This is a genomic window from Acinetobacter sp. YH12211, assembly GCF_013418015.1.
In the GTDB taxonomy this organism is placed as follows: domain Bacteria; phylum Pseudomonadota; class Gammaproteobacteria; order Pseudomonadales; family Moraxellaceae; genus Acinetobacter; species Acinetobacter towneri.
Genome location: NZ_VPCW01000009.1, coordinates 1 through 57,671, shown reverse-complemented (window position 1 = coordinate 57,671; position 57,671 = coordinate 1). Strand labels below are relative to the sequence as shown.

Annotated in this window: 47 protein-coding genes and 1 pseudogene (1 of these 48 running past the window's edge); 30 read left to right on the top strand and 18 right to left on the bottom strand. The window is 40.6% G+C overall.

Features of this window, described 5'->3' with window-relative positions; all coding sequences use genetic code 11:
• Positions 1 to 295: the beginning of an AraC family transcriptional regulator gene (locus FTU98_RS06785; RefSeq protein WP_178865887.1), read on the bottom strand. It extends 731 nt beyond the left edge of the window; the window shows 295 of its 1,026 coding nt (coding positions 1–295); its start codon is at positions 293 to 295; its stop codon lies beyond the left edge, outside the window.
• Between the two features lie 142 nt (positions 296 to 437).
• Between FTU98_RS06785 and FTU98_RS06780 the strand changes: the two genes are divergently transcribed.
• The 8 genes from FTU98_RS06780 to FTU98_RS06745 all read left to right on the top strand — a co-directional run bounded on the left by FTU98_RS06780 (position 438) and on the right by FTU98_RS06745 (position 8,558).
• Complete coding sequence (locus tag FTU98_RS06780; protein WP_180050778.1) at positions 438 to 1,208, top strand: 3-hydroxyacyl-CoA dehydrogenase; 771 nt, start codon at positions 438 to 440, stop codon at positions 1,206 to 1,208.
• A 148-nt stretch (positions 1,209 to 1,356) separates the two neighbouring features.
• Positions 1,357 to 2,493: an acyl-CoA dehydrogenase family protein gene (locus FTU98_RS06775; protein ID WP_004973203.1), complete on the top strand. Its 1,137-nt coding sequence runs from the start codon at positions 1,357 to 1,359 to the stop codon at positions 2,491 to 2,493.
• Between the two features lie 276 nt (positions 2,494 to 2,769).
• On the top strand, positions 2,770 to 4,416 hold the full coding sequence (locus tag FTU98_RS06770) for an AMP-binding protein (RefSeq protein ID WP_131260808.1): 1,647 nt from the start codon (positions 2,770 to 2,772) through the stop codon (positions 4,414 to 4,416).
• A 255-nt stretch (positions 4,417 to 4,671) separates the two neighbouring features.
• On the top strand, positions 4,672 to 5,382 hold the full coding sequence (locus FTU98_RS06765; RefSeq protein ID WP_004973205.1) for a hypothetical protein: 711 nt from the start codon (positions 4,672 to 4,674) through the stop codon (positions 5,380 to 5,382).
• Between the two features lie 163 nt (positions 5,383 to 5,545).
• Positions 5,546 to 6,274, top strand: coding sequence for a HesA/MoeB/ThiF family protein (locus FTU98_RS06760; RefSeq protein WP_167846466.1), 729 nt, complete (start codon positions 5,546 to 5,548; stop codon positions 6,272 to 6,274).
• 58 nt (positions 6,275 to 6,332) lie between these two features.
• A complete protein-coding gene (locus FTU98_RS06755; protein WP_167846465.1) occupies positions 6,333 to 7,631 on the top strand; it encodes an AarF/ABC1/UbiB kinase family protein in 1,299 nt (432 codons plus the stop codon).
• Between the two features lie 152 nt (positions 7,632 to 7,783).
• Complete coding sequence (gene folB, locus FTU98_RS06750; RefSeq protein ID WP_019838257.1) at positions 7,784 to 8,164, top strand: dihydroneopterin aldolase; 381 nt, start codon at positions 7,784 to 7,786, stop codon at positions 8,162 to 8,164.
• Positions 8,121 to 8,558 (top strand): 2-amino-4-hydroxy-6-hydroxymethyldihydropteridine diphosphokinase, encoded by a 438-nt coding sequence (locus FTU98_RS06745; protein ID WP_167846061.1) that lies wholly within the window; start codon positions 8,121 to 8,123, stop codon positions 8,556 to 8,558. The genes folB and FTU98_RS06745 overlap by 44 nt, the downstream gene beginning before the upstream one ends.
• 313 nt (positions 8,559 to 8,871) lie before the next feature.
• On the opposite strand, the gene coq7 is transcribed toward FTU98_RS06745, so the two are convergent.
• Together coq7 and FTU98_RS06735 are read right to left on the bottom strand one after the other, a co-directional pair.
• Positions 8,872 to 9,507, bottom strand: a complete 636-nt coding sequence (gene coq7, locus FTU98_RS06740) for a 2-polyprenyl-3-methyl-6-methoxy-1,4-benzoquinone monooxygenase (protein ID WP_004973212.1) — start codon at positions 9,505 to 9,507, stop codon at positions 8,872 to 8,874.
• 4 nt (positions 9,508 to 9,511) lie between these two features.
• Entirely contained in the window at positions 9,512 to 10,831 is a 1,320-nt protein-coding gene (locus FTU98_RS06735) for an MFS transporter (protein ID WP_180050775.1), read from the bottom strand.
• Between the two features lie 172 nt (positions 10,832 to 11,003).
• Here FTU98_RS06735 and FTU98_RS06730 point away from each other — a divergent pair, with 172 nt between their 5' ends.
• From FTU98_RS06730 to FTU98_RS06705, 6 genes are all read left to right on the top strand, one after another.
• Positions 11,004 to 13,808 (top strand): autotransporter assembly complex family protein, encoded by a 2,805-nt coding sequence (locus FTU98_RS06730; RefSeq protein ID WP_180043861.1) that lies wholly within the window; start codon positions 11,004 to 11,006, stop codon positions 13,806 to 13,808.
• 21 nt (positions 13,809 to 13,829) lie between these two features.
• Positions 13,830 to 18,341, top strand: a complete 4,512-nt coding sequence (locus FTU98_RS06725) for a translocation/assembly module TamB domain-containing protein (RefSeq protein WP_180008503.1) — start codon at positions 13,830 to 13,832, stop codon at positions 18,339 to 18,341.
• Between the two features lie 114 nt (positions 18,342 to 18,455).
• Positions 18,456 to 18,815 carry a hypothetical protein gene (locus FTU98_RS06720; protein WP_004973219.1) on the top strand — a complete coding sequence of 120 codons (360 nt, stop codon included), beginning with the start codon at positions 18,456 to 18,458 and terminating at the stop codon, positions 18,813 to 18,815.
• 202 nt (positions 18,816 to 19,017) lie between these two features.
• Positions 19,018 to 19,287: a hypothetical protein gene (locus FTU98_RS06715; protein ID WP_004973220.1), complete on the top strand. Its 270-nt coding sequence runs from the start codon at positions 19,018 to 19,020 to the stop codon at positions 19,285 to 19,287.
• A gap of 296 nt (positions 19,288 to 19,583) precedes the next feature.
• Positions 19,584 to 22,223 (top strand): bifunctional aconitate hydratase 2/2-methylisocitrate dehydratase, encoded by a 2,640-nt coding sequence (locus FTU98_RS06710; RefSeq protein ID WP_096900892.1) that lies wholly within the window; start codon positions 19,584 to 19,586, stop codon positions 22,221 to 22,223.
• Positions 22,224 to 22,730: 507 nt separating this feature from the next.
• Complete coding sequence (locus FTU98_RS06705; RefSeq protein WP_004973230.1) at positions 22,731 to 23,462, top strand: hypothetical protein; 732 nt, start codon at positions 22,731 to 22,733, stop codon at positions 23,460 to 23,462.
• 114 nt (positions 23,463 to 23,576) lie between these two features.
• On the opposite strand, the gene FTU98_RS06700 is transcribed toward FTU98_RS06705, so the two are convergent.
• Entirely contained in the window at positions 23,577 to 24,734 is a 1,158-nt protein-coding gene (locus FTU98_RS06700) for a hypothetical protein (RefSeq protein WP_180037893.1), read from the bottom strand.
• Positions 24,735 to 25,105: 371 nt separating this feature from the next.
• Between FTU98_RS06700 and pepN the strand changes: the two genes are divergently transcribed.
• Positions 25,106 to 27,715 (top strand): aminopeptidase N, encoded by a 2,610-nt coding sequence (gene pepN / locus FTU98_RS06695; RefSeq protein WP_180050772.1) that lies wholly within the window; start codon positions 25,106 to 25,108, stop codon positions 27,713 to 27,715.
• A 78-nt stretch (positions 27,716 to 27,793) separates the two neighbouring features.
• On the opposite strand, the gene FTU98_RS06690 is transcribed toward pepN, so the two are convergent.
• Positions 27,794 to 28,132, bottom strand: a complete 339-nt coding sequence (locus tag FTU98_RS06690; protein ID WP_143228668.1) for a hypothetical protein — start codon at positions 28,130 to 28,132, stop codon at positions 27,794 to 27,796.
• 245 nt (positions 28,133 to 28,377) lie between these two features.
• Here FTU98_RS06690 and gorA point away from each other — a divergent pair, with 245 nt between their 5' ends.
• Positions 28,378 to 29,730, top strand: coding sequence for a glutathione-disulfide reductase (gene gorA / locus FTU98_RS06685; protein WP_096900890.1), 1,353 nt, complete (start codon positions 28,378 to 28,380; stop codon positions 29,728 to 29,730).
• A 490-nt stretch (positions 29,731 to 30,220) separates the two neighbouring features.
• Entirely contained in the window at positions 30,221 to 30,439 is a 219-nt protein-coding gene (locus FTU98_RS06680; RefSeq protein WP_004973244.1) for a hypothetical protein, read from the top strand.
• Between the two features lie 159 nt (positions 30,440 to 30,598).
• On the opposite strand, the gene FTU98_RS06675 is transcribed toward FTU98_RS06680, so the two are convergent.
• Both FTU98_RS06675 and FTU98_RS06670 read right to left on the bottom strand, forming a co-directional pair.
• Complete coding sequence (locus tag FTU98_RS06675) at positions 30,599 to 31,045, bottom strand: universal stress protein (RefSeq protein WP_004973247.1); 447 nt, start codon at positions 31,043 to 31,045, stop codon at positions 30,599 to 30,601.
• A 50-nt stretch (positions 31,046 to 31,095) separates the two neighbouring features.
• Positions 31,096 to 31,545 (bottom strand): universal stress protein, encoded by a 450-nt coding sequence (locus FTU98_RS06670; protein WP_004973248.1) that lies wholly within the window; start codon positions 31,543 to 31,545, stop codon positions 31,096 to 31,098.
• Between the two features lie 294 nt (positions 31,546 to 31,839).
• Here FTU98_RS06670 and FTU98_RS06665 point away from each other — a divergent pair, with 294 nt between their 5' ends.
• Positions 31,840 to 32,826, top strand: coding sequence for an alpha/beta hydrolase (locus FTU98_RS06665; RefSeq protein WP_180050806.1), 987 nt, complete (start codon positions 31,840 to 31,842; stop codon positions 32,824 to 32,826).
• Between the two features lie 47 nt (positions 32,827 to 32,873).
• Here the strand turns inward: FTU98_RS06665 and FTU98_RS06660 are convergent, their stop codons facing one another.
• From FTU98_RS06660 to FTU98_RS06645, 4 genes are all read right to left on the bottom strand, one after another.
• Positions 32,874 to 34,049 carry a benzoate/H(+) symporter BenE family transporter gene (locus tag FTU98_RS06660; protein ID WP_096900889.1) on the bottom strand — a complete coding sequence of 392 codons (1,176 nt, stop codon included), beginning with the start codon at positions 34,047 to 34,049 and terminating at the stop codon, positions 32,874 to 32,876.
• Between the two features lie 83 nt (positions 34,050 to 34,132).
• Positions 34,133 to 34,795, bottom strand: a complete 663-nt coding sequence (leuE, locus tag FTU98_RS06655; protein ID WP_004973255.1) for a leucine efflux protein LeuE — start codon at positions 34,793 to 34,795, stop codon at positions 34,133 to 34,135.
• A 96-nt stretch (positions 34,796 to 34,891) separates the two neighbouring features.
• Positions 34,892 to 35,878 carry a transaldolase gene (gene tal / locus FTU98_RS06650; RefSeq protein ID WP_136144603.1) on the bottom strand — a complete coding sequence of 329 codons (987 nt, stop codon included), beginning with the start codon at positions 35,876 to 35,878 and terminating at the stop codon, positions 34,892 to 34,894.
• 89 nt (positions 35,879 to 35,967) lie between these two features.
• Positions 35,968 to 36,858, bottom strand: a complete 891-nt coding sequence (locus FTU98_RS06645) for a LysR family transcriptional regulator (RefSeq protein ID WP_004973259.1) — start codon at positions 36,856 to 36,858, stop codon at positions 35,968 to 35,970.
• A 107-nt stretch (positions 36,859 to 36,965) separates the two neighbouring features.
• Here FTU98_RS06645 and aceI point away from each other — a divergent pair, with 107 nt between their 5' ends.
• A complete protein-coding gene (gene aceI / locus FTU98_RS06640; RefSeq protein ID WP_179996420.1) occupies positions 36,966 to 37,397 on the top strand; it encodes a chlorhexidine efflux PACE transporter AceI in 432 nt (143 codons plus the stop codon).
• A gap of 109 nt (positions 37,398 to 37,506) precedes the next feature.
• Here the strand turns inward: aceI and FTU98_RS06635 are convergent, their stop codons facing one another.
• Positions 37,507 to 39,018, bottom strand: coding sequence for an acetyl-CoA C-acetyltransferase (locus FTU98_RS06635; RefSeq protein ID WP_104852102.1), 1,512 nt, complete (start codon positions 39,016 to 39,018; stop codon positions 37,507 to 37,509).
• 239 nt (positions 39,019 to 39,257) lie between these two features.
• Between FTU98_RS06635 and FTU98_RS06630 the strand changes: the two genes are divergently transcribed.
• The 4 genes from FTU98_RS06630 to dnaX all read left to right on the top strand — a co-directional run bounded on the left by FTU98_RS06630 (position 39,258) and on the right by dnaX (position 45,343).
• Positions 39,258 to 40,649 (top strand): 3-oxoacyl-ACP reductase, encoded by a 1,392-nt coding sequence (locus FTU98_RS06630; protein ID WP_154320698.1) that lies wholly within the window; start codon positions 39,258 to 39,260, stop codon positions 40,647 to 40,649.
• A gap of 142 nt (positions 40,650 to 40,791) precedes the next feature.
• Entirely contained in the window at positions 40,792 to 41,646 is an 855-nt protein-coding gene (locus tag FTU98_RS06625) for a MaoC/PaaZ C-terminal domain-containing protein (RefSeq protein ID WP_180050769.1), read from the top strand.
• Between the two features lie 89 nt (positions 41,647 to 41,735).
• Positions 41,736 to 43,022 (top strand): serine hydrolase, encoded by a 1,287-nt coding sequence (locus FTU98_RS06620; protein ID WP_179988633.1) that lies wholly within the window; start codon positions 41,736 to 41,738, stop codon positions 43,020 to 43,022.
• Positions 43,023 to 43,087: 65 nt separating this feature from the next.
• The gene (dnaX, locus tag FTU98_RS06615; protein ID WP_179988632.1) at positions 43,088 to 45,343 is read left to right on the top strand and encodes a DNA polymerase III subunit gamma/tau; all 2,256 of its coding nucleotides are present in this window, start codon (positions 43,088 to 43,090) and stop codon (positions 45,341 to 45,343) included.
• A 60-nt stretch (positions 45,344 to 45,403) separates the two neighbouring features.
• Here dnaX and FTU98_RS06610 read toward each other — a convergent pair whose 3' ends face one another.
• Both FTU98_RS06610 and FTU98_RS06605 read right to left on the bottom strand, forming a co-directional pair.
• On the bottom strand, positions 45,404 to 45,853 hold the full coding sequence (locus tag FTU98_RS06610; protein ID WP_004973275.1) for a thioesterase family protein: 450 nt from the start codon (positions 45,851 to 45,853) through the stop codon (positions 45,404 to 45,406).
• 101 nt (positions 45,854 to 45,954) lie between these two features.
• Entirely contained in the window at positions 45,955 to 47,115 is a 1,161-nt protein-coding gene (locus FTU98_RS06605; RefSeq protein ID WP_179988631.1) for an iron-containing alcohol dehydrogenase, read from the bottom strand.
• Between the two features lie 119 nt (positions 47,116 to 47,234).
• On the opposite strand from FTU98_RS06605, the gene FTU98_RS06600 reads away from it, so the two are divergent.
• The 6 genes from FTU98_RS06600 (at position 47,235) to FTU98_RS06575 (ending at position 53,853) form a co-directional block, all read left to right on the top strand.
• Complete coding sequence (locus FTU98_RS06600) at positions 47,235 to 47,744, top strand: low molecular weight protein-tyrosine-phosphatase (protein ID WP_004973278.1); 510 nt, start codon at positions 47,235 to 47,237, stop codon at positions 47,742 to 47,744.
• 3 nt (positions 47,745 to 47,747) lie between these two features.
• Complete coding sequence (gene murB / locus FTU98_RS06595) at positions 47,748 to 48,788, top strand: UDP-N-acetylmuramate dehydrogenase (RefSeq protein ID WP_004973280.1); 1,041 nt, start codon at positions 47,748 to 47,750, stop codon at positions 48,786 to 48,788.
• Positions 48,789 to 48,794: 6 nt separating this feature from the next.
• Positions 48,795 to 49,922, top strand: a complete 1,128-nt coding sequence (locus FTU98_RS06590) for a YdcF family protein (RefSeq protein ID WP_154320702.1) — start codon at positions 48,795 to 48,797, stop codon at positions 49,920 to 49,922.
• A complete protein-coding gene (locus tag FTU98_RS06585) occupies positions 49,922 to 50,965 on the top strand; it encodes an alpha/beta hydrolase (RefSeq protein ID WP_096900878.1) in 1,044 nt (347 codons plus the stop codon). Before FTU98_RS06590 ends, FTU98_RS06585 begins: the two co-directional genes overlap by 1 nt.
• Positions 50,966 to 51,241: 276 nt before the next feature.
• The gene (locus FTU98_RS06580) at positions 51,242 to 51,946 is read left to right on the top strand and encodes a response regulator transcription factor (RefSeq protein ID WP_004973283.1); all 705 of its coding nucleotides are present in this window, start codon (positions 51,242 to 51,244) and stop codon (positions 51,944 to 51,946) included.
• Positions 51,943 to 53,853 (top strand): ATP-binding protein, encoded by a 1,911-nt coding sequence (locus FTU98_RS06575; protein ID WP_154320703.1) that lies wholly within the window; start codon positions 51,943 to 51,945, stop codon positions 53,851 to 53,853. Before FTU98_RS06580 ends, FTU98_RS06575 begins: the two co-directional genes overlap by 4 nt.
• 33 nt (positions 53,854 to 53,886) lie before the next feature.
• Here the strand turns inward: FTU98_RS06575 and FTU98_RS06570 are convergent, their stop codons facing one another.
• From FTU98_RS06570 to FTU98_RS06560, 3 genes are all read right to left on the bottom strand, one after another.
• Positions 53,887 to 55,053 (bottom strand): cupin domain-containing protein, encoded by a 1,167-nt coding sequence (locus FTU98_RS06570; RefSeq protein WP_154320704.1) that lies wholly within the window; start codon positions 55,051 to 55,053, stop codon positions 53,887 to 53,889.
• Between the two features lie 120 nt (positions 55,054 to 55,173).
• Positions 55,174 to 55,767 (bottom strand): nucleoside triphosphate pyrophosphatase, encoded by a 594-nt coding sequence (locus tag FTU98_RS06565; protein ID WP_026438423.1) that lies wholly within the window; start codon positions 55,765 to 55,767, stop codon positions 55,174 to 55,176.
• 7 nt (positions 55,768 to 55,774) lie between these two features.
• Complete coding sequence (locus FTU98_RS06560; protein WP_004973294.1) at positions 55,775 to 56,158, bottom strand: DUF2237 family protein; 384 nt, start codon at positions 56,156 to 56,158, stop codon at positions 55,775 to 55,777.
• Positions 56,159 to 56,297: 139 nt separating this feature from the next.
• On the opposite strand from FTU98_RS06560, the gene FTU98_RS06555 reads away from it, so the two are divergent.
• On the top strand, positions 56,298 to 57,485 hold the full coding sequence (locus FTU98_RS06555; protein WP_004973295.1) for a phosphoglycerate kinase: 1,188 nt from the start codon (positions 56,298 to 56,300) through the stop codon (positions 57,483 to 57,485).
• 66 nt (positions 57,486 to 57,551) lie between these two features.
• Here the strand turns inward: FTU98_RS06555 and FTU98_RS06550 are convergent.
• Positions 57,552 to 57,671: pseudogene (locus FTU98_RS06550) on the bottom strand (IS30 family transposase); the annotation flags it as partial.

Here is a 57,671-nt window from a genome sequence, read left to right as displayed (position 1 = left end):
AATGCTCTGCTTGGTACACCCATTTAGACAAGAGTTGATAACTGCCACGACGCATAGCATGGCTGTCCATGCCAAAAAATTCATCGTTCATGGCATCTGCCAGTGCAATCCACAATTGACCATATTGCAGAATTGACACCCTCGCTTTGTTGGAATGTAACAGCTCTGCAGGAATACCCGCCGTCTGCAAAATCGCATGCGTATCCATACCGCGTTGCTGTGCAGTATGCAAAGCTTCATGGACTAAAGCAATTGAAATTGTACCTTTGCTGTAAGTGAGCTGAGTTGCATTCATGGGATGGCGTGGTATTCCATTTACAAGTTGAGTGTTCAAATACATCATAGTCGATGCAGGGTTTGGAAATTGTACTCTAGCTTGAGTGTGATTAATCTGTTTCTTAAGTTGTATCAACCTGAAAATTTATAAGGAAAATAAAATGAAAATTCAAGGAAAAGTCTGTGTGGTCACGGGTGGTGCATCGGGTTTAGGCGCTGCGACTGCACAACATTTAGTTGCGCAAGGTGCAAAAGTTATTTTGGTTGATATGAATCAAGAACTTGGGCAGCAGCTTCAACAGCGATTGGGCGAAAATGCAGACTTCGTAGCTGTAGACGTGACCGATGAAAACCAAGTACAGCAGCTTTTTAACTATATTGAGCAAAAATACGGACAGTTAAATGGCTTGGTGAATTGTGCAGGCATTGCACCGTCTGCCAAAGTCTTGGGACGTGATGGTTTGCATGATTTGGCAATGTTCCAAAAAGTGCTGAATATTAATGTCACGGGCAGTTTTAATATGATCCGTTTTGCGGCACAACTGATGGCGAAATATGACTTAGCCGCCGATGAAGAAGAGCGTGGTGTGATTGTGAATACTGCTTCGGTTGCAGCATTTGATGGGCAGATTGGACAAAGTGCGTATTCTGCATCGAAAGGTGCAATTGTGGGGATGACGCTGCCTTTGGCACGTGAATTGGCACGTGAAGCCATTCGGGTGATGACGATTGCCCCCGGTATTATGGAAACCCCGATGCTGAAAGCATTTCCACAGCATGTGCAAGATGCTTTAGGGCAAATGGTGCCATTTCCACCACGTTTGGCAAAGCCTGAAGAATTTGCGCAATTGGTGGGTCATATTTTTGAAAATGGTTATTTAAACGGTGAAGTGATTCGTTTGGATGGCGCAATTCGTATGCAACCGAAATAAGTTATGACGATGCTATATCCATAAAATAGCCTAAGCAAAAATTCAAGTATTGAAAAACTGGATACTAAAAAACCGTTGCAATACAGAACAAGGATGTTGCGCGCATTCCTGACAAAAACAACATCTACCATATACACAGAGGGTCACCATGATTTTAAGCCATGAACAAAAAATGATTCAGGATATGCTGCGCAGTTATGCACAGGAAAAGCTTAAACCAACTGCAGCAGCACGTGATAAAACTGCTGAATTCCCTGCAAAGGAGTTAAAGGAACTAGGTGAGCTAGGTGCTTTGGGCATGACCGTTGCAGAAGAATGGGGCGGTGCAGGTTTAGATTATGTATCTCTCGTTTTAGCCTTAGAAGAAATTGCTGCGGGTGATGGTGCAATTTCAACGATTGTGAGTGTGCAAAACTCATTGCCATGCGGAATTACACAACGCTACGGCACAGAGGCGCAAAAACAAAAATATTTAACTAAACTGGCAACAGGCGAATGGTTAGGCTGCTTTTGTTTAACTGAACCACAAGTCGGCTCTGATGCCAGCGCGATTGAATGTAAAGCTGAAAAAGATGGGGAGGATTGGGTTTTAAATGGCACCAAGCAGTTTATCACCACAGGCAAATATGCAGATGTTGCTTTAGTTTTTGCTGTAACGGACAAAACTGCGGGTAAAAAAGGCATTTCCTGCTTTTTAGTCCCGACGAACACACCAGGTTATATCGTGGCACGTTTAGAAGACAAAATGGGACAGCACTGTTCCGATACCGCCACCATCGTGTTGGAAAACTGCCGTATTCCTGCAGAAAACCTATTGGGGCAAGAAGGTGAAGGCTACAAAATTGCACTCTCTAATTTAGAGTCGGGGCGTATTGGTATTGCCGCGCAATCGGTGGGTATGGCGCGAGCAGCTTTAGATGCAGCCGTGGACTATGCCAATGAGCGTAAAGCTTTTGGAGTTGAAATTGTGCAACATCAGGCAGTCGCGTTTCGCTTGGCAGATATGGCAACACAGATTGAAGCTGCACGACAGCTTATTCTACATGCCGCAAGCCTCAAAGATGCAGGCTTACCGTGTTTAAAAGAAGCATCTATGGCCAAGCTTTTTGCTTCAACCATGGCAGAGCGTGTGTGTTCAGATGCGATTCAAATACATGGGGGCTATGGCTATGTATCTGATTTCCCCGTTGAACGTATTTACCGCGATGTGCGCGTTAGCCAAATTTATGAAGGTGCATCCGATATTCAGCGTTTGGTGATTGCACGTGAAGTGACTAAGCGTTAAAGCTGAGTATCTAAAACTTTAGTCGGTGTCCAAAGCTTGCAAGGTTATTGCAGGATGTGGAAATTGAGAAAATGTTCAAATCATGTTTAGCTAACTTGATTGAAAAATACGCGAAGATCATGTCGTGATTGCGTTGCATGATCGACTTCAACACAGCAAACCTAATTTAAATTTTAAAGAGCGATTCAATCCTAACTTGTAAAAACGGTTAAAACAATAACGCATATTGCTGCAAATGAATTGCAGTGTCATCAGTTTAAGACGGAGCTTAAAAGAATGAAAACTTTGCAAGAGGCATATCAACAGTTTGATATTGAGCAACTGATTCAAACCCAATTGGCAGGAACGCCAACGGCACTTAATGCCTATGAAGAATGTTGCGGACGCTATACGGGTACTCAACAAACTGCCTTAATTTGGGAAGGCAAACACGGTCAAACTGCATCGTGGACATTTGATCAACTGGCAGAAGCATCTGGAAAATTGGCAAATTATTTTACTCAACTGGGCTTAAAAGCAGGTGATTGTATTGCAGGATTATTGCCGCGTACGCCTGAATTGTTAATTACGGTTTTTGCCACATGGCGCATTGGGGCAGTGTATCAGCCTTTATTTACAGCCTTTGAATCTAAAGCGATTGAGCACCGTATTCAAACTGCAAAGACGCAGCTCATTGTGACCAATACTGAGCAGCGTCCAAAACTAAATGCCTTGTCTAATGTGAAAATTTTAACTGTGGACGCAGCAAATCAAGCTCAAAACCATGATACAGATTTTTGGCAAGTTCTAAGCACTCAAGACACTTACTTTGAAACCGTGTATCGCAGTTTTGAAGATGATTTTCTGATGATGTTTACATCAGGCACTACGGGTTTAGCTAAATCTGTACCTGTGCCTTTAAAAGCCATTGTGGCATTTAAAGGTTATATGCAGCATGCAGTCGATTTAAGAGCAGAAGATTCATTTTGGAATTTAGCCGACCCTGGTTGGGCTTATGGCTTGTATTACGGTATTACAGGGCCACTGAGTTTGGGGCATAGCATTATTATGGATGAACGTCCATTTAGTGTTGATCATGCACTGGAAATTATCCGTAAATATCAGGTGAGTAATTTAACAGGTTCACCAACCGCATTTAGAATGTTCTTTGGTTTTAAAGAAAAGTTTGATGGTGATATTCAACGACATCTGCGTGTGGTTAGCAGTGCAGGCGAGCCGCTCACACCAGAAGTGATTCATTGGTTTAAGCATGATTTACAAGTCAATATTTATGATCAATATGGACAAACCGAATTGGGGATGGTGATTGCCAATCATCATGCACTGGAACATCAGAAAAAAGTAGGTTCTGCGGGTTATGCTATTCCCGGACATCGTTTCGCGGTTTTAAATGCACAGCATCAGGAAGTCGCTCACGGCGAAATTGGCACACTTGCACTGGATGAATCACAATCGCCTTTAATGTGGTTCAAAGGTTACGATGGGGATGACCGTAAATCATTTGTGGGACAGTATTATTTAACGGGTGATACGGTACGTTTAAATGAATTTGGTGGGATTGATTTTATTGGTCGTGCAGACGATGTCATTACAACTTCGGGTTATCGTGTCGGGCCTTTTGATGTAGAAAGTACTTTGCTTGAATGTGAGGAAGTGCTTGAATCCGCAGTAATTGGTAAGCCAGACCCAGAGCGTACAGAAGTGGTAAAAGCCTTTGTGGTGTTAAAAAATCAATATCAACCAAGCACTGCATTGCAGGAAAAGCTGCAACAGTATGTGCGTTCACGCTTATCGAAACATGCCTATCCTAAAGAAATTGAATTTGTCAGCAGTTTGCCTAAAACATCCAGTGGAAAAATTCAGCGTAATTTATTGAAGCAACAAGAAATTGCAAAACAAAATGCTTTTAAAAAAGTGAGCTAAATTCAGCCAATAGGCCCTGTTAATTATTGCGCCATAAGAAAAACGCCATTCATACAGATTGGCGTTTTTTTAAATCTGTATTCTTTATTTAAACCACCCGATTATGCAAGCACGAACTCAATCGATAGAAAATGTGTGCATCATATTGGTGATGTGATATTTTCAACTTTATGCTGACACAATGAACAAGGCTGCATGTACTTCGATTACGATAAAAGCATGTAGGCAGCGCAATACATATTGGGGGAGAACATCATGGTAACAGCTCATTTAAATTTCACGCAGCCGTCAAAGCGGATATTTACGAAGTCGATATGGATGGGCGCAGCTTTACTGTTGTGTGCCTCTGGCAGTTATGCACAAAACTGGAACCCAGCGCCAACTGCTGAAAGTACAGCCTATTCCAGCTATCCAGCAGCAAAAACGCCACAAAAAAATTATGCAGTCTTTGCCGAATACGCCAATTTTGAAGCAGATTTTGACAGTGGCGATACAGTAGAACTAGATGGTTTTGCTTTGGGTGTTTCCACCACGCCACATCGCTCAGGTTTTTATGGCAGATTGGAATTCTTAAAAAACAATGAATACGATTTGGATTATTATGAATTCAATATGGGTGGGAATTTAAACCTGATCAGCTATCATGGTTTTTATTTCAATACATACGCAGGTCTAGGTTATAGCGGCGCAAGTTCAAAGCTGCTTGCCAATGATGTCAATTTTGTCACTTTACCTGTGGGCGTAGAAGTCGGTTTGAACTTTGTTCCTGATTTCTCGATTTACGCCACTGCCGGTTATAAATGGTTATATGACAGCACCTCGAATACCACCTGTAAAGATGGGACAACCTCAGACAAAGTCGGGAATACGGCATGTTACTGGAATGGTGGAATTGCCTATTATAATGAATATATAGGCGATGCCGATGGCGTTACTTATAACGTAGGCATGCGGATGCACTTTTAAGCAAGTCGTTGCACATCTCCATCTGTTCAAATACGCAACAATTCAACCGCCGTCATGGCGGTTTGCTTTGAATACCCGTTATACTTGGCGTTTTGGTTTTGCAGAATAGGGCATTTTCTTGGAAAGCATATTCGATACTCAGTTGGAATTGAGCGATGCAGAAATGCATCTATATAGCCGACAAATTTTATTGGATGGCTGGGATATTGAAGCCCAAGAAAAATTAAAACTGGCCAACGTACTTGTTGTGGGGGGTGGCGGGATTGGCTGTTTAAGCGCAGAATTACTTGCACGTGCAGGCGTGGGAAAAATCACTCTGATTGATGCTGATGTGATTGAAACCAGTAATTTGCAACGACAAATCGCCTATACCCCCGCAGATTTAGGCTTTTATAAGGCCGAAATTCTCGCAAAAAGATTAATGCAAATTAATCCTTATATCGAGATTGTTTGTTTAACCACGCTGTTAGATGCGCAAAATGCAGGCACTTTAGTTGCCCAACAAGACCTAGTTTTAGATGGTTGTGATAATTTCAGTACCCGATATTTGGTCAATCAATATTGCCGACAATTGAATGTACCTTTACTCAGTGCCTCTGCCATTGGTTTTCAAGGGCAAATGTTCATGGTCGAAGGTGATTCTGCTTGCTATGAATGTCTGTTCCCGAAAGAACAACATGCCAATGAAAGTTTGCGCTGCGCTGACAGTGGCGTATTGGCAACCACTCCCAACGTCATGGCCAGTTTACAAGCGCATCATGCCTTATTGTACTTGGGTTTGGGCAACACCGCGCTGAAACAAAAGCTATTACTTTGGGATGGTTTAAGCATGAAACAACGCTTATTGTCGTTTGATCAAGACCACAACTGTCCAGTTTGTCAGGCAAGATAGCCTTTTTACTTGGCAATTTTTTGTTAAACTCTCACTACTTTAATATGACTCAGACATGATGAAAAATAATATCTGGTTAGATGGTTTACGTTCAGTTGCTCGCATGGGTGAAACTGCCGTAGTGGCAGCCAAAGCAGGCATTAAATATGCCACTGAAAAGCCAAGTAATGCCAAACTCATGCGCGAAACATTTGAATCTTTAGGTTCAACCTACATTAAACTTGGGCAGTTTATTGCCAGTACACCGTCATTGTTCCCGCGTGAATATGTCGAAGAATTTCAAGGTTGTTTAGACCAAACTCCAACTTTACCGTTTAGCTATGTACAGCAAGTATTGGCATCTGAATTTGCAGGGCGCAATTTAGATGAAATATTTGCCTCAATAGATGAAAAGCCTTTAGCTTCAGCATCTATCGCACAAGTACATGCTGCAAAATTGGTGAGTGGCGAAGATGTAGTGATTAAAGTGCAAAAACCGGGTGTAGAAACCATTCTCTATACCGATTTAAACGTCTTGCACTGGGCGACTAAACTGCTCGAAAAAGCTGTACCTAAAGTCAAATTTGCGTCATTGGCCGATATTGTCGAAGAAATCAAAACCCGTATGGTGCGTGAAGTCGACTTTATTGAAGAAGCGCGTAACCTAGATGATTTTATTAATTATCTGAATTTGACCCAAAACAAAAAAGCCACTGCACCTAAGGTCTATCATCAATATTCCACCCGTCGCGTATTGACCATGCAGCGTTTGTATGGCGTACCTTTGACCGATTTTGACGTGGTGAAACAAGTATCTAACGACCCATCGCAAGTGTTGATTACTGCCATGAATACATGGTTTGGTAGCTTGATGATGTGTAACAGTTTCCATGCCGATTTACACGCAGGCAACCTGATGTTGCTTGAAGATGGGCGTGTCGGCTTTATTGATTTTGGTATTGTTGGACAGCTGAATCCTGAAGTGTGGACTGCATGTATGGCTTTTATGGATGCTCTACAAAATACCAACTACACGCTTATGGCTGAAAATATGCTCAAAATGGGCATGACCGACAAGCAAATTGATACTCAGGTTTTGGCAGCAGATTTAGAGCGTTTATTTAGTGGCGTATTGCTGGCCGATCCTCAAGAGTTGCTGACTTCTAACCCTGCCGATTTAAATGACATTATGCTCGATATGGTTGCTGTGGGTGAGCGTCATGGGATTCGTTTCCCGCGTGACTTTGCTTTACTGTTCAAGCAAATGCTGTACTTTGACCGTTTCATGCGCGTTTTAGCACCTTATACCGATATTTATGCCGATCAACGATTGCAGATGGTACAAAGCATTGATCCGAATTTGTTGTTAAAGCATTAATTATCCATATTGGGCGAATCAAGCCTTCTGGTTGCATATTTTAAAGCCACCGATCTTTTGTTTTATGAGTTCAGTGTGGCTTTAAAATACGGCAAATATCCCTTTCAATAGACAGAGATAGAAGGATTTAAAATGAAATATAGAGTGTGGTCATGGATGCAATTATCATTGAAGGCTTAAAGGTGGAAACAGTCGTCGGCTGTTTTGCATGGGAGCGTCAAATTCAACAACCACTCATGTTGGATTTGATCATTGCCACCAATTTAAGCCAAGCTGCAGCTTCAGATGAGTTGCAAGACACGCTCAATTATGCAGAAATTTGCAGCATTTCAGCGCAAGTGATTCAGCAGGCTGCACCCAAATTGATTGAGCATGCAGCACAATTGGTATTGGATGCACTTTTTACGACTTTTGCCGCAGTTGAATCCATTACCATCACCATTCGCAAACCTGCCATTATTCCAGAAGCCAATTCTGTAGGAATTCGTCTTGAACGCCACCGAAACGATTTTTGCTCTCGCTTTGGCGAGTAACTGCGAAGCACCACGTCAGTTTAAAAGTGCCTATCAGCAAATTGCTGCATTGGGTGAAGTGCAATTTTCGCATATTTATCTGATTCCATGCCGTGATGGGATTGGTGCAGACTATTGGAATTCTGCTTGTTTGCTAAAAAGCCGTTTAAGCTTTGAGCATCTAAACGTCATCCTTAAGGAATTGGAAGTTGCAGCAGGGCGTGTGCGCCCATCGCATGACATTCCGCTGGATATTGATATTATTGCGTGGGGTGAAAATTTAGCTCAAATGCAATTCAATCCGAAAAAAATGCCACTTGCTTTAGATGTTAAAATTCCAATGTGGGATATTTGGCAAGATGAGGCTTTTGTGCATTCTGCGCATGACTATCCCATTGTGAGTTGTGAAGAGTAAATCAGCCAGTAAAATTGGCAGATCAGTGATGCATTTTTAAATTTTGGCTGTGAAACGTGATCTGATTTCGGCTTACATCATTGTGTCATATCTTGCTGATATGTTTGTATGAAAAACCATCAAAAATAATATTTTTCTGTATTTATACGGCTTTGCACTTAAAAACTATCCACAAAATCTGCGGATAAATCTTGGGATAACTCAAAATCGGCTCTTTCTCTGTTATTTTTTGATCGTTTTAATCGAGATGTTTTCTATTCCAATGACATAAAAAAACGCCCACAATTGTGAGCGTTTAAGTGTTATCAATTCATTAAATATAATAACTGGTCTTGGTCATGAGCTTGGAAATCGCAGTCATGGTCAAACGTACAGGTACAGGCAAATCTACACCACCTGCTTTGAGCGCCGTATCGCGATGATGCAATTCATCTTCATTCATTTGGACTAGAATTTTACGTGAACGATCATCTTGTTCAGGCAATTGGCTAATATGATGTTCTAAATGCAAGCTGACTTGACGTTCAGTTTCTGCCACAAAACCCAAACTGTATTTATCGCCCGCAATACCTGCAATTGCACCCATCCCAAAAGACAAGCCATACCATACAGGATTAAGCAAACTGGTGTGACTGTCTAACTCTTTTAAGCGGTCTTCGCACCACGCCAAATGGTCTTGTTCTTCAATTGCAGCCTGTTCCATTTCACGACGTACATTGGGCAATTTCGCAGTTAAAGCCTGACCGTGATATAAGGCTTGTGCACAGACTTCACCACTATGGTTTACTCGCATTAAGCCTGCAACATGACGTGCTTCACTCACAGCCAATTTGGTTTCAACCGTATTGCCCGGGTTTTCACGTTGAGCCGAAGTTGTGCCAGGTACTAAACTACGTAAGGCTTGGTCAAATGAATGAATAAACTTGTCGATGCCTGTGTAATGACGCATGAAATTAATCCTCCAAAGAGTCCTGTGCAGTATCTAACATTGGCTTGAGCTTTAACAAGAGCCAAAAGGTGAAAACAGCACTTAAAACAGCCGTAATACTAAATAAAATTTTTAAATCAATTTTTAAAATGCTTAAAATTAAAATCGAAAAAATGGCAGATGACACCATAAATACCGCATTTAAAATATTGTTGGCTGCGACCACACGTGCGCGGTGCGAGCGAGGGGAATAGGCTTGCATCATGGCATACAAGGGCACAATGTAAAAACCGCCACTAATGCCCAGTAAAGTGACTGCACACATGACATGATAATAACTCCAGCCTTGCTGAAAGACTTCGGCTAAGCCCAGTAGTGCGCCTGTTTTTTCTGGTACAAAAGCCAATGTGCCTGCCAAATAAAAAGCAAAGACGGTTAAACCGACTGCGCCAATAGGCACCATTTTAATATTGACCTCGGTACCGCCTATTTTACGGCAGAGCAAAGAACCTACGCCAATACCGACAGAAAAGAGTGTCAGTAATAAACTCACCACATTTTCAGAAGCATGCAAGTTTTGTTGAGTGAGTTGTGGAATTTGGGTTAAATACGTTGCCCCATAAAACCAATACCAAGAGTTTCCAAGTAAGATCAAAAAAATCATCGGCAGGCTTTTGGCATATTTTAAAGTCTGGAAACTGGTGCGGAAAAAATTCCAGTCAATTTGAATGTCGGGTGCCGTGACGCGCTGCGTCAGCACAAAACGACTTGAGGCATAACCAATTAGTGCAATAATCACCACAGTTAAGCTAATCCAGACTAAATTGCCTGCAGATACTGAAATCACTGCACCGCCTAAAATCATCCCCAATAAAATTGCAATGGATGTACCTGACTGGAAAATTGCATTGCCTGACATCAGTTCATGCGGTTTGAGTACTTCAGGCATAATGGCATATTTGATTGGGCCAAAAAAGGTCGATTGTGCACCCATTAAAAACAAGGCCATCAGCAACAGCCACAAATTTCCTAAAATAAAACCAACGGTACCAATCAGCATGATGATAATTTCAAGCAGTTTGATGGCACGTACCAATTGAGCGCGTTCATACTTGTCTGCCAATTGTCCTGCGGTGGCAGAAAAAATGAAATAGGGCAAAATAAACAGCAGGGCTGCCAAATTGTTCAGGGTGCTGACATTTGCAGATTGTTGGCTAATCCAGCCATAGGTAAAGACCAAAAGCAGCGCTTGTTTATACACATTATCATTGAGTGCGCCAAAAAATTGAGTGAGAAACATCGGCAAAAAGCGACGACTCTTTAACAAATGTTCATTTTTTTTCATGCGTGATTAACTTCGTTTAGTTTTATTAAGAAATGTGACCACTTGATATAATTGTACAGAAAATCATGTATGATGTTTCAAGTATTTCACTAATGAAAAAATCGAACAAATAGTGTTTATACGTGGGTTGATTGGGGTTTATCCAAAAAATTAAATCAGTTTAGAGTTTTTTATGCTTGTAAATACAAACTTTAAAAAATCAGTACTGTGTTCCAGTATGCATGCAATTTTATGCTGGAATATGCCGAAAAAGCTCGGACTAAGTCTGTTTTTAGGTTTAGTTGCATCCTCAAGTTTTGCAGAAAGTCTTAAGGTATCTAACTCCAACACCCAACTCGCTGAAAATCCTACATCACTGCAGACTCCAACTACAGAAGAAGCACAAAATTTAGCTGAAGAAATTAAACAACTGGCAGCAGCACAAGGTAAAGACAGTGCCCAAGATCTACAAAAAATAGAAGAAGCTTTAGAGCAAGCGCAAACACCTGAATTTAATAGTCTAGAAATGCTGCAACAGCAACAACAGGCAGGGGCATCTTTTGCTGAATTTCAGCCTATCGAATTTGAAGACTTAGAAGATTTACCCATTGCACCTGTAGATCAGGGGCTTGCCAATGAAATTTTTCAGGTGGCAGAACAAGCCAAACAAGAAGCGATGCTAGACCGCAATGGTCAAGTGCCAGAAACGTTGGTTCAAGACGCAACACAGCAGGAGCTACTGCAAATTGATCAAGCGCCTGTAAATGTCGATCAGCTCATAACCAATATTCAGGCAGACAGTAATTTTGTAGTGGAAGCCAATCCTAACGATACCTTAATGACTGAATTGGGCTGGATGACGCAGGTCGAAAATGCCGATAAACCCGGTTTTTTCAGACGTTTACTGTATAAAGTCCGTCCACCGCGTGAGCTAAACACAGCCAAAGTGCCGCGTATTAGTGCAGATGTAGTCATTACCGCAAATGGCGCCAATGGTACACAAAACTCAATTGGAGAAGTGTCGCCCGATGCTTATCGTACAGCGGTGGATCATTTAAGTGCCAATATTAAGGCCAAACTTTCCAGTTTTACCCAGGAATCTTTTGCAGATTTTCCATCGGCATTGCCGCAACTGCGTACGTTGTCAAATCAGGCTGCGCAGGCGGTGGGTTTTTATAATGCCGAGTTTAAGTTTGAAAAACTCAGTGATAGCCGCGTGCGTGTGCAGGTTGTGCCAAATCCACCTGTGGCGATTAAACAGCAAAATATTGAATTTACAGGTGAAGGACAATACGAGGCACAATTTCAGGTTATTGGTGTCTTGCCTGATCAAGAAGTAGATGATGTGTTTAATCATGGTTTGTATGAGCAAACCAAAAAACGAATTACCGATGCCGCTTCAGATAACGGTTATTTTGACAGTTACTGGCGTTTGCATGACGTTAAAGTCGCTCAACCTCAAAATACAGCCGATATCAATTTACGTTATGAAACAGGCGAGCGTTATAAACTCGGAAATGTTGAATTTCGTATGAGCGATCCAAATCAAGAATTCCCTTTGGATATGGATATTCTGCAAAGTATGGTCACTTGGCAGGACAATGCTGACTATACTTTTTGGCGTGTAAATGGTTTGGCCAATAACCTCACCAACTCGCGTTATTTCAACTACACCTTGGTTGATACAATTCGCCCTGATCCTGTCGAGTATCCTTTGGAATTACCGCCTGATATTCAGGCTTTGGTCGATCAACAAAAACTCTCTGTTTACGATGCCACAGTCGTCGATCAAAAACGGGTGGTGTCATCTCAGGAAGTGACGCAATCTGTGGTGAATGAAGCTGAGTTTGCAGGCACAGAAGAAGGTGCGAGCAACGATAAGCTGCGCATGCTACAAGCACAGCAAGAAGACAAACAATCAGAAGAAGAACGCTTAAAACAACAGGCACGTATCGACAAAAAAATTCCTGTGATTGTGACTTTAAATGCAGACCGCTTAAATAGTGCCGAAGTCGGTGCGGGTTACGGAACTGACACAGGCGTACGTTTGCGTGGGCAATATCGCCGTGCCATTGTCAATAAACGTGGTCACTCTTTCGATGCCAACTTGGAGCTTTCACAAATTCGTCAAGCCATTGATGGACGCTATAACATTCCTTATAACCATCCACTGAATGATTATGTCGCGTTGGTTGGCGGTTATGAGCGTGAAGAACGTGACGATGTTGCACAAGGTGGCGGCTTGATGATTGAATCTGCGGTTGCAGGTGTAGACCGTGTGATTAAAAACCCAATGGGCAGTTGGCAACATACTTTTGGCTTGCGTTATCGACTGGATCGCTTAACTGAAGATGGCACTGTATTTTTGGAAAAAGTGCCTGATGCCTTTATTGCCAATGGTGATGTCGAGCAACAATCGTTATTGCTTGGCTATGAAGTTTCACGTACCGACAGTAACCGTCGTGTTAACCCAAGCAAAGGTTTCCGCCAAATTTATAAAATAGAACTGGGGAGTGAATCACTGCTCAGCGATGCAGATTTAGCCATTCTAAATGCAGGTTGGCGTTTTATTTATTCATTGGGTGAAAATGACGATCATCAGTTTGTCGGACGCAGTGACTTAGGTTATATCTACACCGAAGATTTTAATAAAGTGCCTTATAATTTGCGTTATTTTACTGGTGGTGACCAGTCTTTACGTGGCTTTGACTACAAGTCTTTAACACCACAAATTGAAGGCTTTAAAATTGGAGGTCAGGCTTTGGCGGTTGGTTCATTAGAATATAACTATCAATTTAAAGAGGGGTGGCGCGCAGCAGTATTTAGTGATTTTGGTAATGCTTACGATAAAGACTTTAGCAACGACACCGAATATAGCGTAGGTTTGGGGGTACGTTGGGCATCACCAATTGGCCCAATTCGGATTGATGTGGCTTCTGGTATTTCAGATGATAACCATCCAATCCGTTTACATTTCTTTATTGGCTCTCAACTATAAATTTAAGACTTAGAGATCATTATGGCTGAAGTTGAACAGCAACCAGAAACTCCAGTAACGCCACCTAAAAAGCGTCGAATACTCAGGAGTGTTTTACTGTCACTGCTGTTGATGCTGGTTTTATTGGTGTCCGCTTTGGTGGTGATGTTCTCAACAGACCGTGGCTCAAAGTTCTTATTAGACAGCGTATTGCAGCGCCAAGAAATTATTCATTATGAATATGAAGGCGGTAATTTATGGCGCGGGATTATTCTGCGCAATATCATCGTCAGTTTAAAACCTGTTGATGTCAAAATTGACCGTGCCGATGTCATTCTTGGTTGGCGTGCCATTTTAGATAAAGAAATCCATCTCAATCGTGCCGATGTGCGTAATCTGCGGATTTATCCGAAAGGCCCACCAAGTGATGATCCATTCAAATTCAATGAAATTCGCTTACCTTTTGTTTTGCGTTTAGATACTGCCGATGTCGATCATTTATTGATTCAAACCGCCTCTGGTACGCAGGTCGATTTTTACGATATTGATTTAAATAATGCCTTGTGGTCGGGTACAGAACTGAAATTTGAAGATTCCAATATGGATATGGGATATTTGAATGTACGCAATGCCACAGGCGATATGAAATTTGAAGGTAAATATCCGCTTAATGTGGTGGGTGATTTAAATATTCCCTCTTTACATGACAGCTTAAATATTCACGATATTAAAGTAGTAGGCAAAGGCACACTCGACACGATTCAGGCGGGTGTTGCAACAAATACGCCTGATTTGCTCACGGGATGGGTAGTGTTGCATCCAATGCGTAAGCAAGTGCCAATGTTTGGTGAGTTACAATTTAAAAACTACCGTTGGCCTATTTTGACCGAGCAGGAACTTTTTACCCAAGCAGGTGCAGCTAAATTTAAAGGCGATATCAAGCGTTTAGATATTGATGTCAATACGGATTTGAGCGGTAAACACATCCCTAAAGGTCAATATACAGGTCTGATGTATACCGATTTAGTTCATCAACTGAATATCAGTAATTTAAATGCACAACTTATGCAAGGTGCTGCCAATGTAGCGGGCATTGTCAGTTGGGATAAAAAAGTCAATTGGGATTTAACAGGACGTCTGGATAAAATTAATCCTAAAGATCCACTAATTCCTCAAGTGGTCAAAGACTTTTTACCGCCAAGTTTAGATGCCAATTTAGCATCTAAAGGTCATTTGGAAAAAGGCACACACTTAACTGCACAAGTCGATTTTGACCAATATGAAACTTGGAATTTAAAACTCGATCAAAAACCTGCGCAGGGCAAAGCGGCAAATCCGATGTTGCTTGATGTGCGCTGGAACAACATAGACCGTGCTGTGCCGTATGTGGGTTGGTTAAAAAGTGAATTGGGTGATGTGCAAATGGCCTTGGTAGAAGGTCAGCAAGATATTTTTGTGGCGACCAAAGTCAGCACACATGAAAAAACCATGTTACCTGCAGGTATGTACCAAGCTAAACTGAATTTAAAGAATAATCGCTTAAATATTCCTAATTTTAAATTTGATACCGCAGATAGTCATTTGGCAGGCAGCGCCGTCATTGATTTACCAACCGACAAACGTCAGTTGAAATGGAATGCAGTATTGGCTGCGAAAAACTTTAATCCGCAAAGTATCAGCACCGCAGCACCTGTTAATGTGTTAAATGGGCAGTTTAAAGCCAATGGTTTTGCATTGCCGAATCAGCAAATTATTCATTTGAAAGATATTAATTTGACAGGGCGTTTGGTCAATCAAAATGAAAACGTACATTTAACTGGGCAAAGCACCATCGCTTTATTGTTCCATGATGTGAAAGCTGGTGGTGGCTTTAAAAGTTTTGCCGTGAATTATGATGGTGGGTTAAATGCTAGTGCGATTCAAGGCAGTGAAGGACATTTAAAACTGAAATTATCGGGTACGCCCGAACTAATTAAAATTAGCGACTTACGCCATAATGGTGTTGCAGGGCAAATTGTGGCGGATGGTTTGCTGCATTTGAATAATGGCATAGGTTGGAATTTAAATGCCTCATTAATTCGCTTTAAGCCGCACTATTTTGTGTCCAGTGTGCGTGGTGAATTATCGGGCAATATCCGCACTCAAGGTATTTGGTCAGACACTCAAAAACGGATCAACATTGAACATCTGAATTTGGCAGGCATGCTCAATAATAAACCTGTACGTGGTACGGGGAATTTAGCCATGTTGATTGATGCTAATCAAAAAGGCTTTTTACCACAACAGTTTGAAGCCAATAATCTATTTTTGTCTTATGCCAAAAATCAGTTACAAGCAACGGGGAATGCACAAAATCTGCGTATTAAAGTCAATGCGCCTGCTTTATACGAAATCTATTCAGGTTTACGTGGACGTGCGTATGGCTATATCAATGTGCAGTCGCAGCCACGCTTACAAGCCACTGCCAATTTCGCTGTTGATCAGTTCAGTGTAAATAATATTTTCAGCGTGCGTAAATTGCGCCTACAAGGTGAATTGCCAACCTCTGAAAATACGCCAACGCTGATGACGGCATCCATGGAAAATTTACGCAGTGGCAACCGTGGCATCGAGCAAGGGCAGATTTCTTTAGCAGGTACACGTCAGGCACATATTTTAAAACTAGAAGCCGAAAATAAGCTGAGTAAGTTTTATGTACAATTGGCGGGTGGTTTAAATGCACAAAATGATTGGATGGGACAAATTCAGAAAGGAGATTTTGACTCCTTAAGAACCCACTTGGCACAGCGCCAAAACGCAGCCGTGATTTATCAACATAGAACCAGTGAGTTGTATGTTGGTGCGCATTGTTGGATGAGTCAGCAAAGCCAATTGTGTTTTGATCAACCTATTCGTGTGAGTAAAACCAAAGCCAATGCATCATTTGTGACTCAAAACTTAGACTTAAATGACTTTTCTGCATTTATGCCTGAAGGTTTGGCGATTACAGGCAAGGTTAATGGGTATGCCAAAGCGGCGTGGGCAAAAGGACAGAAGCCAAAAATTGATGCACATTTGGTCACGCGTGATGGCGTCATTGGACTTGCTGCGGACGATCCACAAGATATAGGCTCAACCTTGCGCTATGAACAAGTGGCTGTGGTCGCAAAAAGCATTGCCGAAGGCTTGAAATTACGCATAGATGTGAAAACACCTGAAATTGGTACAGGTTATGCCAATGTGCTGATTGATCCTTACACTAAAAACATGCCAATGCGCGGTGAAATTGCCTTTGATCAGGTACAACTTAAAGTTTTTAAACCGTTTATTGCCGATGTGCGATCAATGGCAGGCATTTTGTCCTTTGCTGGCAAGATCAATGGGACTTTAACTTCACCATTGCTCACAGGTGAAATGCGCCTGAAAGATGGTGCGATCAGCATGATTTCGTTACCTGTAAATCTGACCAATGTGCAGGTCTATTCCTCTATCCGCCAAGATCAAGCCAGCATTAATGGCGCATTTAACAGCGGTGGTGGTGTAGGGCGTTTAACGGGCAGTGTGGATTGGAAAAATGATCCGCGTATTCAGTTAAATTTAAACGGTAAAGACTTATTAATTCGTCAAGCACCGCTAATTACTGCAATGATTACGCCAGATGTATCCTTAGATGTTTTACCTTTCCAGAAAAAACTGAGTTTAAAAGGACGTGTAGATGTACCTCGGGCTTTAATTTCTATGCCTGAAGTATCTGCACCTGTGGTTAACGTGTCTTCGGATGTGCGTGTGGTACATGAAGGACAAGATCAACTGGCATTATTACGTTCAGCTCGTCCATGGGATATTCGTGCCGATCTTGAATTGAATTTGGGTGATCGGGTCATTTTCCAAGGTTTTAATAGCCGTATTCCACTGATTGGACGTTTGTATTTATCTCAACGTGGTTTAGAAACTGCGATGCGTGCCAATGGTGCGATTGGGGTCAGCCAGCGTGTGAAAATTGAAGCCTATGGACAAAGTCTGGATTTGAACCGTGCCATTGCGCGTTTTAATGGCCCAATTTCTAACCCAACTTTAGATATGGATGCCAATAAAAATGTACAGGGCAGCATGGTCGGCTTTAGAGTTACAGGCACAGCCAGCAGTCCGAACATTCAAGTGTATAACGATGCAGGCTTATCTGAACAAGAAGCATTAAATGCTTTGATTACAGGTCGTATCAATGAAGGTACCAGTGGTTTGAGTCAGACCGAAAGCTTTAAGTCAGACGTCAACAATACTATTGCAGCGGCAGGTATTAGTATGGGATTGGGTGGTACACGTGCCTTGACCAATCAAATTGGACGTACATTCGGTTTAAGTGGTTTGGCACTTGATGCCCAAGGTACAGGCGATGATACCCAAGTCAGTTTGACGGGTTATATCACCCCAGACTTGTTTATTCGTTATGGCGTGGGGGTTTTCACACCTGTCAATAAGTTGACTTTGCGTTATCAAATGAATAAACGACTGTATTTGGAAGCTAGTCAAGCTTTAGAACGCGCCGTGGATATTTTCTATAACTGGCGCTTCTAACGGCAACTTCACTTAAAAATGCGTTCAATCAGAGCGCATTTTTTAAGCTTGTACATGGATAGTTTCGTATTTATGCAAACTTTTGATTATCATAAGCACAACAGGAGAGCTTCAATGAAAAAGATTTTGGTGGTGACTGCAGTGCTTGCATTAATGGGCTGTGCAGAAAAGAAACCCTTAACCCCTGAAGAACAATGGCAAGGCTATTGCCGAAGTGTTGGCAATGCTGCGCGTACCATCATGCTAGATCGTCAAAATGCGATTGAAAAAGAACGTGCGATTGAGCATGCCAATAAAATTGAAGATGACATTACTCGTAATTTTATTTTAGAGATTATTGAGCAAGTCTATGCATTGCCACTTGAAGAAATTAATGGTGATGTTGATGCGGCACGTGAAAAAGTCCGTACGCAATTTACTGAAAAATGTATCGCGACACCGCATGATAAAATGCCTGATTACAAGCCGTTCTAAAAGAACGGTTTTTTTATGAATTAAAATTGAAATATGTTTTGTACTTCTACTATCTTTTATCAAAAAATAGCCTAAGTGAATCAAACGTCTAAAACTAAAATAAATAACAAATAAATTGTGACAAGTTCTAAATCTTAAAACTGGCAAAGCTTATCTTTTTCATGAATAATTAAAAACATAACAAAAACAGTAGGAGCGCATAATGGAAGTGGTTGCTTACCTGCATAATGCAGATTTGCTCTTAGAAGATGAACAAGGTGTCGCAGTGATTGGCGGCAGTCATTATGTTTTAAGTTTAGGTGATCGGGTGTATTTACGTCAGCAAATTGATGCACCTGCAAAGATATATCAAGTTCAAATTTCGTTTACCAGTGCAGAACATTGCATGCTGCATGAAGATGAAATTCAACTCAAGTTTGAAGGTAGTCGTGAACAATTACAGCACTATCTTCAAGCTACGACAGTACACTAAGGTGGAATATCATTCATTCATTAGAACAGGCAACATGAGCGTTGCCTTTTTTACGAGTTAAACTTTAGGCGAAAAGTTAGTGTACATACAGACAAAGTTAAAATTAAGTCGTGTTTTGCCTGTAAATTGAACAATATGCGCATCATTTAGTTATAAAATAATGGGCATCACAAAGAAACACTCTAGTTGCATTAACTTTTAACCTGAAGTTTAGTAAAATTTTGCAGTCCATATTGTTTGTGATGCTTTAAAAGCAGGAATTCACAAATAATTTTTTAAAAAAGAGGAATAACACCGTGCTAGAAGCTTACCGCCAACACGTTGAAGAACGTGCCGCACTCGGAGTCCCACCGAAGCCACTTGATGATGTGCAAACAGCTGCATTAGTTGAATTATTAAAAAATCCACCAGCAGGCGAAGAAGCTTATTTGGTTGATTTGATTGAAAACCGTGTACCTGCAGGTGTTGACCAAGCGGCATACGTTAAAGCTGCTTTCTTAGCTGCTGTAGCAAAAGGTGAAGCAACCTCTCCACTCGTTTCTAAAGAACGTGCAGTTTACTTACTAGGCACAATGCTTGGTGGTTATAACGTAGCACCTTTAGTAGAGCTTTTAGACAATGCTGAATTGGCTGGCTTAGCAGCTGAAGCATTGAAAAATACTTTGCTTGTATTTGATGCGTTCCATGACGTAGCAGACAAAGCAAAAGCAGGTAACGAAAACGCGAAAGCAGTTTTACAATCTTGGGCTGATGCTGAATGGTTCACTAGCCGTAAAGATGTACCTGAAGAAATCAAACTTACAGTGTTTAAAGTTACTGGCGAAACCAACACTGACGACTTGTCACCTGCACAAGACGCTTGGAGCCGTCCAGACATTCCATTGCACGCAAATGCAATGTTGAAAAACGTACGTGATGGCATCAACCCAGAAGTTCCTGGTGAAGTTGGTCCATTAAACCAAATCAAAGACCTTATCGCGAAAGGCAACCAAGTTGCTTACGTGGGTGACGTTGTTGGTACAGGTTCTTCTCGTAAGTCTGCAACTAACTCTGTACTTTGGTTCTTCGGTGATGAAATCGCGCACATTCCAAACAAAAAAGATGGCGGCTACTGCTTAGGTGGTAAAATTGCGCCAATCTTCTTTAACACAATGGAAGATGCGGGTGCTTTACCAGTAGAAATCGACGTTTCTAATATGAACATGGGTGATGAAATCACTCTTAAAATCGACCATGCCGCTGCTAAAGTAACAGCGTTCAAAGACGGCGCACAAATCGCTGAATCTGAACTTAAAACTCCAGTGCTTCTAGACGAAGTACGTGCAGGCGGTCGTATTAACTTGATCGTTGGTCGTGGTTTGACAGCTAAAGCGCGTGAAGCTTTAGGTCTTGCACCATCTACTTTGTTCCGTACTCCAGTACAACCTGAAAACACAGGCAAAGGCTTCACTCAAGCTCAAAAAATGGTAGGTCGCGCTTGTGGTCTTCCAGAAGGTCAAGGTGTTCGTCCAGGTACTTACTGCGAACCTAAGATGACTACTGTTGGTTCTCAAGATACAACAGGTCCAATGACACGTGACGAATTAAAAGATTTAGCTTGTTTAGGTTTCTCTGCAGACTTAGTAATGCAATCTTTCTGTCACACAGCTGCGTATCCAAAACCAGTTGACGTTCAAATGCAACACACGCTTCCTGACTTCATCATGAACCGTGGTGGTGTTTCTTTACGTCCAGGTGACGGTATTATCCACTCTTGGTTAAACCGTATGCTTCTTCCAGATACAGTAGGTACTGGTGGTGACTCGCATACTCGTTTCCCAATTGGTATTTCTTTCCCAGCGGGTTCTGGTCTTGTAGCGTTCGCTGCAGCAACTGGTGTTATGCCACTTGACATGCCTGAGTCTGTACTTGTGAAGTTCAAAGGTAAAATGCAGCCTGGTATCACTTTACGTGACCTTGTACATGCGATTCCTTACTACGCAATTAAAGAAGGTGACTTAACTGTAGAGAAGAAAGGTAAGAAAAACATCTTCTCTGGTCGTATCTTAGAAATCGACTTAACAGAAATGGAAACTGATTTAACAGTTGAACAAGCATTTGAATTGTCTGATGCTTCTGCTGAGCGTTCAGCTGCAGGTTGTTCTATCACACTTTCTGAAGAGAAAGTTGCTGAATACCTTCGTTCAAACATCACCATGCTTAAGTGGATGATTTCTGAAGGTTATGGCGATGCGCGTACTATGGCTCGTCGTGTTGAGAACATGGAAAAATGGTTAGCGAACCCATCACTTCTTAAAGCTGATGCTGACGCTGAATACACTAAAGTGTATGAAATTGACCTTGCAGACATCAAAGAACCAATCCTTTGCTGCCCGAACGACCCAGATGATGCAAAACTTCTTTCTGACGTTCAAGGTGACAAAATTGATGAAGTGTTCATCGGATCTTGTATGACAAACATCGGCCACTTCCGTGCTGCTGGTAAGTTATTAGACAAAGTTCCTGGTGGTTCTTTATCTACTCGTCTATGGTTAGCGCCTCCAACTCGTATGGACGAGCGTCAACTTATGGAAGAAGGCTTCTATAACACTTACGGTAAAGCGGGTGCGCGTACAGAAATGCCAGGTTGTTCATTATGTATGGGTAACCAAGCACGTGTAGCACCGAACACAACTGTAGTATCTACTTCTACACGTAACTTCCCGAACCGTTTAGGTCAAGGTGCAAACGTTTACTTAGCTTCTGCTGAGCTTGCATCTGTTGCAGCGGTACTTGGTAAGTTACCAACACCAGAAGAATACCAACAGTACGCTTCTCAAATCGACAGCATGTCTGCTGACATCTACAAGTACTTGAACTTTGACCAGATGGAAAGCTACACAGACGCTGCTGCGAATGTAGACACCAAGAAAATTGCTGCTGCTCAGTTGACCTAAGTTAGGAAAAGCAAACGCAAGAGCAAATCTATGATTTGTTCGAGTGTTGAGCGATAAGCAAGATCAATTAAGGGCTGATTATTCAGCCCTTATTTTTATGTGTAAAATTTCAATCTAATAATGAATGACATTTAAAACAGCATAGATTGTGATATTTCAGCTTGCCTAGCTGATTTTAAAAATAGGGGCGTAAGCTATGAAATAAATTAGGATTTAACTTATTAAAACAATATAAATTTGCCTATCAATACCGTTCGTCATAAAATAATGTAAACTGCGTCACAAAATATAATGGATTAATGCTGGTATTCAATTTTAATTATAATTTTTGGTAAAAACTTTATTGAAATGAACTGCTTAGTTTTAATTTTAATGAAATTGGATATTTTTTAATAACTTACTATAATGATTGTAAAATTATGTAATTAAAATGTGTCATATTATTAATGCATTGACCAATTAAAAAAATTTTGCGTCTCTCTTTAAATATGAAACTGGGTTGTTTTTATGAATTTAATAGAAACAGTTTTTGACTTTAAAGCGCTTTCAATGCAGCAGCAATCGTATTTTTTTGAAAAAATTTATCAATTCGATCAAAAAATCTTTCCAAATTCGAGTTTAGAAGAATTTAAAGCCTTTGTTTATGACCCCGATGCAATCGCAGTCACGGTTATTCAATATCATGATCGAGATCAAGTGGTTGGGCAAAATGTTATTCCTTTTATTTTGATTCATTATAATGAACAGCCTATGCATGTGGTCAATTCACGAGCGGGTTTTTTGTCTGAATATCAAAAACAAAATTTGACGATTCCAAGTGCAGTCAAAGCCATGTTGAATCGACGCTTAAAAAATCCATTTATTCCATTGTGGTTTGTGATTAGCATTAATCAACCGAAGATTTATTCTTTGTTTGCTTCGCGTTCTAAAAGTTTTTTCCCAAGAGTCGGGAAAACTATGCCTAAGGAATATCATGAAGTTTTGCAGCTTATGGCGGCACGGTATCCTGAAATTCAAAAGCGCGGTGAAGGCGTATATGTGCATGAAACTCATTCTCCAGCACGAAGTTTTGAGCAACTGATGCATTTGAGAATTCCGCAAGATGTACATTCCAATTTCTTTTTGCAGCACGCGCCTGATTATTTTGATGGTTGGGGCATTATGTGTATTTGTAAATTAGACGGTAAAACTTTATCTGAAACGGCACTCAATTTAGCACTAAACAGAAAAGTGGATTAGGTGCTTATCACATCGAAAAACTGTAATCCTCTGTACGTATCCTGTTGACTCTATACTGCAGTAGATGATGAATTTGGGCAGTGATGGGGTGTAACCATCATCTTCACCAAAGTTTTATTGAGTGAAATAATGATCTTGATGTTTGCAGTTGCGACAAAATAAGGACACATAATTTTCTGCGTCATAATCGACAGTCAGTTCATCCGATCCGCAGTGCATACAGCGTTTAAGTGAATAAAATTTAAGTCGTGCTTCAATTTTTCGCCAAGAACGCCACACAGGTTGAAAGAAAATCCTTTCGTCATAACCCAAAAAGCGGAAGAATAAAATTTCGCTCATATAGCTGAAAGGCAAATTAGGCGGGCGTGGCAGGGTAGAGGTCTCCCATTTTTCAGCCACTGACCGTTCTCGGTATTGCTGCACAGTCTTTTTCAGTAAATTGGTATTAATAAAGTTTTCATTACGCGGTTTGAGTGCTTTTTGTTGGTATAAAAATTCCAAAGCAGTTTGCACCAAGTAATAAATTTGCCCAACCGCCAAGATATCTAAAAGTCGGTAGCAAAAGCTCTGAAAACTATGGTTGCCCGCAATTTGTATTCCCCAAGTCCGACAATAAAATTGCATAAACTGCACAATCTCTTGATACAGCAATAAATACAGCGCATCTTTGACTTCATCTGCTGTTTTGAACGGTGTGCCCATACTCAGATTTTCATAAAACCAATAACGTAATTGTTGTGCAATGCTGAATAAGCTTGGTTCAGAATAACCATCTAAACGGACATTGATATAATATTGCTGCGCATTTTCCGCAAAATCTTTGGCGATTAATATTTGCTCTTTTAGCAAATGTTTGATCATGCCGTGCTGGAAAAAATAGTTGGGGGTAATATTTAAATACTTGATTTTTTCCCAATCTATAAATTCTTCATGTGGAATATGTTCCTGTGCATGCTGATCTAAAATACTCAATAAAAATAATTTATCTATAAAACGCAGCTGATTTAATTCGCGTTCAGGTGCATCCTGTTTTTTGAATTTTTGTTGTTCTTGCAAGCGGGTTTCCGCCATGATTTTTTTGCGTTGTTGGGTACAGCTTGCGCAATGACAGTTTTGTTGTTGGCTATTTTGAAAGATGCGATGTTCACAATGACTACATTGGTGAAAATTTAATTCGTGCTCATATTGTTCTGCTTCTACCCAATACATAGATGCCTGACACAAAGGGCATAATGTGCTTTCATCTAATTGTTTTTGCAGAATTTGTAGCATTGTGAAATAGAAGCTCAAGTAAATCGTGATATGTCATTATACATGGCTTGTGTACTGAAAGGTGGAAGCTTCTGTGCTTTTGATCATCATCAAAATTAGCCTGTGTTGGTCGTATTTGAAGTGAAGTTGCATATCAAAATATTAAATTTACGCGTAATAGCAATACAGGTATTGATTTAAACAGTCTGCTTTTATGTTACTTGTACAGGATTAATCCAGATAGGATTGAAAAGCTTGGGTTGAGCGCCCATATAAATCAGCATTGTTGAATAAGACTGAAATAGATTGTGTGCAGACAGATGTTGAAAGTTGTCGTATGATCATTGCAACTTTACAAAAACAAGCGCATCGCCACAAAGAATGAGGACAAGATGAATATTGCAGCAAATCCTATGGTTGAAGCCAGCCAAACTATCTATTTAAAAGACTATCAAAAACCTTCATTCTTGGTAGATGCTGTAGAGCTAGATATTCAAGTCTATGCAGATTACACCCAAGTGGGTGCAACATTGAAAATGCAGCGTCAGACTGCAGGCGATTTGGTGTTATTGGGCCGTGATTTAGAATTGAAATCTATTATTTTGAATGGCACGGAATTATCGGAAAGTGACTATCAATTAGATAGTGATCAGCTTCGCATTGCAAATGCACCTGATCAAGTCACGTTAGAAACCATCGTGATCATTCATCCTGAAAGCAATACGCAACTTGAAGGCTTATATCAGGCAAGTTCTGATTTATTTGTTACCCAAAACGAGCCTGAAGGTTTCCGTAAAATTACCTTCTATCCTGACCGCCCAGACGTATTGTCGGTATTTACCACACGTGTTGAAGCCGATAAAAAATATCCTGTGTTATTGGCAAACGGCAACTTGTTAGAAACAGGTGAAGCAGGCGAAGGTCGTCATTATGCGATTTGGCAAGACCCGACCAAAAAGCCAAGCTATTTATTTGCTTGTGTGATTGGCGATTTGGCAGTCATGAAAGACCATTATGTGACATCTGAAGGGCGTAATGTTGCACTGGAAATTTATGCAGAAGAAAAAGACATTCCAAAATGCAAAATTGCTATGCAAGCGTTAAAACATTCGATGCGTTGGGATGAAGAACACTATGGTCTGCCGTATGATTTAGATAATTATATGATTGTGGCGACCAGTGCCTTCAATATGGGCGCAATGGAAAATAAAGGTCTGAATATTTTCAATACGTCATGTGTATTGGCCGATGAAGAATACACCACAGATGCCGCAATTATGCGCGTACAGTCCGTTATTGCGCATGAATATTTTCATAACTGGACAGGTAACCGTATTACTTGCCGCGATTGGTTCCAGTTGTGTTTAAAAGAAGGTTTAACGGTGTTCCGTGACCAATCTTTCTCTGAAGATTTACAGTCTGCCGCAGTACAGCGTATTGATGATGTGGCGGTGCTCAAAGCACATCAATTCCCCGAAGATTCTGGCCCGTTATCGCACCCGCCACGTCCAGATCATTTTGTAGAAATTAATAACTTCTATACCGCAACAGTCTATGAAAAAGGTGCGGAAATTAACCGCATGATGTCGACTTTACTCGGTAAAGAAAAATTCCGTAAAGGTAGTGATGAATATTTCCGTCGTCATGATGGACAAGCAGTCACGGTTGAAGATTGGGTCAATGCTTTAAGCGCAGGTTCAGGTGTTGATTTATCTAATTTCCTGACTTGGTACAATCAACCAGGCACACCAAAGCTTGAAGTGCAGGGCGAATACGATGCGGCTGCGCAGGTTTATCGTTTAAATTTAAAACAAAGTCTGAAAAGCAATGCCAAATATCCAAACTTAAAAGCATTGCCTATTCCTGTTGCATTGGCATTGTTCAATGCAGAAACAGGCGAGCAATATATTTTGCAGTCTGAAGCTTTGGTTGAAAACTCAGTAAAAGATGGTGTGTATTTGTTTGATCAGGCACAAGCAAGTATTGAATTTAGCGGTATAACTGCGCATCCCGTTGTTTCTTTATTGCGTAATTTTTCTGCACCTGTGAATTTAGAATTTAACTATTCTAATGATGAATTGGCATTTTTAATGCAGCACGAAACCAATGGCTTTAACCAGTGGCAGGCGACTCAGACTCTATTGGAACGTATTTTATTGGAAGAACATGCAGCAGATACTTATTTGCAAGCCATGAAAAATACAGTACCTGCTTTAATTGAAAAAGATCCTTTGTTGGCATCACGTATTTTTGATGTACCTTCTGAAGGCTATTTGGGCAGCCGTATTGATCAAAATTATCAACCTGAAAAAATTCAGCAACAACGCAATGCGCTGTTAGATACATTGGCGCGCGAACTTGGTGCATTCTGCAAAGAAACCTATTTAAGCCTTGATCCAGACATGCAGCAAGATTTCTCTCAGGCAATGGGTGTACGTGCTTTAAAGAATATCATGTTGGCGTTAATGGCACGTCAGGGCGATGCCGAAGCGTTTGAGCTGGCAAAGCAGCAATACCAAACAACTCGAAATATGTCTGAGCGTTTAGGGGCATTGCGTGTCTTGGTGTGGAATGATGCACCGCAAGCCAAAGCTGCTTTGGAAGATTTTTATACACGTTTTAAAGATGAAGCTTTAGCACTTGATCAATGGTTTATGGTTCAAGCTTCACATCCAAAAGCGACAGCTGAAACCATTCAGGCTTTAACTGCACATCCTGATTATGATTTGGGTACACCTAACCGTATTCGTTCAGTCAGTGGTGGTTTAAATAGCAACCCTGTGAATACATGGAGTTTTGGTGTTCAGCATTTTATTGACTTAGCCAAGTATTTAGATGAGAAAAACCCAATTGTAGGTTCGCGTTTATTGCAGGTGTTGTCGCGTTGGTACACTTTGGCAGAGCCACAACGTAACCAAGTGCAAGCAGCGTTGCTAAATTTGCAGTCTGTGGTGAAATCTAAAAACGTGGTTGAAACCCTAAATAGTATGTTAGAGGTTTAAGTTAAAAAACTAAAAGCCATTTCATCAATTCGTTGAAATGGCTTTTTTGTGGCTGGAATACATTAAAAATAATCTAGCTTAGTCACAGCGAATTTGATATTCATTTTTATAGTTGGTGTAAGTTTCATTTAATTCAGCAAGTAATTTTTTCTCGTTATATTGCCGATCTTCAGGTTTAGAATTTTTAAGTACAATTGGCATATATTCATGTTTGTAAATCTGCGTATATTCTTCACAAATAATATGTTTGCGCTCATCTGCAGAATAGTTATCTAAATCGCGAAGCAAGATTTCATTCATTTTGGTATTGATGAGATCGAGTTCATCAAACATGCTTGGGGCTTGATCTGACGGTTGGGATGGGGAACAGCCGAAAGTGATAAAGCTACATATCAGAACGTAAACCCACTGCTTCACATTGACCCCAATGATAAAAAATCAAATTTATATTATAGCCTTAAAAGCGTAAAATTTAAGTGAATAGTCAGTTTTATTGGCAGTGAAATCAATTGAATGACAGTGTGTCGATTTTGTGTATTTAGACAATATGGCTGACTTGGGAAATGCAGTTTTATGTGTTAGTTTTGATGAAAATGAATGTTTTTCTGCGCTGAATTTCTGCAGATGAGTATCTAAAAAATCACGAAAAATTGAGGCATGAAATGGCTAAACATTATGACTATTTGGTAATTGGGGCAGGAAGTGGTGGTATTGCTTCGGCCAATCGCGCGGCGCAATATGGTAAAAAATGTGCATTAATTGAAGTTGCAGATTTGGGCGGGACTTGTGTCAATGTGGGGTGTGTGCCTAAAAAAGTGATGTGGTATTCTGCGCAAATCGCCGATGCTATTCAAAAATACGGCCCAGATTATGGTTTTAATACTGAATTAAAATCGCATGATTGGAATACGTTAATTCAAAATCGTCAAGCTTATATTCAGCGTATCCATGCATCGTATCAATCAGGTTTAGCTAAAAACAATGTTGATGTGATTCAGGGCTTTGCTCGTTTTGTAAATGAAAAAACAGTTGAAGTAAATCAGCAGCAATACACTGCAGATCACATTTTAATAGCCACAGGAACTGAGCCAACACGTCCAGATATTGAAGGGGCAGAGCTAGGAATTGATTCAAACGGTTTCTTTGAATTGCAACAATTACCAAAACGCACGGCAATTGTCGGTTCGGGTTATATTGCCGTAGAGTTAGCAGGTGTTTTAAATGGGTTGGGTTCAGAAGTTGGATTGTTTATTCGTAAACAATTGCCGCTGCGTAGTTTAGATCAATTTTTAGGTGAAACATTACTTGAATGTATGCGTGATGAACATATCCAAGTGCATACGCAAGCCATTCCAAAGAAAGTCACTCGCCAAGCGGATCAGTCTTTGTTATTACATCTTGAAGATGGTTCACAGCATGAGGTCGATTGTCTGATTTGGGCAGTTGGACGTAAACCAAATACACAAGCATTGAACTTGGCTGCTGCAAATGTGCAGATTGATGAAAAAGGATATATCGCAGTAGATCAATTCCAAAATACCAGCCAAGCAGGTATTTATGCGGTGGGCGATATTATTGGAAAAATTGAGCTGACACCCGTTGCTGTTGCCGCAGGACGTAAATTGTCTGAACGTTTATTCAATCACAAACCAAATGAATATTTAGATTATCAAAATGTTGCCACGGTGGTCTTTAGTCATCCGCCTATTGGTACGGTGGGTTTAAGTGAAGCGCAAGCCATTGAACAGTTTGGGCAAGATCAGGTCAAAGTCTATCAATCTTCTTTTACCTCAATGTACACGGCTGTAACTCAGCATCGTCAAGTGTCTAAAATGAAATTGGTCTGCGTTGGTGATGAACAGAAAGTCGTGGGCGTGCATGGTATTGGCTATGGCATGGATGAAATTTTGCAAGGTTTTGCAGTCGCGGTCAAAATGGGCGCGACCAAGCAAGATTTTGACAATACTGTCGCAATTCATCCAACTGCTGCAGAAGAATTTGTGACTATGCGCTAATGGAGTAGCGTAGTCGCACACAAAGAGTATGGGTTAAAAAAATCCATACTCTTTTTTATTTTTGAAATTTGTAGATAAAAAATCAGAAGATAAACGTCAGAAAGATAAAGTTTGTTATCGTTATTTAGTTAGCCTAATAAGAAACCCACCGAAGTGGGCTTGTGCGATCAAACACCATCCATTGTGTTTGGGGTAGATTATCTCACGAAAATGATTAAGGTTTGATTAAGAAATTTTTGTTTTATTAAGTTTATCTTTACAACTTTGTAGTCCATGCTGCAAAGACTTTAAATCTATGTTATAATATAACTTGTACAATAAAAATATCTCTATTCTCTCGTAGTTATTCATCATCATGCTGTGCTGCATTTATTTTCTATGCACTGCAAATTAAGTGTGATGAATGTTGTTGTATTAAAAACTATGCTCAAAATTTTAATTTGAGCTTGATTTGTAAGTTATAAATGAATTGGTGTAAATATTGAAAAAAATGCAAACAATGCTTGCGAAAGCAGTGAATGGTCGCGAAATTATGGTGTCTTTGGTGGCATCAAAGAAAAAGCAAAATACCCGTGATGGTTTTAAATGGGTCGAAGTCGGAAAACATGTGTTGTTGGAATGTGGTCAGGAAATTGAACTGAATTTAGATGGTCGCAGTTTTTATACCGATACGCATGAAATGTTCCGTTTACCGCATCGGGTTAATTAAGTTTTGGTCTGAAATGAATATTCAACCTAGCTAAACTGGATTGCATAATATGTAATTTAGAAAAGCTTTTAAAAGTTTTATCCAGAAAAATCCCGTTCATTGGCGAACGGGATTTTTTTATTTTATCTTTTACTGTGGCAGAGCACAGTTGGTAATGAATTAAACCTTAACAATCAAAACAGGAACAGGAGACTGAGTCAGTACGTTTTGGGCAACGCTACCGAGCATCATCTTTTTCACTCCAGTACGGCCATGCGAACCCATAATAATCAGGTCAGCACCAATTTCATTGGCAATTTGTACAATCCCTTCAGAGGCTGCAACACCGCGGATAATTTTGGTATCTACCGAAATACCTTCACGGCTAAAGGATTGCTGAATTTCAGCCAAACGATTTTGTGCATTTTGTTCAGCCTGCATGAAATAATCGGTAATTGCTGGTGCAACTTTGTAGAAGTCCACGCCTACAAAAGGATCAACTGCAATTACACTCATAATAGTAACAGGGCAATTTAGATCTTTTGCCAATGAAAGTGCTTGTTCGGCTGCAGCATAAGACATAGGTGACTCATCTACTGGAACAAGTAAGTGTTTATAAGTGGTCATGGCAAATCCTTATTAAAAATTTATGATGAAAATATGGCTTAAAATAGTGATTAAGCTTTAACTACAAGCACAGGTAATTCTGTATGACGTAATACGTCTGTGGCAAAGCTACCCAATAATAATTTTTGGAAACCTTTACGACCATGTGAACCCATCACAATCACATCGGCATTTAAGTCTTTCGCAGTTTTGATTACACCTTCAGCAGATACCAAACCCTCAACCACGCGAGTTTCTGCATTTACACCCACTGCTTTCGCAATTTCATCTGCTTCTTTTAATGCCTTTTGTGCATTGGCTGTCGCTTGCACAAAGTATTCTTTCATAATGGCAGATGAATAATTATAGTAAAAGTCAGAATCAGTAAATGGGTCTTCCGCAACAAGGCTAATTAAGGTGAGTTTACTGTTAAATACTTTGGCAATTTCAGCTGCATGTTTGACCGCTGAAAAAGAAATTTGTGAACCATCTACAGGGACTAAAATATTTTGGTACGACATGCGGGTAACTCCAGAAATTATGATTATTCGCCTTACACTTTATTGATAGCATATAGTCAATATAGGTTCAATTTAAAATCTGAAAAAAAGATTGATAATTCATTTAATTACTCGCCAAATTTGCTGAAAGAAAAGATAAGCTGAAGATGATGAATTTACTCAACTCAACGGCAAGGCTATACGATAAAATAAGCTGCTAAATTTGCAAAATAAACAGCCCCAAATGTTTTGAATAACTTGGGTTTGAATTGGGCGTATGAATCTTGAGGGAAATGTGGTTTGAAATTATTTTGGATGTTGCTGTGTTTTATATTGTTAAGTGCTTGTCAAACCACGCAGCAGAACAGTCGAATCATTGCTAGTGCATTTAATCTCACCACAGGTTTGCAGCAAAAAATCATGGATCGCTATGCACCCAAAAACATAAAAGTGCAGCATGATATTGTGTATGCAACGCAGCCCAATTTGAGTTTTGACTTGTATCAAGACAGTCAATTGCAAGATTTAGCTGCACGCCCGACAATTGTCTGGATTCATGGTGGTGGCTGGATTGCAGGTTCAAAAGCCCACGCACGTGGCTATTTTAAATTATTAGCCGCGCAGGGCTTTAATGTAATTGCCGTACAATATCAATTTGCCCCGCATGCAACTTATCCTACTCAGTTGCAACAAATTGATCAGGCTTTAAATTACATCACGCAACATGCAGAAAAATATCAGCTTAATCCACAACAATTATATTTAGCAGGCGATTCTGCAGGGGCCAATTTAGCTAGCCATTATGCCGCATTATTGAGTAATCCTGCATTTGCACAGCAGTCTAATTTACAGCCGACTATTCAGCACAAACAACTTAAAGGGCTGATTTTGCACTGCGGGATTTATGATCTAAAAGCGTTTGTTGAAACTGCGCCAGATGAAATGAATATCGTAGAGTGGGGTGTTTATAATTTGGTGCAGGCTTACACGGGAGATCGGAAACAGGACAGTGAATTTCTGAAGAATATTTCGCCTATTCAACATTTAACGGCAAACTATCCTGCGGTATTTATCAGTGGTGGTAACAAAGACTTTTTAACAGAAACTCAATCTATGCCGATGCTGCATGCTTTACAGCAACAGCAGATTCCTGTGACGACAGCATTTTATCCAGATACAAAAGCATGGTTAATTCACGAATATCAATTTTTTATGCACCAAAAAGAAAGCCAGCAAACTTTTGCTAAAACAGTAGAATTTATCCGAAGCACAGCAGACCCTAATGTATCGCGCATACAATAAATCAATACGATGCTTCAGAAAAAGTGTTTTTTAACTGCTTAAGTTATTTAGCTTTTGCTTTGTTTAAACTTTAAAACTGCCAAAACCACACAACCAAAAATCAGTCCCCAAAATGCAGAACCAATACCAAAAAACTGCACCCCAGAAGCACTAAATAAAAAGGTCAATAAAGCGGCTTCACGCTCTGCAACGTGCTGAAAGGCGAGGGCGATGTTGTGTCCAATAGTGCCAAGCAGTGCAATTCCTGCCAAAGCAGTAATAAAAACAGCTGGGAATGACATCAACAAACTGGTGAGCGTTGCAGCAAAGATCCCCATCAAGATATAAAACAAACCGCAGCTAATTCCCGCAATATAGCGCTTACTGGCATCGGGATGCGATTGATCATCTAAGCTAATAGCAGCACTGATGGATGCGATATTGACACTAAAACATCCAAATGGTGCAAAAATAGCTTGTGCTGTGCCTGTCCAACCAATTAAGTGACGTACATTTGGGTTAAAACCATAGCTTTTGATCATGGCAAGACCGGGCAAATATTGCGACGCCATATTAATGACAAACAAAGGCAGGGCTAAACCTAAAATAGCAGACCAACTTAATTCGGGTTGCATCCAAACTGGTTGTGCAATACTCCATTGCACACTGGGCATTTGAAATTGTAAGAAGATTGGGCATAACGCGACCCCAATCAATACAGTTAAAACAATGCTATAACGCGGGCTAAATCGTTTTGCCAATACATAGGCTGCCAATAAAGACAAAATAAATGCCCATGCTTCTTGCAGACTGGTAAATAGGGCAATTCCAAATTTAAGCAGCACACCTGCCAACATGGCGCTGGTTAAACTCTGTGGAATATAAGTCAGTACCTTTTCAAAAATACCCAAAAAGCCAAGAACTGCTGTGAGTACGCCACAAAACAAAAATGCGCCAATTGCTTCGTGTAAGCTATAACCGCTGCCCGTGGCGATAATCAGTGCCAAGCCTGCGGTAGACCATGAGGTCGCCACAGGATATTTAAATTTCCAAGATAAAATCAGCCCGCTTAGACCAATACCTAAACCCAACGCGCAAAACCAAGAGCTGATTTGCTCAGCACTTGCGCCTAAAATTTGTGCTGCCTGAATGACTAAAACCGCGGAAACACTAATACCGACCAAGAAGGTAATAAAACCTGCAAATACTGCAGGCACAGAGAAGTCATTTAAAAGTTTTTGCATGCTTTCTTAGACATACTTTCTATAATTTATGAACAGATCATACACATTTGAACAAATAGTCAAAAGTGTTTTTTATACTTTTTTTATAGCGTTGAGCTTGCCAGTCTAAAGCCAAAACCGCAGAACAAAATACCAATGCTTGCAACGCAAATGGCTGCAATTTTATAGCGTTGATTGAAATAACTGGCTAATTTGACTCCTGAAAAAATCAAGATAGATAAATAACCCATGCTAATGATTTGTAGGACGATGGCTAAAACAGCAAAGCTCAGCATCGGGTAGGTGTAATCAGGATTGACGAATTGCACAAAAAAAGACAAATAAAACAAAATTGCTTTTGGGTTAATAACGCTAATCATTAAAGCAGTTCGGTAGGGATGAACCCGTTCAGTTGTATTGCTCGTTGCTGTTGTAGAAAGATTGGCGTGCGAAGTTCTGGTTTGTGGAAACCATGTTTTATAGGCTGCAATCAGTAGTTTAATACCTAAATAGCCTAAGTAGAGCGCACCAACTACTTTTAATAAGGTGAATAGCCATGGAAAAGCATGCAATAATGAGGCTGCCCCTAAAATGGTGCACACAATTAAAATCAGATCACCCGTAAATACACCGAAAGCAGCTGCATAGCCTGTGCGTATCCCAAAGCGTGAAGCCACTGACATGACATAGAGTGAGTTTGGGCCAGGCAAGAGCACAATTAAGGTTGTGCCAATTATAAAAGTGCTGAGGTCACTAATACCAAACACGCAAACTCACCTAAATAAAAACCGATGTTGCAGTATAACAACATCGGTTTTGTGGCTTAGTAAAAATTTTGGAATTTTACTGGGATAGGTTAAAGCTTAAGCTTTAATCTCTGCATCTAAGCCGAAAGACTGGCGTAATAGGGTGGCAAGTTGCTCACGCGCTTTAATAAAGCCATCAATGCCGCCTTGTAACAATTGGAACGCCATCAAATCTGCCTCAAGTTGCGCTTTGAATTGTTCCTTTTCAATTGCTGCCAGTGGTTCAGCTTGAACTTGAATGCCATTGGTCGATAACGCTGCAGCGACTTCTCGTTCATCAGCTTCAAGTTCTGCCAATAAATTTGGTGCAACGGTCAATAAATCACAACCAGCTAAAGCCAAAACCTGATCAATACTACGGAAACTCGCGCCCATAATTTCAGTTTGTACTTGATGCTGTTTATAGAATTGATAAATTTTCTTCACCGAAAGTACACCCGGATCTTTTTCAATAGGGTAGTACATGACATTTTCAGCTTTTTTATACCAATCTAAAATACGACCCACAAATGGTGAAATCAACGTCACTTTGGCATCTGCACAAGCATGTGCCTGATGTAAACCAAACAATAAGGTTAAATTGGTGTGAATGCCTTCGGCTTCCAACACTTTCGCCGCTTGAATGCCTTCCCATGTCGATGCAATCTTAATCAAAATGCGGTCTGAATGAACACCATAAGCTTGGTACAGTGCTAAAAGTTCTTTGGCTTTGGCAATGGTTGCATCAGTGTCATAAGACAAAGAAGCATCTACCTCAGTCGAAACACGACCTTCAATCAGCTTTAAAATTTCTACACCAAATTTGACCGTTAAAATATCAATGCTGCGCTCAACCAATAGATCATTTGTATAACCTTCAGCTTTGGCTTGCTCAAATGCAGCTTCAATCAACGCTTTATTTTCAGGTTGATTGGCAGCCGCCGTAATGAGTGATGGGTTGGTGGTCGCATCCAAAGGACGAAACTTTTCAATCGCAGCCAAGTCACTACTATCTGCAACAATGGTGGTTAAGTTTTTTAATTGATTTAAGGCTGTCTGTGTCATTCGAGATCTAGTTCTTAGGTTATTGCTTATACATTCAGTTATATCACAAACAGCTTTTAACCCAAGTACCAAGTAAGAGGGTTTGTGGATTATTTACCAGTTTTTCTCAGATTTCGGACGTGATTAATCAAAAAATGAGCAGCAGCGCCCAATTGATGTTCTCGGCTCCAGACCAAATCGACAAAATATTCAAATTTTGGGGTGAAATCTAGCAGCTGTAAAATTTTTAATTCGTGTTGTAGTTCAGGATGTTCATTCAGCATTTCCAAGGGCAAGACACCCCAGCCTAAACCCTGCTTAATCATACTGCAGGCAGAATGATGATTATCGGTACGCCAATAGTGCTTAGAAAATAACAACTCGGGTTTAATCTGCCGATCACGGCTCGCCACTACAATTTGCCGATTTTGTAAAATCTGTTCAAAACTGACTTGATCAGATTCAGCCAGCGGTGAATGTCGGGCAGCGACAGGCACTAAAATTTCACGTTTTAATTCCACAAATTGTTCACTGCTTTGTAATTGTTCGCGTTCAAACATAAAGGCCAAGTCCGCTGCTTGAGTCATGAGTAAATGCAGTGCATCTTCTTGTGGCGCAGAGAAAATATTGATCTGCAATTCAGGAAATTGCTGTTCTAGTAACACAATATAATCTGTCCAGCGAGTGTGTAGTAATTCAGACACCACCACAATATTTAAGTGTGCTTCCAGCCCAGAACTGAGCGCAAAAGCATGTTGTTTCCATTGCTTCATTTCTATGAGCAGTTGTTTGCTTTTTTCGTAAAGACTCTGCGCTTGTGGGGTAGGCAAAGGTTCACGCCCAATCCGTTCAAACAGTTTTAGGTCTAAATCAATTTCTAAATTAGCAATGGACATACTAATTGCCGAAGGCACCTTGCCCAATTGGCGTGCAGCTGCAGAAAAAGAACCCGTTTCCATGACGGTGATAAAAATAATCAGCTGATCTTGATTGATATTCATGACAGAGGTTGGCTTTTATCTTTCAATATTATTGATGGATTCTAACTCGATTGGTCAATTAAATGAAAATAAAATAAGTGGGGAAGGATAAGTATTTGAGTAAGCAGATGTTGATTTCCAAAAGAAGATGGGTACATGCCCTGAGTTATGAAGTGATTTTATTGGTCATCATTGCTTTGGCATTAAGTTATGTGTTTGAAATGCCAATGCAAGTGACAGGTGGTCTAGGCATTGCGATGGCGGTGACATCGGTGCTGTGGAATATGTTGTTTAATCACTATTTTGAAAAGTTTGAAGCGCAACACCAGCTACACAGAACTTTTAAAATACGCGTTTTACACGCAATTGGTTTTGAAGGTGGCTTAATGCTCGCCACTATTCCCATGGTGGCGTATGCACTAGAAATATCCATGCTGCAGGCAATTTTGATTGATTTATTGATGACGCTCAGTATTTTGCTCTATACCTTTATTTTTCAATATTGTTATGACCATATCGAAGCGAAATTGGGTTATGCTCCGCAACATTCAGTCAGATAAAACGCTAGTGGCTAATTAAAAGTGAGCTGCTATAAATTAAGCGCTATAAAAAAGCCACCTGAGCGAATCAAGTGGCTTTTATTGCTATCTAAATTGGAACTAGGCAGAATTATTTTTCAATAATGGCTGTTACACCTTGACCGCCTGCTGCACAGATTGACACCAATACGCGACCTGAACCTTTTTGATTCAGAAGTTTCGCCGCAGTGGCAATAATACGTCCGCCTGTTGCTGCAAATGGGTGACCTGCTGCCAAAGATGAACCTTTAACGTTTAATTTGCTACGATCAATTGATCCTAAAGGTGCATCTAAACCTAAACGCTCTTTACAGAAGTTTGGATCTTCCCATGCTTTTAAGGTCGACAAGACTTGAGATGCAAACGCTTCGTGAATTTCGTAATAATCGAAGTCTTGTAATGTTAAACCAGCACGTTCAAGCATACGTGGAACAGCGTACGCAGGTGCCATCAACAAACCTTCTTTTTTGCCTACAAAATCAACTGCTGCAGTTTCTTGGAAAGTCAAATATGCCAAGACTTCGTGACCATTGGCTTTTGCCCATTCTTCAGAGGCAAGTAATACGCAAGATGCACCATCGGTTAGTGGAGTCGAGTTACCCGCCGTCATAGTGCGCGCGTCGCCTTTACCAAAAGCAGGTTTTAACTTCGCTAGTTTTTCTACAGTAGAATCTGCACGTAAGTTATTGTCACGTTCTAAACCTAAGAATGGCGTGATGAGATCATCAAAGAAACCTTCGTCATAGGCAGCTGCCATTTTTTGGTGAGATGAAGCTGCTAACTCATCCTGCGCTTCACGAGAGATGCCCCATTCCAACGTAGTAATGGCTTGGTGGTCGCCCATTGATAAACCTGTGCGTGGTTCACCGTTACGTGGCGCATCCATTAAATCTTTAATGTTGATTTTGGTTAATGCTTTTAAGCGGTCTTTACCTGTTTTTGCAATGTTCAATTCAAGCAATGCTTTACGCAAACCATCGCCAAATGCGATTGGCGCGTCAGAAGTCGTATCTACACCGCCTGCAACACCAACCTCGATTTGACCCAGTGCAATTTTATTCGCAACTAAAAAAGCAGCCTGCAAGCCAGTACCACATGCTTGTTGTATATCGTAAGCAGGTGTTTCAGGAGCAAGGGCAGTATTGAGTACGCACTCACGAGTCATGTTAAAGTCACGGCTGTGTTTGAGCACTGCACCTGCAACAACTTCACCCAAACGCTGACCTTGTAAGTTGAATCGTTCAACAAGACCATTTAATGCTGCTGTAAACATATCTGTATTAGATGCAGTAAAGTAAGCGCCATTAGAACGTGCGAATGGAATACGGTTACCACCGATAATAGCAACGCGGCGAACAGTGTTTTGGCTCATAATTTTATCCTGTTGAACAGAGGTATTGGTATTAGATGGTGCTTTTGTTTGCGTTGAAGCAGTTGTTTTAGCACGGCTAGTCGTGCGGGTACGTGTAGTTTTTGTCGTACTCGTGTTGGAACGGGTTGCAGTGTTGCTACTTTTGCTTGTACGTTTAGCAGTTGATGTATTTGACACAGAATCCGTTGCAGAATTTTCCACTGCTGGATTTTCTTGAGTTGTTTTGCTCATAAGGCTTTTCCAAGCATGTTAAGGGTCTACTTGATGCGTACATTAGCACAATAGTATGACAGCTGAATTGACTACAATGACATTGCAGAATGCATTCAGGTCAAGACATCTGATAATTAACTCAAGTATGATTTAGCACAAACGGGTAACGCTATTGAAATGTGGGCATTTGGCATCATATTGATGTTAAAAGATATCGTGTAATCCATCAAAAAATGAATTTATGAGAGATAATAATCATGACTGATCAATACCAAACATTTGCAAAATCTCCTATTGGTAAATTTGTCATTAAAAATTTGGGTTTACCATCCCCAACTTTTTTAGATCGTTTCGAGTCTGCAACACCAGTGGTAAAAGGTGCAGTACTTTTAGGTGCAGCCCCTGCAAGTGATTTATCTGCTGAAATTGCACAGGTTTTAGCCAATGTACATGCCAATAGTTATGCAGGCAACAATGCAGAATTGCAACAAGCTGCGGCAAAAGTAGGTTTAAATTTAGGTGCGTTCAATTCGGGCGATAAAGAATCTAAATTTAAAGTGGTGGTGTTTGATGCTTCAGGTATTGAAAACTCAGAACAATTAAAAGCGCTTTATGATTTCTTTAACCCAATCGCACGTCAAATTCAGGCTTCTGGTCGCGTGGTGGTGATTGGTACTACACCAGAAACTGCAGGCAGTGTAAAAAAAGCCATTGCACAACGCGCTTTGGAAGGTTTTGTAAAATCGGTAGGCAAAGAATTTAAAAAAGGCATTGCGGCTAACTTAATTTATGTCGATCAAGGTGCTGCAGCAAACTTAGAATCTACGTTACGTTTTGCCATTTCACCACGTTCAGCTTATGTGTCAGGTCAGGTGATCCGTGTCTCGAATGCTGCAACTGTAGAGGTAGATTGGGCAAAACCATTGGCAGGTAAAACTGCTGTAGTGACAGGTGCAAGCCGTGGTATTGGTGAAGCGATTGCGCATGTGTTGGCACGTGATGGTGCACACGTTATTTGCCTAGACGTTCCACAACAACAAGCAGATTTAGACCGTGTTGCTGCTGAAATTGGTGGTTCAACGCTAGCAATTGACATTACTGCTGCAGATGCAGGCGAGCAAATTAAAACAGCTGCCGCTGCGCAAGGTGGTTTGGATATTATTGTGCATAATGCGGGGATTACCCGTGACAAAACTTTGGCAAATATGAAACCAGAGCTTTGGGATTTAGTCATTAACATCAACTTGTCTGCAATTGAGCGTGTGAACGATTACTTATTGGCAAATGATGGTTTAAATGCCAATGGTCGTATCGTTTGCGTATCTTCAATTTCAGGTATTGCAGGCAACTTGGGTCAAACCAACTATGCAGCATCTAAAGCTGGCGTGATTGGTGTCGTGAAATTTACCGCACCTGTTTTAAACAACGGGATCACGATTAATGCCGTTGCACCTGGCTTTATTGAAACGCAAATGACTGCTGCAATTCCTTTTGCCATTCGTGAAGCAGGTCGTCGTATGAACTCTATGAGTCAGGGTGGTTTACCTGTAGACGTTGCAGAAACCATTGCTTACTTTGCTTCATCGGCATCGACAGGTATTAATGGTAACGTGGTACGTGTTTGTGGTCAAAGCTTGTTAGGGGCTTAACACCTTCAAAGTTCTCTCCCTTGGGGAGAGGATTTAGGAGAGGGAGATAAGGGGATAGATTATTAACCCTTCTCTCTAGCTTTCTCCCAGCGGGAGAAAGAACTCCATTAAATAAATTAGAAAAACTTCTCAAAGGTTCAGTATGAATACTCGCCATTTTAGTCAACTTCCAAAACCCTATTTAGCCTATCCAAAAGTGATTCAGGGCTTAATTTTTAAAAAGCCAAAAGGTGAAAAAGTTCTGCCGCAAGTTGAATATGTGGTGGATTCATTCAAGGTCGATCAAAAGCACTTAAAAGCCTATAATGCAGTGACAGGTTTTAAAAATAACGGCTATATTCCTGCAATTTATTTGGCTGTATTGTCACAAAGTCTGCAAATGCACATGATGACCCAAGAAGCATTTCCATTTGCAATTTTGGGCTTGGTGCATATTCGCAACCAAGTCAAACAAAGCCGTAAAGTTGGATTGAATGAACAACTGACCTTGTCGTGTAAATTTGGTGAATTGCAACCACATGATAAAGGCGTACAGTTTGATTTTATTACCACCGTTAAAGTAGGCAATGAGGTGGTGATGGAAGGTTTGACCACGTATTTAGCACGTCAAAAAACCACCACTAAAGCTGCTGCAAAGCCTGCAGAAAGCAAAGCGCTAAACTATGCCGTTCAAGCTGAATGGGATATTTCTGAAAATACAGGTCGCCGTTATGCTTTAACGTCTGGCGATTTTAACTTAATTCATATCCACGCGATTACTGCAAAAGCATTTGGCTTTAAACAAGCGATTGCGCACGGCATGTGGAGCAAAGCCAAAGCCTTATCGAGTTTGACTTTGCCAGATGCCTATGAAGCCGATGTCTGGTTTAAGTTACCTATGTATTTGCCATCTAAAGTTGAGTTTTTAACTGCAACGGACGCTAAAAATACAGATTTTTTAATTCGTAACAGTAAAAACCAAAAACCGCATGTGACAGGTGTTGTCACCGCGCTTTAATTCAGTGATCGAAAGCCCAGATTATTTAAATTTGGGCTTTTTATTTGCGCTAAACTTTTATTAACAAGAAAAACGAGATAAACAGGACGATGCAACATTTAAAGGATTATATTTTTGCTGAAACTGAAAATTATCGTGGATGGGTTGCGCCTGAATTTCATGATTTAGCGATGCAATTTAGCCGTTTGCAAAATGCACGTAGCCAACAGGGCGGGGCTGCTTTAGCGGTGTACTTTCAAGGTCAGAAAGTCGTCGATATTTACACAGGCAAAAAGTCGCCAGATGAAGACTGGCAAGCCGATACCTTATCTGTATGTTATTCCACAGGCAAAGGTGTATTAGCGACACTGGCACATATTTTGGTCAGTCAAGGACTGGTCGATTACGATACTCCCATTTATATATACTGGCCTGAATTCGCCCAAAATGGCAAAGCATTGATGACCTTAAGGCATGTGCTGAGTCATCAAAGTGGTTTATATGACATCCGTAATATCATTGCCGATGCGACTGAAATGGCAGATTGGTCGCACATGCTGGATGTGTTGGCTCAAGCCAAGCCACGTTTTGATGTAGCAAGTGAGGCAGCGTATCAACCTTTAACTTTTGGCTGGCTGGTCGGTGGGATTTTAGAAAAAGCTACAGGTCAAAAATTGGCTGAATTGATGCAGCAATACTTGGTTGAATCTTTGGCTTTGGATGGGGCGTATTTTGGTGTGCCTGCGTCTGAGCTTTCCCGTGTCGCACGACCATTTAAAACTGCTGTGACATCAGCGCAAACAGATGCATCATCTACAAATAAACAGACAGCTAAAGTTAAAAACCAAGCTAAATCGAGCAAACGTCCTGTATCAATATTCGATAAAGTCATTGCATGGAGTGGGCAAAATCCGCAAGACTTTCAGGATGGCATGATTCCCAAAGGCATGAAAAATTTTAGTTTTTTTAGTGATACAGGCTTACAAGCCGTGATTCCTGCTGCCAATGGTGTATTTACTGCACAAAGTTTGGCACGTATTTATGCCATGTTGGCGCAGGGTGGATCATGGCAAGGTCAGCAATTGATTCAGCCTGAAGTTTTTCAGAAATTGAGCCAAGTGCAATATGTGCAGCGTGATCGGGTTATGCCTATCCCGATGCATTGGCGATTGGGCTATCACCGCGTATTAAGTTTGGGTAAGCGCTCTCACGGTTTTGGACACATGGGTTTTAATGGTTCAGGCGCGTGGTGTGATCCTGACCGTCAACTCAGTTTTGCCTATACCCATAATTTTGCTGCAGGTTCTTTAATTGGTGATTATCGACTTTGGGGACTGAGTCAGGAAGCCATTCGCTGTGCAGATCGGCAATTGCAAGGGCGTAAAGGCTGGTTTTAGGCGTGATTGTACGTTCACTCTTTGCCAAAAAAACAGTATGCTTAGACCTGTAAAAAGGAGCATTCATGTATCAGGTACTTGCGCGTAAATATCGTCCTCGTAATTTTAATGAATTGGTGGGACAAAACCATGTATCACGGGCATTGACCAGTGCTTTGGAACGTGGGCGTTTGCACCATGCTTATCTTTTTACGGGAACACGTGGTGTAGGTAAAACTACCATTGCGCGTATTTTGGCCAAATGCCTGAACTGTGAAACAGGCGTGACATCTACCCCATGTGAAGTGTGTCCGACCTGTACTGCGGTCAATGAAGGTCGTTTTATTGATTTAATCGAAATTGATGCGGCGTCACGTACTAAGGTTGAAGACACACGTGAGTTGCTCGATAACGTACCTTATGCACCGACTCAGGGACGTTTTAAGGTTTATCTGATTGACGAAGTGCACATGCTGTCTACGCATTCGTTCAATGCTTTGCTAAAAACTTTGGAAGAACCGCCTGAGCATGTGAAGTTTCTGTTTGCGACCACAGACCCACAAAAACTCCCTATTACTGTGATTTCGCGCTGTTTGCAATTTACTTTGCGTCCATTGCAGGTCGATGAAATTACCAGTCATTTAAAGGATATTTTAGCCAAAGAACAGATTGTTGCAGAGCAAGATGCAATTTGGCAGATTGCTGAATCTGCGCAAGGTTCTTTGCGTGATGCGATGTCTTTGACAGACCAAGCCATTGCTTATGGTCAGGGTGAAATTCATCATCAAGATGTCAAAGACATGCTGGGCTTGATTGATCGCACCATTATCTATGATTTGATTTTAGCGATTCATCAAAACCAACAGCAGCGTGTGAGTCAGTTGTTATTACAATTTAGACAGCAAGCTTTAGATGTGTCTTTGGTGTTGGATCAGTTAATTTCGACACTGCATGAATTGGCAATCATGCAATATCTGCCAGATTTAAACCTAAAATACAGTGCTGAAATTAATCAAAAAATTCAGCAGCTTGCGGGTCTGATCTCTGCACAAGATTTACAGTTGTATTATCAAATTGCTTGTAAAGGACGCGCCGATTTACAAATTGCCGTAACCCAAGAACAAGGCTTTGAAATGTGTGTACTGCGTTTACTGGCATTTCGACCTTTGCAAGCCAATGAAGTGTTGGTTGCTGCGCCACAAAATACTGCACAAACAGCGGCTTCCCAGCCAGTTGCTCAAATGGAGCAAACTCCACAAGCTGTGGCAACTCAAAATACAGCACAAGCGGAACAGCATGTAACTGAATTAGATGCGGTTGCAACACCTGATCTTGATGGATTTGACTATGAGGATGACGATTATTCAGATCACACCACGACACAAACCAGTGTTGCAGAACCTTCTTCAGATGATTTTTTAGATGAGGATGAGCCTGAAGCTTTAACACATCAAGATCAACAGTCGATTCAAGCGCAACAACCGACTCCGCAAGCGCTACACTCAACAGCTGCGATTTCACCAGAATCTATGTCAGAACCTGCAGTGAATGAAGAAACTGCAATACAGGCTGAGGATAAGCAATCTGAATCTATCGTGTTTGATCCAAATGCAGATGCACAATTGTTTGGTTTAGATGAAGATGCCTCATCGGTAAGCACTACATCTGATGTGCAAAGTCATGATGATTTTTTACTGGAAAGTTTTGATGCCGTTGCACCGTTAGGTGATCTTGCTGCATCAGCCGAAACATCGCTAGTTTCATCTACACTACAATCGAATAATGCTTCACCGTCAATTACACAAAATGTAAGTAATGCAGAAACCGCTTTATTTGATTTAGCAGCGACTGAAGTCGAACCGAATGTTGCCAGTGCGACAGCACAACCGCAGCAAACCATAGCATCTAATGCCGATGATCAATTAATGCCGCAGGATATTCTGCGTTTACAGCCGCAAGTTTTAGAAGGTGAGTGGACTTTAGACAAGTGGGAATATTGGTTTAGACACAGCGAGTTGTCACCTGCCGTGCAAGAATTGGCGCAGCATGGCGTAATGACGGGGCAGATTAATGCTGAATCGGTTTTTCATATTCCTGAGCAATATCAGCAGTTATTGACTCAACTGCAACATGCTTTAGAAAGTGCTTTAAAAGAACAGTGGAGTAAAACTCTGTTTAAAGTGCAATATGAAAATGTGGATGACACGACACCGTACATTTTGCAGCAACAGCGCAAACAACGCGCTTATCAACGGGCTGAAAATTTATTGCATCAAGAACCGATTGTGAAAGATATTTTGCAAAACTTTGATGGCGAATTACATAACATTCAGTTGAAATAACCTGTTGTTAGCTTTTGTTTGCAGAATTTTAAGGCTGGGTCAAACCAGCCTTATTTTTTGCTAAGCGCAAGCTGAATCTGTGCTTTTATATGGCTGTAATGCTTCGCGGATGGAGTCAGGAATCGGGCAGTTTTGGCGTGTAATTCGATCTACAAATACATGCACCACTTGTCCTTGTGCAGCGGCAAGATTTTGATTGTTTTTAAAAATTGCCAAATCATAAATTAAGGATGAGTTTCCAATTTTTTGAATAGCAACACCTACTTCAATCATTTCAGGATAGGACAATTCCTGCAAAAAATGACAGGTGGAATTGACCACTAAACCAATACAGGGTGATCGTTTGGGTTCAAAGCCTGCTTTTTGCATCAGTAGGGCATTGGCTGCGCTGTCAAAATAGCTGTAATAAGTGACATTATTGACATGTCCATACATATCGTTGTCTGCCCAGCGAGTTTGGATGGGAAAGAAAAAAGCGTATTGCTCACGGGTTTTGGTGTCAGGTTTCACAAGTTTACCTATATTTTTATCAATGTGGTGTCATGCTTTAATGGGTGGAAATCATCCCAAATAAATCTATAAAGTTAAATACAGAACGTTAAGCGTAAATGTTAGGCATAAATGGCTTGGTAAATTTGTAAAGCATCCTGCATTTGCATTGCTCTCGGGTTGTTTTGTAATAAACGACTTTGCTGCATCGCATCTTCTGCCAATTGTGGCAGTATGTTTTCTGCAATGCCTAATGCATTGAGTTTTAACAACAAACCACTTTGATCTAAATGATTTTGTAAATGATCAATAAATAAATCACATAATCCATCTGTGCAGCCTTTGCTACGAGGGTCTAACCAACACATTAGTTCTGCATAGTATTGTTTTGCAGCAGGCGCATTAAACTTTAAAACTTCAGTCAGTACCAATGCATTGCTATGACCATGTGAAATATGGAAATGCCCGCCTAAAGGATAGGCAAGTGCATGCACCGCAGCCACAGGAGCATTGGCAAAGGCTTGTCCTGCCAGCATTGAACCAAACAGCATATTTTGCCGTGCTTGCATATTGCTGCCATCTTCAAGCACTAATTTTAAGTTTTGATCAAGTAAACGCAGCGCATGTTTTGCCAGAAAATCTGAATACGCATTTTTTTTGATTTTAGAAGTATAGGCTTCAATGGCATGTACCATCGCATCTATACCTGTGGCTGCGGTAATCTGTGCAGGTAGATGACGGGTAAAATTGGCATCTAAAATGGCAACATCGGCATATAAAATAGGAGAAACAATGCCTGTTTTACTGGTTGCACCTGTGGTGACAATGGAAATAGGTGTGACTTCTGAACCTGTACCTGCCGTTGTGGGAACTAAAATGAGTGGTAAACGTGGTGCTTTCGCATTGCCAACACCGTACAAGTCCGACAGTTGTTGAGTTTGTTCGGAATGACTCAGCACGGCAATAATTTTGGCGACATCCATCGCACTACCCCCACCAAAACCTAATACAACATCAATATTTTGCTGTTTGGCAAAATCAACTGCTTCTAACACAATCTGTTCTGCGGGGTCGGCTTGCACATTCGAGTAAATGGCATAGTCCAGTTGCAGTTGCTTTAAAATTTCTAAAATAGGTTGATGTAATTGTTGTTGTAAAATGCCAGCATCGGTGACCAATAACAAACGCTTATAATTTTTTTCGGTTAAAACCGTTTTTAGTTCAGAAATTGAACCCAATCCAGAAATAATGTTGCCAACTGTTTGAAATTGAAAATGCTGCATCGTCTTTATTCCTAATTTTTATACTTAATTCAACATTATTGTAGGGTCGCGATATAGGATTCATATCATAAATAACTTAACATAAGACTCTTAAAAATAAAGTAGCTTTGAGGTTGTTTATGTCATCCAAAACGCCATATAAGGTGTTATGTGTTTGTTTGGGAAATATTTGCCGCTCTCCAACGGCAGAAATTGTACTTCGACATTTTTGTGATGAACAACAACTCAATGTGTTGGTAGATTCTGCTGGAACCAGTAATTATCATCCAGGCAAAGCCCCAGATTTACGCAGCCAAAAACATGCGTTCAAACGTGGTTATGACTTATCTACATTGCGCGCGCGTCAGTTACGTATACAAGACTTTGTCGAGTTTGATTTGATTTTGGCGATGGATTTTGAAAACTTAAGCAATATTCAATCTTTAATGCGCCGTGCTGAAGCTGAACTGGGCAGTTTGCGCGCTGAAATAGCCTTAATGAGCGAACACGATCCGCATTATACGCAGCAAGAATTACCCGATCCATATTATGGCGAAGCCGATGGTTTTGAGCGGGTGCTCGATCAATGCGAGTCGAGTAGTCGCGCATGGGTGAAAGTTTTACAACAACAATTTGAATTGAAGGTTTAAGTCATGCACATTCACTACAACATGCAACTCAAACCTTTCAATACGCTCAATTTAGATGCAACTGCGTCGCATTATGTCAAAATTGAAAATATTCAAGATGTACAGGATGCTTTGGCATTTGCCCAGAAAGAACAATTAAATGTGCTGATTTTATCGGGTGGTAGCAATATGTTATTGCCTGAACATATTCATGCCTTGGTCATGCACATGGATATTCAGGGCATCGAAAAATGCGCTGAAGATGATGCAAGTGTCACCCTAAAAGTTGGGGCAGGACAAGTCTGGCATGAGTTTGTGTTGTGGAGTACGGAACAAAAGTTATATGGTCTGCAAAATCTGGCTTTAATTCCAGGTTTGGTCGGCGCTTCACCTGTGCAAAATATTGGTGCTTATGGCGTTGAAGTCGGTGAGTTTATTGAATCTGTGCAGGTCTATGATCGTGAATGCCAACAATTCAGCTCAATTGTTGCTGCAGATTGTCAGTTTGCCTATCGACACAGTATTTTTAAAGATCATCCCAACCGTTACATCATTACCCATGTGACTTTTAAACTGTTAAAACAGGCTGCGTTAAAATTAAATTATGGCGACTTAAAAGCTGCTGTAGGCGATGAGCAAACTGCTGAAAATCTGCAGCAACAAGTCATTCAAATTCGCCAAAGTAAGCTGCCTAATCCTGCAGAATATCCAAATGTAGGTAGTTTCTTTAAAAATCCTGTGATTTCGACTCAGCAATTTGACCAAATTGCAGCACAATTTCCAAATTTACCCCATTACCCACAGCCGAATGCGCAAGTTAAAATTGCAGCAGGCTGGTTGATTGATCAAGCTGGCTGGAAGGGAAAACAACTGGGTGTGGTGGGTATGTTTCATAAACAAGCGTTGGTTTTAGTCAATTATGCCGATGCCACTTTGGCAGATGTGCAACACACCTATCGTGCTGTGCAGCAAGATGTTTTGAGTCGTTTTGGTATTTCACTAGAACCTGAACCTGTGTTATTTGATGAAACAGGTTTGATTCGTGCACATCAACCGGTAGGTTAAGTGAAGATGAAACAGAATCATTGGATGCTCAGATTGGTACAAATTGCTGCCGTGCTATTTGTATTGTTTGCAGCGTTCATGATTTTTATCTATTCACCTTTTTATTCTACTTTGGTGGTCAAAACGCTGAACACTTTGGTACCTGTAGAAGTGAATCAAGTGGCAGCAAAAAGTCAGCAAATGGCGGCTTTTAGTGATCAAGACAGCTTGGAACCCGGTTCAGATTTATGGATTGCCCGACAAGCTTATTTGAAGCTGATGGAGCAAGAGATTCAATCTGAAAATTCGAAAAATTTAACTTTAATTCAGGCTCGTTATAAAGCCTTACAAGCGCTTATTTTAGAAGAACAAACGCAAAAAAAATTAGCATCTGAGCAAGAGTTGCCGCAAGTCCCATTGTTGGTGTCTAATGCAGCTTCTGAAGCAGTTGTAGAAGACCCATCCGAAAATGTAAAAGCCTTGCTCAATTTGGATAGTCATGAAAATCAGGTACTCATGGAACAATACTTGGAGTTTTTAAGCACTCATAAAATTGCCGAAACCGAAAGTGAGCCTGTAGATGAAGAAATCTTTAAAGATATTGCTTTAATTCAGCAACAAAATATTCCAAAAATACCTGCAAACTCTAAACCTTATGCGATTGTGGTTTTAGGTGGTGGCTTAACTTTAGATGATAATGGCAAAGATATTGTGGTCAATGACTACACACGTTTACGTTTAGAAACGACCCTAGCGGTGGTAAAACAATATCAATTGCCGATTGTACTGAGTGGTGTAGAAGCACCTTATATGCAGCGTTGGTTAAAAAAATATGATGTCGAAGCAAAATTATTAGAAGATCGCAGCATGAATACTTGTGAAAATTCACGTTTTAGTTCTTTATTATTACAAAAAAAAGGGGGGGCGCCGACAGTGATTTTGATTACAGACCGTTATCACATGCCACGCACCCGCCGTTTATTTGCTTTAAATGGAATTGAAACGATTCCTGTCGAAGCTCCAATGCCGACTCAACTGACCGCATGGCGTCCAAGTGAACAAAACTATGATCACAGCCGCCGTGCCAATTATGAAATGCTTGCCGCCATTCGGGATGTCTTGATTGGTTCTAGCGCATGTCGCGAGGTGCCATAATGCCTGATATTCCATTTTTAAACCCAAGCGTGTTGAAGCAATTAGATTTGCCAGTGCCGAGTAGGGAAACCACACCACAAATTCTACAACCTTTAAATTTGAATCGTGGTTTTGAACCGAGTGTTGAGTTACAAGCCTATCGACAGCTTTATGGTTTTCATTTGTTGGACTGTGAACATTGGCAAGGCTATGTGCAAATGCCGTTGTTTAAATTGCATGTGCAAATTTTTCAACCCGATTTAAGCAAAACCAAATTTGATCAGGTGCAGGGCACGGTATTTCTACTGCATGGCTATTTGGAACATAGCGGGATTTATCAACCTATCGTCAAAGAATTATTAGAGCAGGGCTTTAGTGTTTTGACTTATGATTTGCCCGGACATGGATTGAGTGATGGTTATCCTGCCAACATCAAAAATTTTGATCATTATCAGCAAGTATTACATGCGGTTTATCAATATGTAAAAAATGCCGATCAATTGCCAAAACCGTGGTTGGGCATTGGGCAAAGTACAGGTGGTGCAATTTGGATGCATCACTTGTTGGAATTTGCTCAGCGCCGTGAAAATCCATTTGTAGAGCGTGTGTTGTTGTTATCGCCTTTGATTCGTCCTGCAAAATCGGCATGGTGGCATAACTCTGTTGGTTTGGGCATTATCCGTCGGATTAAGCGTGAAGTGCCGCGACATTTCCGACGCAATAATCATAATCCTGAATTTTTACGCTTTGTGCGTTTAAAAGACCCGCTGCAACCTAGAATGATGGGCATGGATTGGATTTTAGCCATGTCTAAATGGATGTTGGAGATGGAAGAACGTCCAGCTTGCCGTATTCCTGTTTGGTTGGCACAAGGGGCGCAAGATCAAACCGTAGATTGGCGCTACAACATTGAGTTTATTCGGCGTAAATTCCGCCTGCAAACCTTACTCATGTTAGAAGAAGGCTCGCATCAATTAATCAATGAACGTGCGGATATTCGTGCGGCTTTAACAGGGCTGATTCCTGCATTTTTACATGCACATAGCTCTAAGACTTATTATTAATTTATCAACCATCTTTTAAATACGGCTCTACATTTGCTTTGATGCTGTTCTCGGCATCAAAGCATATTTATGCTGCGCTGCTCATTAAAATGTGAAGCGATTTCTAAAATAAAATAGTACTTCACATTTATTTTTTATTTCATGCTCGAGTTTCATGTTTCAGTGCTATGCTCATGTTTATAAAATAAGCTAAATTTGAAAAACTCCTTAATTCTAGGGATAGTGTTTACATCAAAACGATTGATATATTTACAAACATAATCAAGGGGATGAATGATGGCAGAAATGGAAGCGATATTACCCGTACCGGTTTTAATTGTTGAAGATGAGCCTATTATTCAGTCACGTCTTAGAAAAATTTTGCATGATATTGGCTATCAAGATGACATGCTATTTTTCGTGAGTCATCTTAAAGCTGCAATGACGTGTATAGAAGATCATCCGATTGCTTTAGCTTTAGTCGATTTAGGCTTGCCCGATGGCAATGGTAAAGAACTAATCGAGCAATTACATTTTAGAGATCCAAGCGCATTAATTTTGGTGATTTCTGCATGGAGCACCCAAGACAGCTTATTTTCTGCAATTCAAGCAGGTGCAACAGGCTATGTGCTTAAAGAACGTGATGATGCTGAAATTATTATCGCAATACGCAGCATTTTAAGAGGTGGTGCACCGATAGACCCATTTATCGCCCGTGAAATTTTATCGCAAATTTCACATCAAAAAGTACCCGTGCTGACCGAAGATTTATCAGATCGCGCCGATGCTCAAGCATTCAACTCACATTATGAACAGCTCACCAATCGTGAATTAGAAATTTTAAATCTGGTGGCGCAGGGCTTAAGTAACCGTGAAATTGCTGAGCAATTATTTGTGTCGCGTTATACCGTTGAAAGTCATATTAAACATATCTATCGGAAGTTGTCGGTCACTAAACGCACTAAGGCTGTCAGTACCGCTAGAACTTTAGGTCTTTTATGATTCAAAGGCTTTGGCAGTGTGGTTTGGGCGTGTTGTTATTGTTCTGTGCGTGGCAAAGCTATGCGCAGCAAGTGGTGTACCCAATTAATCAGTACTGCAATGTGCATGTACTTTCAATCAGCTCTGCCAAAACAGCATCACATAATAAAAAACCTGAAACGGGTTGGGAAAATGTTCAACTGCCCGACGTTTGGGATGATCGCTGGAAAAATTATAATGGTGGGGCGTGGTACAAAATAGAGTGGGAGTGGTTTTGTGAGCGTGATCATCGTTTAAATCAACCCATCGTTTTTGCACTGAATTTTTTAAATAGTGCAGGGGCAGTTTATCTGAATCAAGATTTACTTTGGGCAAGTCAACATTTAGAAGAGCCTTTGTCAAAAAACTGGAATATGCCACGTTACTGGATTTTACCTATTTCAGGCTTAAAACAAGGTAAAAATCAAATATTGGTCTATGTAAATGGATATGCATTTCAAAATGCGGGTATAGGAAAAATAAGTTTTAATAATGTGCATAACAATATTGAACAGCACCAGCAAAGTATATGGAATAAACGTACTTTATTTGAAATTAATGCGATTTTATCTGCCACTTTAGGCATTTTATGTTTGGTTATTTGGCTGTTTTTACGCCGTGATCAGAGTTTTGGTTGGTTCGCGTTGAGTTGCATGTTCTGGTTATTATTTATTTCTCATTTTTTAACCACAGAAACCTTTCCATACCCAAGTGTATTGGTGGCATCTCAAGCCAATTTAAGCTTTTTTATCCTCTATGTTTTAGCTTTTAGTCTGTATTTAATTAGGTTTGTCAATCAACGCTTGCCAATATTGGAAGAAAGTATTTTTATTCTGAGTTTAGCGGTAATCGTTTGTGTGTTTTTAACACCCTTAGATTATGTCAAACTGGTATTTGGGATTGTCTTTTTAAGTTATGCCAGCTTACTAGTCGTGGTTTATTTTTATTTGGCGTATTTAGCGTATAAATCCCCAAAAACAGAAGTATATCTGCTGCTATTTTGTTTAACCTTGATTGGCTTTTTTGCGGGTGTAGATGTATTTCGTTTCAGTAATGCGGCAACGGCAAGTTTATATCAGCCATTATCACCGTATACCTCGCCAGTAATTACTTTATTTATTGCGATTATTTTAGGCATACGCCTAAAAAGAAATATTCAAAAAATTGAGAAATTTAATCAAGATTTAGAGCTTAAAGTTTTTGAAGTCAGTGATGATTTAAAACGCAGTATGTCAGAAAAGCATTATTTAGAATTGGAAAATGTGCGTTTGCAAGAGCGGATTCATCTATCGCATGATTTGCATGATGGTTTGGGTGCATCTTTGGTACGTTCCATGATTATGGTCGACCAAAGCGAACAGAACATGAGTAATCAGCAGTTCTTATCTATGCTGAAATTACTGCGTGATGATTTACGTCAAATTATTGATAGTGGTTCTTCCATTGGTTCTAAAGTGCCTGAAAATCCTAAAATTTGGGTTGCGCCAGTACGTCATCGTTTTAGTCAATTGATGGATGAAATGGATATTCATTCCAAGTGGGATTTTCCAAATGAATGGGTGATTGAGCCGAATTCGTTACAGTGCTTAACTTTGATGCGGGTATTAGAAGAAAGTTTAACCAATGTGATTAAACACAGCCAAGCCAAGCATGTATCCGTCAGTATGCAATTTGTACCGCCTAAGCAATTGGTACTTAAAATTCAGGATGATGGTGTAGGTTTTGAAGCCAATAGCGTGCTTGAACATGGCATGAGTATTGGGATGCGCAGTATGAAAATGCGTTTAGAACGGGTTGGAGGGCAATTAAAATTAAATTCGACACCTGGCTATACGTTAATTCAGGCAGTTTTAACTTTAGATCCCGCTTATCTAAATTCCCCAAGATGAATTGATCATCTTGAGGGGGCTGAAACGAATATTTTAAGCGTCTTCAGCAGGTAACAACATTAAAATGGATTCATTGAGCAGTTGTACCAAATCTTCCAAAATATTTGCGTCGTAAAGGTTTTCATCGAGCAGCACGCGTTCACCATTGGCAATTTTTTGCAGCGTAGGGATAGATGCTTCTGCGACACAAATCGCTTCACCATTCGCCCAAAATAAAACTTCATCTAGCTGATTTGCATAAAGTAGGCGAGAGGCGGGTTCCAACATGATTTGATAACCCTGATCTAGCGCATCTTCTAAATCGCCTACACCTATTTCATCTACTTCAGGAATATTTTCAGGATATTTCGGTTCAGACATTAAGCTTAAAATCGCATCATCCAACACCGATGAGTTTTGTAAACGCGCCCACAATTCTGCTTTCAGATAATCCAATTCTGTCGCAGTCATTTCGCCAATTTGGGTATTTTTTTTACGAACAAGGTCTTGTAGTGGCGTGCGTAACATTTCATCGGCAGAGAATTTATCGCTCACTCGATCCATCATTTCACTAATATTCGGCATGCGGAAACCGAACGAGAACGTCAGACAATCATCTTCCGCCACGCCATAATGTGCCAAACCCGGTGGCACATAGAGTAAATCGCCAGGTGCAAGAACTTCATCAAAATTGACCTGCATTTCAGGCAATAATTTTAACGGTTGTCCTGCGACAAATTCAGTTTCAGCATCACACATTTGCCCAAGTTGCCAACGACGATGTCCATAGCCTTGTAGCAAAAACACATCGTAGAAATCAAAATGCTGACCTACAGAGCCGCCTTTAGGGGCATAAGACACCATTATGTCATCACGTCGCCATTGCGGAATAAAAGGAAATTTTTTCCAAAGTTCAGCGAGATCAAAAGAGTAATGATCAACGGCTTGTACCAATAGCGTCCACAACTTTGGCATTTTTTGAAAATCAGCCTTAATGAGCGGTGATGATTTCACAGTCCATTGATTTGGATCGCGATCTTTTTGTTTGATTAAACGGGCAGTCACATCTTCTTCAAGTGCCAGTTCCATTACATCACTAGGTTCAAGTAGGTTGGCAATTTCTGGGAGTGCATTGCGTACCAAAAGTGGTTTTTTTTGCCAATATTCACTTAGGAATTGTTCTGCGGTAATTCCGCCCAAAACATCTAAAGGTTGCGACATAAAATAGCCTAAGCAAGTTTTATCAATAATCTCAATATTGTCTGATTTGTCGCTGCAAAGGGCAAGGTGATTTATAGTCTTTATAAATATTCACGGCTGTTAAATTACACAGTTTTAAACTTAAGGAACCTGAATATTCAGCATTCTTAACATGCGGCATAACTGAATCATCGGCAGACCCATCAAGGTAGTTTGGTCATTGCCTTGCATGGCTTCAAACAGACTAATACCTAAACCTTCGCACATAAAACTACCTGCACAGTGTAGCGGTTGTTCCTTTGCAACATATCGTGCAATTTCATTGTCAGTTAAGCTGCGGAATTTAACTGTGTAGTGTTCTACAACCGTTTGTTCAAAGCCTGTAGATTGCTGCTGCACACTCAGCGCAGTGCTGAAATAAACCGTTTGACCTGAATTGGCTTGTAATTGTTGTATAGCTTTTTCTGAAGTGAGCGGTTTACCTATAAAAATATCTGGCTGCTGTTCACGCCATGCCACTTGATCTGAACCAATCACAATTGCATCAGGATATTGCTGCGCAATACAGTGTGCTTTTTCAAAAGCCAAGCGTCGCGCCAAATTATCTGCATGCAATTCACCCTGTGCAGATTCATCAATATCAGGTGAAATTGACTTATACGCCAAATGCAGACGATTCATCAATTGCTGACGAGTTTGACTGCCAGACGCTAAAATAATTTCAGGATGTTGCATCAGATCATCACACCGCATAATCCATCAAAATATCTAAAGGCACATAAGACAATACTGACTGATGACAGGCTTGAATTTTAATTGGTGGTGCTTGACCTGCCTGATAGGCTTCAACCCAACGGGTGACGCAAATACACCAGAAATCACCCGGTTGTAAGCCGTTAAAACCAACTTCTGGTACTGGCGTGATTAAATCATTGCCAATTTTTTGCGAGAAATTTAAAAAATCAGAGGTCATTTGTGCACAAACGGTGTGCTGACCTAAATCGGTTGGGGCGGTATGACAAAAACCGTTACGAAAATATCCAGTAATAGGATCAAAGCAACAACTGGCGAGAGATTCGCCCAAAACATTTAAACGATTGATATTTGGATCAGGATGAATAGACATAAGTGCGAGAAAGATGGTGGCTTTTCTCTATCATAATCAAAACTTTTGCTTTAAACAGCAATTCTACAAAAGTTGCTAACCTTTTTCTGCATAATCATTTAAAATCGTGGCGTTTTGATATCAATAAAGTGAGCTATACATGAACTTTCAGCGTATGACTGACCTCGATTTAGCAGGTAAGCGTGTCCTTATTCGTGAAGATTTAAACGTACCTGTTAAAAATGGTGTGATCACCAGCGATGCACGTTTACGTGCGGCATTGCCAACGATTCAAGCTGCTGTTGCCAAAGGTGCAGCAGTGATGGTGTATTCTCACTTAGGTCGTCCTGTTGAAGGTGAGCCAAAAGCTGAACAATCTTTAGCACCTGTAGCTGCGTATTTAACCCAAGCATTAGGTCAAGATGTTCAACTGATCACTGACTATTTAGATGGTGTAGACGTTGCTCCTGGTCAAGTCGTTTTATTGGAAAACTGCCGTTTTAACCACGGTGAAAAGAAAAACAACCCAGAACTTGCCGCTAAATATGCAGCATTGTGTGATGTATTTGTGATGGATGCATTTGGTACCGCGCACCGTGCAGAAGCCTCTACTGAAGGCGTTGCACGTTTAGCACCAGTGGCAGCAGCAGGCCCATTATTGGCTGCGGAATTAGATGCTTTGGGTCGTGCCTTAAAAACACCTGAAAAACCAATGGTGGCGATTGTTGCAGGTTCTAAAGTATCGACTAAGTTAGATGTATTGACTTCATTGTCTGATATTTGCGATCAATTAATTGTAGGCGGTGGTATTGCCAATACTTTCCTTGCTGCAGCAGGCTATAACGTGGGCAAATCATTATGTGAAAATGATTTGATTGACACTGCCAAAGCAATTGCCGCAAAAGTTTCTGTACCACTGCCAACCGATGTTGTAGTTGCAGATGCCGCTGAAATTAATTTTGAAGATTTCTTGGGTTCATTGGCAGCAGCGAAAGCAACTGTGAAAAAAGTTGAAGATGTTGCAGACAACGATATGATTTTAGACGTAGGCCCAGAAACTGCAAAAGCATTTGCTGAAATTTTAAAAACTTCAAAAACAATTCTTTGGAATGGCCCAGTGGGTGTATTTGAAGTTGATCAATTTGGTGAAGGTACGAAAGCACTTTCATTGGCGATTGCAGAATCTGCAGGTTTCTCTATTGCAGGCGGTGGTGACACTTTAGCTGCAATTGACAAGTATGAAGTTGCAGACAAAATCGGCTATATCTCTACAGGTGGAGGTGCATTCCTTGAATTTGTAGAAGGTAAAACCTTACCTGCAGTTGCGGTATTATTAGAACGCGCTTAAATCTAGAAAATTTATCAATAATTTTTAAAAAGGTTGACTTCGGTCAACTTTTTTATATTGGCGGATTCAAGCGGCAAGTGCAACAGTATAAAAACCAGCCATAACTTCACTCGGTGTATACCAACCTAGTGTTTTTCTAGGACGATGGTTGAGTGCAAATTCTATCTGCTCTATTTGTTCGTTTGA

Excerpts from the sequence above, each read along its gene's own strand:
- FTU98_RS06780 (WP_180050778.1), top strand. The coding sequence starts at position 438 with ATGAAAATTCAAGGAAAAGTCTGTGTGGTCACGGGTGGTGCATCGGGT.
- FTU98_RS06775 (WP_004973203.1), top strand. The coding sequence starts at position 1,357 with ATGATTTTAAGCCATGAACAAAAAATGATTCAGGATATGCTGCGCAGT.
- FTU98_RS06770 (WP_131260808.1), top strand. The coding sequence starts at position 2,770 with ATGAAAACTTTGCAAGAGGCATATCAACAGTTTGATATTGAGCAACTG.
- FTU98_RS06765 (WP_004973205.1), top strand. The coding sequence starts at position 4,672 with ATGGTAACAGCTCATTTAAATTTCACGCAGCCGTCAAAGCGGATATTT.
- FTU98_RS06760 (WP_167846466.1), top strand. The coding sequence starts at position 5,546 with ATGCATCTATATAGCCGACAAATTTTATTGGATGGCTGGGATATTGAA.
- FTU98_RS06755 (WP_167846465.1), top strand. The coding sequence starts at position 6,333 with ATGAAAAATAATATCTGGTTAGATGGTTTACGTTCAGTTGCTCGCATG.
- folB (WP_019838257.1), top strand. The coding sequence starts at position 7,784 with ATGGATGCAATTATCATTGAAGGCTTAAAGGTGGAAACAGTCGTCGGC.
- coq7 (WP_004973212.1), bottom strand. The coding sequence starts at position 9,507 with ATGCGTCATTACACAGGCATCGACAAGTTTATTCATTCATTTGACCAA.
- FTU98_RS06735 (WP_180050775.1), bottom strand. The coding sequence starts at position 10,831 with ATGAAAAAAAATGAACATTTGTTAAAGAGTCGTCGCTTTTTGCCGATG.
- FTU98_RS06730 (WP_180043861.1), top strand. The coding sequence starts at position 11,004 with ATGCTTGTAAATACAAACTTTAAAAAATCAGTACTGTGTTCCAGTATG.
- FTU98_RS06725 (WP_180008503.1), top strand. The coding sequence starts at position 13,830 with ATGGCTGAAGTTGAACAGCAACCAGAAACTCCAGTAACGCCACCTAAA.
- FTU98_RS06720 (WP_004973219.1), top strand. The coding sequence starts at position 18,456 with ATGAAAAAGATTTTGGTGGTGACTGCAGTGCTTGCATTAATGGGCTGT.
- FTU98_RS06715 (WP_004973220.1), top strand. The coding sequence starts at position 19,018 with ATGGAAGTGGTTGCTTACCTGCATAATGCAGATTTGCTCTTAGAAGAT.
- FTU98_RS06705 (WP_004973230.1), top strand. The coding sequence starts at position 22,731 with ATGAATTTAATAGAAACAGTTTTTGACTTTAAAGCGCTTTCAATGCAG.
- FTU98_RS06700 (WP_180037893.1), bottom strand. The coding sequence starts at position 24,734 with ATGCTACAAATTCTGCAAAAACAATTAGATGAAAGCACATTATGCCCT.
- pepN (WP_180050772.1), top strand. The coding sequence starts at position 25,106 with ATGAATATTGCAGCAAATCCTATGGTTGAAGCCAGCCAAACTATCTAT.
- gorA (WP_096900890.1), top strand. The coding sequence starts at position 28,378 with ATGGCTAAACATTATGACTATTTGGTAATTGGGGCAGGAAGTGGTGGT.
- FTU98_RS06680 (WP_004973244.1), top strand. The coding sequence starts at position 30,221 with ATGCAAACAATGCTTGCGAAAGCAGTGAATGGTCGCGAAATTATGGTG.
- FTU98_RS06675 (WP_004973247.1), bottom strand. The coding sequence starts at position 31,045 with ATGACCACTTATAAACACTTACTTGTTCCAGTAGATGAGTCACCTATG.
- FTU98_RS06670 (WP_004973248.1), bottom strand. The coding sequence starts at position 31,545 with ATGTCGTACCAAAATATTTTAGTCCCTGTAGATGGTTCACAAATTTCT.
- FTU98_RS06665 (WP_180050806.1), top strand. The coding sequence starts at position 31,840 with ATGTTGCTGTGTTTTATATTGTTAAGTGCTTGTCAAACCACGCAGCAG.
- FTU98_RS06660 (WP_096900889.1), bottom strand. The coding sequence starts at position 34,049 with ATGCAAAAACTTTTAAATGACTTCTCTGTGCCTGCAGTATTTGCAGGT.
- tal (WP_136144603.1), bottom strand. The coding sequence starts at position 35,878 with ATGACACAGACAGCCTTAAATCAATTAAAAAACTTAACCACCATTGTT.
- FTU98_RS06645 (WP_004973259.1), bottom strand. The coding sequence starts at position 36,858 with ATGAATATCAATCAAGATCAGCTGATTATTTTTATCACCGTCATGGAA.
- aceI (WP_179996420.1), top strand. The coding sequence starts at position 36,966 with ATGTTGATTTCCAAAAGAAGATGGGTACATGCCCTGAGTTATGAAGTG.
- FTU98_RS06635 (WP_104852102.1), bottom strand. The coding sequence starts at position 39,018 with ATGAGCAAAACAACTCAAGAAAATCCAGCAGTGGAAAATTCTGCAACG.
- FTU98_RS06630 (WP_154320698.1), top strand. The coding sequence starts at position 39,258 with ATGACTGATCAATACCAAACATTTGCAAAATCTCCTATTGGTAAATTT.
- FTU98_RS06625 (WP_180050769.1), top strand. The coding sequence starts at position 40,792 with ATGAATACTCGCCATTTTAGTCAACTTCCAAAACCCTATTTAGCCTAT.
- FTU98_RS06620 (WP_179988633.1), top strand. The coding sequence starts at position 41,736 with ATGCAACATTTAAAGGATTATATTTTTGCTGAAACTGAAAATTATCGT.
- dnaX (WP_179988632.1), top strand. The coding sequence starts at position 43,088 with ATGTATCAGGTACTTGCGCGTAAATATCGTCCTCGTAATTTTAATGAA.
- FTU98_RS06605 (WP_179988631.1), bottom strand. The coding sequence starts at position 47,115 with ATGCAGCATTTTCAATTTCAAACAGTTGGCAACATTATTTCTGGATTG.
- FTU98_RS06600 (WP_004973278.1), top strand. The coding sequence starts at position 47,235 with ATGTCATCCAAAACGCCATATAAGGTGTTATGTGTTTGTTTGGGAAAT.
- murB (WP_004973280.1), top strand. The coding sequence starts at position 47,748 with ATGCACATTCACTACAACATGCAACTCAAACCTTTCAATACGCTCAAT.
- FTU98_RS06590 (WP_154320702.1), top strand. The coding sequence starts at position 48,795 with ATGAAACAGAATCATTGGATGCTCAGATTGGTACAAATTGCTGCCGTG.
- FTU98_RS06585 (WP_096900878.1), top strand. The coding sequence starts at position 49,922 with ATGCCTGATATTCCATTTTTAAACCCAAGCGTGTTGAAGCAATTAGAT.
- FTU98_RS06580 (WP_004973283.1), top strand. The coding sequence starts at position 51,242 with ATGGCAGAAATGGAAGCGATATTACCCGTACCGGTTTTAATTGTTGAA.
- FTU98_RS06575 (WP_154320703.1), top strand. The coding sequence starts at position 51,943 with ATGATTCAAAGGCTTTGGCAGTGTGGTTTGGGCGTGTTGTTATTGTTC.
- FTU98_RS06570 (WP_154320704.1), bottom strand. The coding sequence starts at position 55,053 with ATGTCGCAACCTTTAGATGTTTTGGGCGGAATTACCGCAGAACAATTC.
- FTU98_RS06565 (WP_026438423.1), bottom strand. The coding sequence starts at position 55,767 with ATGCAACATCCTGAAATTATTTTAGCGTCTGGCAGTCAAACTCGTCAG.
- FTU98_RS06560 (WP_004973294.1), bottom strand. The coding sequence starts at position 56,158 with ATGTCTATTCATCCTGATCCAAATATCAATCGTTTAAATGTTTTGGGC.
- FTU98_RS06555 (WP_004973295.1), top strand. The coding sequence starts at position 56,298 with ATGAACTTTCAGCGTATGACTGACCTCGATTTAGCAGGTAAGCGTGTC.